The organism is Pararhodobacter zhoushanensis, assembly GCF_025949695.1.
GTDB classification, from domain to species: Bacteria; Pseudomonadota; Alphaproteobacteria; order Rhodobacterales; family Rhodobacteraceae; genus Pararhodobacter; species Pararhodobacter zhoushanensis_A.
Window position 1 is genome coordinate 1,903,184 of sequence record NZ_JAPDFL010000001.1, and the last position, 57,671, is coordinate 1,960,854.

At 65.5% G+C, this 57,671-nt stretch carries 47 protein-coding genes and 3 pseudogenes (2 of these 50 running past the window's edge); 42 read left to right on the forward strand and 8 right to left on the reverse strand.

Annotated features, from left to right (window positions below):
- The 12 genes in view from OKW52_RS09505 to OKW52_RS09560 are tightly spaced (at most 31 nt apart) and all read left to right on the forward strand, a layout consistent with a single transcriptional unit that may run on beyond the window.
- On the forward strand, nucleotides 1-548 hold the 3' portion of the coding sequence (locus OKW52_RS09505) for an enoyl-CoA hydratase/isomerase family protein (protein ID WP_264505480.1). Its footprint begins 226 nt before the window's first position; the window shows 548 of its 774 coding nt (coding positions 227-774); its start codon lies beyond the left edge, outside the window; its stop codon occupies nucleotides 546-548.
- 1 nt (nucleotide 549) lies between these two features.
- Nucleotides 550-2,685: an acetate--CoA ligase family protein gene (locus OKW52_RS09510; protein ID WP_264505481.1), complete on the forward strand. Its 2,136-nt coding sequence runs from the start codon at nucleotides 550-552 to the stop codon at nucleotides 2,683-2,685.
- Nucleotides 2,682-3,866 carry an acyl-CoA dehydrogenase family protein gene (locus OKW52_RS09515; protein WP_264505482.1) on the forward strand — a complete coding sequence of 395 codons (1,185 nt, stop codon included), beginning with the start codon at nucleotides 2,682-2,684 and terminating at the stop codon, nucleotides 3,864-3,866. Before OKW52_RS09510 ends, OKW52_RS09515 begins: the two co-directional genes overlap by 4 nt.
- 3 nt (nucleotides 3,867-3,869) lie before the next feature.
- Complete coding sequence (locus OKW52_RS09520; protein WP_264505483.1) at nucleotides 3,870-4,871, forward strand: acyl-CoA dehydrogenase family protein; 1,002 nt, start codon at nucleotides 3,870-3,872, stop codon at nucleotides 4,869-4,871.
- Complete coding sequence (locus tag OKW52_RS09525) at nucleotides 4,861-5,613, forward strand: SDR family NAD(P)-dependent oxidoreductase (protein WP_127104492.1); 753 nt, start codon at nucleotides 4,861-4,863, stop codon at nucleotides 5,611-5,613. The genes OKW52_RS09520 and OKW52_RS09525 overlap by 11 nt, the downstream gene beginning before the upstream one ends.
- 8 nt (nucleotides 5,614-5,621) lie before the next feature.
- Nucleotides 5,622-6,875, forward strand: a complete 1,254-nt coding sequence (locus OKW52_RS09530; RefSeq protein ID WP_264505484.1) for an SDR family NAD(P)-dependent oxidoreductase — start codon at nucleotides 5,622-5,624, stop codon at nucleotides 6,873-6,875.
- 31 nt (nucleotides 6,876-6,906) lie between these two features.
- The gene (locus OKW52_RS09535) at nucleotides 6,907-7,353 is read left to right on the forward strand and encodes a tripartite tricarboxylate transporter TctB family protein (protein WP_264505485.1); all 447 of its coding nucleotides are present in this window, start codon (nucleotides 6,907-6,909) and stop codon (nucleotides 7,351-7,353) included.
- Nucleotide 7,354: 1 nt separating this feature from the next.
- Nucleotides 7,355-8,872: a tripartite tricarboxylate transporter permease gene (locus tag OKW52_RS09540; protein ID WP_264505486.1), complete on the forward strand. Its 1,518-nt coding sequence runs from the start codon at nucleotides 7,355-7,357 to the stop codon at nucleotides 8,870-8,872.
- Nucleotides 8,865-9,782 (forward strand): SMP-30/gluconolactonase/LRE family protein, encoded by a 918-nt coding sequence (locus OKW52_RS09545; protein WP_264505487.1) that lies wholly within the window; start codon nucleotides 8,865-8,867, stop codon nucleotides 9,780-9,782. Before OKW52_RS09540 ends, OKW52_RS09545 begins: the two co-directional genes overlap by 8 nt.
- Nucleotides 9,779-10,981: a CaiB/BaiF CoA transferase family protein gene (locus tag OKW52_RS09550; RefSeq protein ID WP_264505488.1), complete on the forward strand. Its 1,203-nt coding sequence runs from the start codon at nucleotides 9,779-9,781 to the stop codon at nucleotides 10,979-10,981. Before OKW52_RS09545 ends, OKW52_RS09550 begins: the two co-directional genes overlap by 4 nt.
- A 10-nt stretch (nucleotides 10,982-10,991) precedes the next feature.
- The gene (locus tag OKW52_RS09555) at nucleotides 10,992-11,792 is read left to right on the forward strand and encodes an oxepin-CoA hydrolase, alternative type (protein WP_264505489.1); all 801 of its coding nucleotides are present in this window, start codon (nucleotides 10,992-10,994) and stop codon (nucleotides 11,790-11,792) included.
- A gap of 3 nt (nucleotides 11,793-11,795) precedes the next feature.
- Complete coding sequence (locus OKW52_RS09560; protein WP_264505490.1) at nucleotides 11,796-12,956, forward strand: acyl-CoA dehydrogenase family protein; 1,161 nt, start codon at nucleotides 11,796-11,798, stop codon at nucleotides 12,954-12,956.
- 24 nt (nucleotides 12,957-12,980) lie between these two features.
- Here OKW52_RS09560 and OKW52_RS09565 read toward each other — a convergent pair whose 3' ends face one another.
- Nucleotides 12,981-13,535, reverse strand: coding sequence for a helix-turn-helix transcriptional regulator (locus OKW52_RS09565; RefSeq protein ID WP_264505491.1), 555 nt, complete (start codon nucleotides 13,533-13,535; stop codon nucleotides 12,981-12,983).
- A 67-nt stretch (nucleotides 13,536-13,602) separates the two neighbouring features.
- Here OKW52_RS09565 and OKW52_RS09570 point away from each other — a divergent pair, with 67 nt between their 5' ends.
- The 10 genes from OKW52_RS09570 to OKW52_RS09615 all read left to right on the forward strand — a co-directional run bounded on the left by OKW52_RS09570 (nucleotide 13,603) and on the right by OKW52_RS09615 (nucleotide 25,201).
- On the forward strand, nucleotides 13,603-14,913 hold the full coding sequence (locus OKW52_RS09570; protein ID WP_264505492.1) for an acetylornithine deacetylase/succinyl-diaminopimelate desuccinylase family protein: 1,311 nt from the start codon (nucleotides 13,603-13,605) through the stop codon (nucleotides 14,911-14,913).
- Nucleotides 14,913-16,388 (forward strand): ABC transporter substrate-binding protein, encoded by a 1,476-nt coding sequence (locus OKW52_RS09575; protein ID WP_264505493.1) that lies wholly within the window; start codon nucleotides 14,913-14,915, stop codon nucleotides 16,386-16,388. Before OKW52_RS09570 ends, OKW52_RS09575 begins: the two co-directional genes overlap by 1 nt.
- 114 nt (nucleotides 16,389-16,502) lie before the next feature.
- Nucleotides 16,503-17,450, forward strand: coding sequence for an ABC transporter permease (locus tag OKW52_RS09580; RefSeq protein WP_264505494.1), 948 nt, complete (start codon nucleotides 16,503-16,505; stop codon nucleotides 17,448-17,450).
- A gap of 2 nt (nucleotides 17,451-17,452) precedes the next feature.
- Nucleotides 17,453-18,268 (forward strand): ABC transporter permease, encoded by an 816-nt coding sequence (locus OKW52_RS09585; protein ID WP_264507684.1) that lies wholly within the window; start codon nucleotides 17,453-17,455, stop codon nucleotides 18,266-18,268.
- On the forward strand, nucleotides 18,265-19,869 hold the full coding sequence (locus OKW52_RS09590; protein ID WP_264505495.1) for an ABC transporter ATP-binding protein: 1,605 nt from the start codon (nucleotides 18,265-18,267) through the stop codon (nucleotides 19,867-19,869). Before OKW52_RS09585 ends, OKW52_RS09590 begins: the two co-directional genes overlap by 4 nt.
- Nucleotides 19,859-21,307 carry an aldehyde dehydrogenase family protein gene (locus OKW52_RS09595; RefSeq protein ID WP_264505496.1) on the forward strand — a complete coding sequence of 483 codons (1,449 nt, stop codon included), beginning with the start codon at nucleotides 19,859-19,861 and terminating at the stop codon, nucleotides 21,305-21,307. Before OKW52_RS09590 ends, OKW52_RS09595 begins: the two co-directional genes overlap by 11 nt.
- A 4-nt stretch (nucleotides 21,308-21,311) precedes the next feature.
- Nucleotides 21,312-22,049, forward strand: coding sequence for an SDR family oxidoreductase (locus OKW52_RS09600; RefSeq protein WP_264505497.1), 738 nt, complete (start codon nucleotides 21,312-21,314; stop codon nucleotides 22,047-22,049).
- On the forward strand, nucleotides 22,033-23,055 hold the full coding sequence (locus OKW52_RS09605; protein ID WP_264505498.1) for a P1 family peptidase: 1,023 nt from the start codon (nucleotides 22,033-22,035) through the stop codon (nucleotides 23,053-23,055). Before OKW52_RS09600 ends, OKW52_RS09605 begins: the two co-directional genes overlap by 17 nt.
- A complete protein-coding gene (locus OKW52_RS09610) occupies nucleotides 23,055-23,858 on the forward strand; it encodes an alpha/beta fold hydrolase (RefSeq protein ID WP_264505499.1) in 804 nt (267 codons plus the stop codon). Before OKW52_RS09605 ends, OKW52_RS09610 begins: the two co-directional genes overlap by 1 nt.
- Nucleotides 23,855-25,201: a tetratricopeptide repeat protein gene (locus tag OKW52_RS09615; protein WP_264505500.1), complete on the forward strand. Its 1,347-nt coding sequence runs from the start codon at nucleotides 23,855-23,857 to the stop codon at nucleotides 25,199-25,201. The genes OKW52_RS09610 and OKW52_RS09615 overlap by 4 nt, the downstream gene beginning before the upstream one ends.
- Nucleotides 25,202-25,205: 4 nt before the next feature.
- Here OKW52_RS09615 and OKW52_RS09620 read toward each other — a convergent pair whose 3' ends face one another.
- Together OKW52_RS09620 and OKW52_RS09625 are read right to left on the reverse strand one after the other, a co-directional pair.
- Nucleotides 25,206-27,191, reverse strand: a complete 1,986-nt coding sequence (locus OKW52_RS09620; protein ID WP_264505501.1) for a glycosyltransferase 61 family protein — start codon at nucleotides 27,189-27,191, stop codon at nucleotides 25,206-25,208.
- A 219-nt stretch (nucleotides 27,192-27,410) separates the two neighbouring features.
- Nucleotides 27,411-28,328 (reverse strand): LysR family transcriptional regulator, encoded by a 918-nt coding sequence (locus OKW52_RS09625; RefSeq protein WP_264505502.1) that lies wholly within the window; start codon nucleotides 28,326-28,328, stop codon nucleotides 27,411-27,413.
- 160 nt (nucleotides 28,329-28,488) lie between these two features.
- Here OKW52_RS09625 and chvE point away from each other — a divergent pair, with 160 nt between their 5' ends.
- The 14 genes and pseudogenes from chvE (at nucleotide 28,489) to OKW52_RS09695 (ending at nucleotide 42,485) form a co-directional block, all read left to right on the forward strand.
- Nucleotides 28,489-29,538 carry a multiple monosaccharide ABC transporter substrate-binding protein gene (gene chvE / locus OKW52_RS09630; RefSeq protein WP_264505503.1) on the forward strand — a complete coding sequence of 350 codons (1,050 nt, stop codon included), beginning with the start codon at nucleotides 28,489-28,491 and terminating at the stop codon, nucleotides 29,536-29,538.
- A gap of 80 nt (nucleotides 29,539-29,618) precedes the next feature.
- The gene (mmsA, locus tag OKW52_RS09635; protein ID WP_264505504.1) at nucleotides 29,619-31,163 is read left to right on the forward strand and encodes a multiple monosaccharide ABC transporter ATP-binding protein; all 1,545 of its coding nucleotides are present in this window, start codon (nucleotides 29,619-29,621) and stop codon (nucleotides 31,161-31,163) included.
- On the forward strand, nucleotides 31,150-32,352 hold the full coding sequence (gene mmsB, locus OKW52_RS09640) for a multiple monosaccharide ABC transporter permease (RefSeq protein ID WP_264505505.1): 1,203 nt from the start codon (nucleotides 31,150-31,152) through the stop codon (nucleotides 32,350-32,352). Before mmsA ends, mmsB begins: the two co-directional genes overlap by 14 nt.
- Nucleotides 32,353-32,380: 28 nt before the next feature.
- On the forward strand, nucleotides 32,381-34,123 hold the full coding sequence (gene araD / locus OKW52_RS09645) for an L-arabinonate dehydratase (RefSeq protein ID WP_264505506.1): 1,743 nt from the start codon (nucleotides 32,381-32,383) through the stop codon (nucleotides 34,121-34,123).
- Entirely contained in the window at nucleotides 34,123-35,052 is a 930-nt protein-coding gene (locus OKW52_RS09650) for a Gfo/Idh/MocA family protein (RefSeq protein ID WP_264505507.1), read from the forward strand. The genes araD and OKW52_RS09650 overlap by 1 nt, the downstream gene beginning before the upstream one ends.
- Nucleotides 35,053-35,155: 103 nt before the next feature.
- Nucleotides 35,156-35,230 (forward strand): annotated as a pseudogene (locus tag OKW52_RS09655) (hypothetical protein); the annotation flags it as partial.
- Nucleotides 35,231-35,310: 80 nt separating this feature from the next.
- Nucleotides 35,311-36,093 (forward strand): aldose epimerase family protein, encoded by a 783-nt coding sequence (locus tag OKW52_RS09660; RefSeq protein ID WP_264505508.1) that lies wholly within the window; start codon nucleotides 35,311-35,313, stop codon nucleotides 36,091-36,093.
- Nucleotides 36,090-37,007: a dihydrodipicolinate synthase family protein gene (locus OKW52_RS09665; RefSeq protein WP_264505509.1), complete on the forward strand. Its 918-nt coding sequence runs from the start codon at nucleotides 36,090-36,092 to the stop codon at nucleotides 37,005-37,007. Before OKW52_RS09660 ends, OKW52_RS09665 begins: the two co-directional genes overlap by 4 nt.
- 11 nt (nucleotides 37,008-37,018) lie before the next feature.
- Complete coding sequence (locus tag OKW52_RS09670) at nucleotides 37,019-38,533, forward strand: aldehyde dehydrogenase (NADP(+)) (protein WP_264505510.1); 1,515 nt, start codon at nucleotides 37,019-37,021, stop codon at nucleotides 38,531-38,533.
- Nucleotides 38,534-38,536: 3 nt separating this feature from the next.
- Complete coding sequence (locus OKW52_RS09675; RefSeq protein WP_264505511.1) at nucleotides 38,537-39,439, forward strand: 2-dehydro-3-deoxygalactonokinase; 903 nt, start codon at nucleotides 38,537-38,539, stop codon at nucleotides 39,437-39,439.
- A complete protein-coding gene (locus tag OKW52_RS09680; protein WP_264505512.1) occupies nucleotides 39,436-40,041 on the forward strand; it encodes a 2-dehydro-3-deoxy-6-phosphogalactonate aldolase in 606 nt (201 codons plus the stop codon). Before OKW52_RS09675 ends, OKW52_RS09680 begins: the two co-directional genes overlap by 4 nt.
- Nucleotides 40,038-40,883, forward strand: coding sequence for an SMP-30/gluconolactonase/LRE family protein (locus OKW52_RS09685; RefSeq protein ID WP_264505513.1), 846 nt, complete (start codon nucleotides 40,038-40,040; stop codon nucleotides 40,881-40,883). The genes OKW52_RS09680 and OKW52_RS09685 overlap by 4 nt, the downstream gene beginning before the upstream one ends.
- A gap of 128 nt (nucleotides 40,884-41,011) precedes the next feature.
- The gene (locus tag OKW52_RS09690; protein ID WP_264505514.1) at nucleotides 41,012-41,395 is read left to right on the forward strand and encodes a response regulator; all 384 of its coding nucleotides are present in this window, start codon (nucleotides 41,012-41,014) and stop codon (nucleotides 41,393-41,395) included.
- A gap of 205 nt (nucleotides 41,396-41,600) precedes the next feature.
- Entirely contained in the window at nucleotides 41,601-42,485 is an 885-nt protein-coding gene (locus tag OKW52_RS09695; RefSeq protein WP_264505515.1) for a response regulator, read from the forward strand.
- Nucleotides 42,486-42,564: 79 nt separating this feature from the next.
- On the opposite strand, the gene OKW52_RS09700 is transcribed toward OKW52_RS09695, so the two are convergent.
- On the reverse strand, nucleotides 42,565-44,436 hold the full coding sequence (locus OKW52_RS09700) for a PAS domain S-box protein (RefSeq protein WP_264505516.1): 1,872 nt from the start codon (nucleotides 44,434-44,436) through the stop codon (nucleotides 42,565-42,567).
- Between the two features lie 473 nt (nucleotides 44,437-44,909).
- On the opposite strand from OKW52_RS09700, the gene OKW52_RS09705 reads away from it, so the two are divergent.
- Together OKW52_RS09705 and OKW52_RS09710 are read left to right on the forward strand one after the other, a co-directional pair.
- Nucleotides 44,910-45,911, forward strand: coding sequence for a response regulator transcription factor (locus OKW52_RS09705; RefSeq protein WP_264505517.1), 1,002 nt, complete (start codon nucleotides 44,910-44,912; stop codon nucleotides 45,909-45,911).
- 5 nt (nucleotides 45,912-45,916) lie between these two features.
- Nucleotides 45,917-46,312, forward strand: a complete 396-nt coding sequence (locus OKW52_RS09710; RefSeq protein WP_264505518.1) for an Hpt domain-containing protein — start codon at nucleotides 45,917-45,919, stop codon at nucleotides 46,310-46,312.
- Nucleotides 46,313-46,400: 88 nt separating this feature from the next.
- Here OKW52_RS09710 and metA read toward each other — a convergent pair whose 3' ends face one another.
- The 3 genes and pseudogenes from metA to OKW52_RS09725 all read right to left on the reverse strand — a co-directional run bounded on the left by metA (nucleotide 46,401) and on the right by OKW52_RS09725 (nucleotide 50,767).
- Nucleotides 46,401-47,330 carry a homoserine O-acetyltransferase MetA gene (gene metA, locus OKW52_RS09715; protein WP_264505519.1) on the reverse strand — a complete coding sequence of 310 codons (930 nt, stop codon included), beginning with the start codon at nucleotides 47,328-47,330 and terminating at the stop codon, nucleotides 46,401-46,403.
- 38 nt (nucleotides 47,331-47,368) lie between these two features.
- A pseudogene (locus OKW52_RS09720) lies at nucleotides 47,369-48,240 on the reverse strand (ATPase).
- A gap of 37 nt (nucleotides 48,241-48,277) precedes the next feature.
- Nucleotides 48,278-50,767 carry a penicillin acylase family protein gene (locus OKW52_RS09725; protein WP_264505520.1) on the reverse strand — a complete coding sequence of 830 codons (2,490 nt, stop codon included), beginning with the start codon at nucleotides 50,765-50,767 and terminating at the stop codon, nucleotides 48,278-48,280.
- A gap of 98 nt (nucleotides 50,768-50,865) precedes the next feature.
- Here OKW52_RS09725 and OKW52_RS09730 point away from each other — a divergent pair, with 98 nt between their 5' ends.
- Entirely contained in the window at nucleotides 50,866-51,747 is an 882-nt protein-coding gene (locus OKW52_RS09730) for an NAD(P)-dependent oxidoreductase (protein ID WP_264505521.1), read from the forward strand.
- Nucleotides 51,734-53,428: an adenine deaminase gene (gene ade / locus OKW52_RS09735; protein WP_264505522.1), complete on the forward strand. Its 1,695-nt coding sequence runs from the start codon at nucleotides 51,734-51,736 to the stop codon at nucleotides 53,426-53,428. Before OKW52_RS09730 ends, ade begins: the two co-directional genes overlap by 14 nt.
- Before the next feature lie 236 nt (nucleotides 53,429-53,664).
- Here ade and OKW52_RS09740 read toward each other — a convergent pair whose 3' ends face one another.
- On the reverse strand, nucleotides 53,665-54,567 hold the full coding sequence (locus OKW52_RS09740) for a metal ABC transporter solute-binding protein, Zn/Mn family (protein WP_264505523.1): 903 nt from the start codon (nucleotides 54,565-54,567) through the stop codon (nucleotides 53,665-53,667).
- A gap of 156 nt (nucleotides 54,568-54,723) precedes the next feature.
- Between OKW52_RS09740 and OKW52_RS09745 the strand changes: the two are divergent.
- Both OKW52_RS09745 and OKW52_RS09750 read left to right on the forward strand, forming a co-directional pair.
- A pseudogene (locus OKW52_RS09745) lies at nucleotides 54,724-57,140 on the forward strand (GcvT family protein).
- A 125-nt stretch (nucleotides 57,141-57,265) separates the two neighbouring features.
- Nucleotides 57,266-57,671, forward strand: partial view of a homocysteine S-methyltransferase family protein gene (locus OKW52_RS09750; protein WP_264507685.1) — the start only. Its footprint extends 494 nt past the window's final position; the window shows 406 of its 900 coding nt (coding positions 1-406); its start codon is at nucleotides 57,266-57,268; its stop codon lies off the right edge, out of view.

Here is a 57,671-nt window from a genome sequence, read left to right on the forward strand (position 1 = left end):
CCGGCGACTTTCTCGAGCACAACCGAATCACCCGCGAAACGGGCAATGCCATCCGCGAATGCGCCAAGCCGGTGATCGCTGCCGTCAACGGCCCTGCACTGGGCGCGGGTTTGGGGCTGATGGCCTCGTGCGATATTTTCTATGCCTCGGACAACGCAGTGTTCGGCATGCCCGAGATCAACGTCGGCCTCGCCGGGGGCGCGTCGATGCTGCATTCGCTGTTCGGACGTTCCACCACCCGCCGGATGTTCTTTTCCGGCGTGCGGCTGACCGCTGACGAGTTGCTTGCGCGCTCGGTGATCGAAAAGGTCACCACGCCCGAGGCGCTTTTGCCCACCGCGATGGAATTGGCGCAGGAAATTGCCGGGAAGGCCCCACTGGCCATCGCCTATGCCAAGCAGGCGGCCAACATGGTCGAGAACATGCCTCAGCGCGATGCCTACCGGCTTGAGCAGAACTACACGATGGCACTGTCAAAGACCGAGGACGCCAAGGAAGCCCGCATGGCCTTTCTTGAAAAGCGCGATCCGGTGTTCAAGGGGCGCTGAGATGGACCTGACATCGCCCGCAAAGGGCCTGAACGCGCTGTTCTCGCCGCGCTCCATCGCCATTGTCGGCGCATCCTCCGAGCCGACCAAGACCGGCGGCCGTCCGATGCACATGCTGCTCAAATACGGCTATGCCGGGGCGATCTGGCCGATCAATCCCAAAGCTGACGTCGTACAGGGCCTGCCTGCCTTTGCGTCGGTCGATGATCTGCCCGGCGTGCCCGACCTTGTGCTGGTCGCAGTGCCCGGCGTGGGCGCTGTCGCCGCGCTTGAGGCTGCTGCCGCCAAAGGGGCAGGGGCCGCTATCGTGTTGAGCGCCGGGTTTGCGGAAAGCGGCCCCGAGGGTGCAGCGCGGCAAGAGCGGTTGACGGCGCTGGCGCGGGAAACCGGGATGCGCATTCTGGGCCCTAACTGTCTGGGCGCGCTCAGCGTGCGCGAGCGGGCGATTGGCACCTTTTCGGTCGCGCTGGAAAACGAGATGCCCAAGGTGGGCGGCGTCTCCATCGTCTCGCAAAGCGGCAACATCGGCAGCGCGGCGCTGCGCCAGCTCAAGGACAGCGGCGCGGGCCTTGCGCGGTTCGTCGCGACGGGGAACGAGGCCGATCTGCAGGCCGCCGATGCCCTTGAATGGCTGGCGACCGACGAGGAAACCAGCGTCATCCTGTGCTGCATCGAAACCTGCCGCGATGCTCCGCGCCTGACGCGGGCGCTCGACCGCGCGCGGGCGGCGGGCAAGCCGGTCATCGTGCTCAAGATCGGCACCTCGGAAGCTGGTCAGAAAGCCGCGCAGTCGCATACCGGCGGGCTTGCGGGCAGCGACCGGGTGTTTGACGCGGTGTTCCTGCGTCACGGCGCGGTGCGGGTGCGCTCGCTTGAGGAACTGGTGCAGGTCGGCGCTGCGGTCGAAGCCATTGGTGTGCGCCACGTCGGCACGACACCGTCGGCGGCGATGATCGCGGCCTCGGGCGGGTTCGGCATCATGATGGCCGACGCGGCGGCGCAGCACGGCGTGGGCGTGAACCCGCTGACCGCCGCGACGCAGGCGCGCATCCGGGCGGCGCTGCCCTTGGCGGCCACGGCGAACCCGGTCGATGCCACGGCGCAGATGTCGGCCAGCCCTGATATTCTGGAAACGCTGGTTGATGCCGCGCTGGCGGATGAGGCGAACAGCACGGTCTGTCTGATGCTGGCGCTGGGCATGGAAATTCCCCGCCTGCGCACGGTCTTCACCCAGGCGCTGTCGCGGGTCACCGCCCGCCATCCGGGCAAGACGCTGGTCGCCTGCCTGTCTGGTCCCAGCGACGCCATCGCCGAGCTGCGCAGCTTCGGCATCGCCTGTTTTCCGACCATTGACGCCGCGATGGGCGGGATTGCCGCGCTTGCCAAGGTCGAGGCGATCCGCGCTGCGGGGGCGACGGCTCTGCCGTTGATTCCTGCGGCACCTTTGCCCGCGGGTTCCACGCGCAACGAGGCATCGGCCAAGGCGGTGCTGACCGACGCGGGCCTGACCTTCGCGCAAGAGATCACCGTCACCTCGGCCAGCGAAGCGACGGATGCTGCCACCCGCATCGGCGGGCCGGTCGCGATGAAGGTGCTGTCGCCCGACATCCAGCACAAAAGCGATATCGGCGGGGTAGAGCTGGGCATTGACCCCTCAGGCGCTGCTGCCGCCTACACGCGCATCCGCGACGCCGTGGCGCGCCACGCGCCGGACGCCGCGTTCGACGGCGTGCTGGTCGCGCCGATGGTCAAAGGCGGGACCGAGATGATCCTTGGCACCGTGACCGATCCGATCTTTGGCCCGGCAGTCATGGTCGGACTGGGCGGGGTGTTTGCCGAGATTTTCAAGGACACCGCGCTGCGTCTGGCTCCCGTGACCGAAGCCGAGGCCGCCGAGATGCTGCGCGAGCTGCGCGCCTATCCGCTGCTGGATGGCGCGCGGGGCCGTGCCCCGGCTGACAAGGCCGCGCTGTGCGCCGCCATCGCCGCGCTGTCGCGCTTTGCCGTGCGTCATGCGCAGGACGTGGCCGAAATCGACATCAATCCCGTGCTGGTCCGGGATGACGGGCAGGGCGTGCTTGCGCTCGACGCGCTGATCATCCCGCACCAGACCGCCCAGCAAGAGGCCGCCCAATGACACCCACAGCCCCTGCGGACGCTTTCACGCCCGGCGCGCATGCGGCCCGCGCCCGTGCCTGGCTGCACGACAATCTCACCGACGCGCTGCGCACCGACCGCGCCCTGAGCCAGCCTGCATCGCTGGCCGAGCGGGTCGCGTTCGAGGCCGAGATGCACAAGGCCGGGCTGGCCGGGATCACCTGGCCCAAGGCCTGTGGCGGTCACGGGCTGACCCTGCGCGAGCATCTGGAAGCGAACCGCGAGATCGGCCGCGCGCCGGTGCCCAATTCGGTCAATTCCATCGGCAAGGAACTGGCCGGGCCGATCATCATGGCCGTCGGCACGCAGGCGCAGCAAGCCGAGTATCTGCCCGAGATCCTGAGAATGCAGACCATCTGGTGTCAGGGCTTTTCCGAACCCGGCGCGGGCTCGGATCTGGCTGCGCTGCGCACCAAGGCTGAAGCCACCGCGGACGGCTGGCGGATCAATGGCCAGAAGATCTGGACCTCGGGGGCCTCCAAGTCGCAGCGCTGTCTGCTGCTGGCGCGCACCGGCAGCGTGCAGGACCGTCACCGCGGTCTGGTGATGTTCGCCGTGCCGATGGACAGCCCCGGCGTCAGCGTGCGCGAGATCCGCTCGATTGATGGCGCGCGCTCGTTCTGCGAGGTGTTCTTTTCCGATGTGATCGTCGATGAGGCGAACATGCTGGGCACGCCGGACGAAGGCTGGGCGGCGGCAACGCGCGTGTTGTCCATCGAGCGCGCCACGAACCGCATGTACCGGCCCTGGCGCTTTCAGAGCGAGCTTGAGCATCTTGTCGCTGCCTGTCGCAGCGATAGTGCCGCCTACGCGGTCCTGAAATCCCACGCGCGCGAGTTGGCCGAGATCCGCACCGAGATCGAGCTGCTCAAGGGCCATGTCGAAACGCTGGTCGACAGCCTGCTGGCCGGTGAGGAAATCGGCCCGCGCGGCAGTTTCCCCAAATTCTTCTGGTCCGAGGCGCATCAGCGCTTCGCCCGTCTGGCCTTTGACATCGTCTCGCGCTTTGCGCCGGGGGTCGATGGCCCGCTGCGCGACGTGCAGGCGCGGATGCAGGAGGCTTACCTGTCAAGCCGGGCCGAGACGATCTACGCCGGCACGACCGAGATCCAGCTCGACATCATTGCCAACCGCATCCTCCATCTCAAGAAGGTGGCCTGATCCATGTATGATGACCTAGAACCCGCGGATTTCGAGGCAACGGCCCTCATGGCCGTCGAGGCCTGCGCCAAGGCGGGCACAACCGCTGAACGCGCCCAGCTGCTGGCCGAGGCCGGGCTACTGGGCGTTCTGGCACCCGAAGACTGCGGCGGGCTTGGCCTGTCGATGCGTTTTGGCGTGCCGATTGCCAGCGCTGCGGGCAAGGGCCTGCTGGCCTATCCGCTGATCGAAACGATGGTGCTGGCCCGCGCGCTGGCTGGTGTCGCGCCCGACATGGCGACGGCGCTGTGCGAGGGCAGCGTGATCGCCAGCATCGCCTGGGCGGGCTTCGGTGACGACGGCGTGGTCGGTCGTGCGCCGCTGGCGCATGAGGCGGCGCAGGTGCTGGTGTTCTTGGCGGATGGCCGCGCGGTGCTGGTCGCAACCGACGACCCGGTCCGCGTTGACGCAGCACCGGAATTCGACCTTGAGGTGCCCGAGGCGGTGCTGCGCCTGTCCGCACCGCCGCAGGGCATCGTATTGGACGCGGCCTTGGTAGCCACCTTGAAGGCCGAGGCGCAGATCCTGCGTACGGCCATGGTTCTGGGTTCGGTGTCGGCCTGCCTTGATCTGGCGTCGGACTATGCGCAGGACCGGGTACAGTTTGGCAAGCTTTTGTCGGCAAATCAGGCGCTTCGGCACCGGATGTCGCGTGACGCCGTGGTCGCCGAGACGCTGCGCAGCGGGCTGGCGCGGGCGCTGACCGCGCCGCGCGAAGGCGCCGACATGGCGCGCGAGGCGCTGTGGTGCTGGGCGGCGCAGGCCGGGCCGTCGGTCGCGGAAAGCGCCATTCAGGTGCTGGGCGGCATGGGGTTCACCTGGGATGTGCCGCTGCACCGGCACCTGCGCCGGATGCGCGCGCTGGCGCATCAGGGGGCCGCGCGCGCGCGGCTCGACGAGATCGCGCAGGCGGTGCTCGGGTCCACAGACAACGAATGGTATGGAGACATCGCCGATGCCCGCTGAACAAAAGTCCCTTCTCATCACCGGTGCCGGTCACGGCATCGGCCGCGCCACGGCGCTGTTGGCGGCGTCGCGCGGCTGGACCGTCGGCGTCAACGACCTGAAAGACGATTTCGCCGCCGAGGTCGTCGCGGAAATCCGGGCCGCCGGGGGACAGGCGTTTGCGGTGGTGCAGAACGTCGGCACCCGCGAGGGCATCGGTGCGGCCATTGACACCGTGATGCAGGAAACCGGGCGTCTGGACGGGCTGGTCAACAACGCTGCCTGGGTGCGGTATCAGGCGATCCCCGACATCGCCCCTGAAACCGTGGACCGGATGCTGAACGTTGGCTTCACCGGCATCATCTGGGCAATTCAGGCCGCAGCGGCGGTGATGGACGCCGAGCGCGGGGGGGCTATCGTCAACGTCGCCTCGGCGGCCGGGTTCCGCTCGGCCCCGAACTCGCTGGTCTACAGCGCGATCAAATCGGGTGTCATGGGCATGACCCGCGCCGCTGCCGTCGAACTTGGCCCCAAGGGGATCCGCGTCAACGCCGTCGCCCCGTCGGCCATTCCGACCGAAGGCACCGCCAAACACCGCAACGCCGAGCGCGACGCCAAGCGCATCGCGCAGACGCCGCTGGGCCGTCTGGGCACGGTCGAGGATATCGCCCGCGCCATCGGCTATCTGCTGGGCGAGGACAGCGGTTTCGTCACCGGGCAGGTGCTGTCGACCGACGGCGGCATCGGCATCGCGATCACCTGAGGTCGGGCATGACATCCCCCACGAAGCACCGCACCGTCCTTGTCACCGGCGCAACCGGCGGCATCGGCTGGGCGATCTGTCGCCGGTTGGCACAGGACGGCTATCGCGTCGCGCTGGCCGATCTGGACGCTGAGGCGGCGCAGGAGAAGGCCCGGTTGTTGGGTGACGGACACGTTGGCCTTGGTGCGGATCTGACCGATCCCGTGGTTGCTGCCTCCTTGCCCGCGCGCGCAGCGCAGGCGCTGGGGCGTCTGGATTGTGTGGTCAACAACGCCGGGATGACCGACACCAGCGGGCGCAGTCTGGTGGAGCTGCCGCAAGACGCGTTCGAGCGGCTGATTGCGCTGAACCTGACGGCGGTCGAACGGCTTAGCGCGGCGGCGGTGGGTCTGTTGCCCAGGGGCGGCAGCATCGTGAACCTTGCCTCGGGTGCGTCGTACCGGCCGCTGGCGCTGCGCGGGCCCTATAGCGCGACCAAAGCGGGTGTTGCCGCGCTGACCAAGGCGATGGCGCAGGACTGCGCGCCCTTGGGGATCTCGGTGAACGCGGTCGCGCCGGGGTATACGCGCACGCCGCTGGTCTCACAGCTTGAGGCCGAGGGCCGGGTCGATCTGGCCGCCGTGGCGCGGGCCGTCCCGCTGGGCCGGATCGCCGAGCCCGAGGATATCGCCAGCGCGGTGGCGTTTTGCGCCAGTGCCGCAGGGCGCGCGCTGACCGGGCGGGTGCTGGTGGTGGATGGCGGCAGCTCGGCTGGCACGCCGGTCGCGGGCACGGCGCCGGCGGCGGGGCAGGGGCTGGCCGGCGCCGATCTTGTCGCCGGACCTCTGGCACCGCTGGGTGGACAGGTCGCGCTGCGCGGACCCGAGGGGTTAAGCGCGCAGGCCGCGCTTGGCTCGGTCATCGACGCCCGGGCGCTGGCCGGGCTGGCCCCGGCATCGGACCAGTTGTCCGCCGCGCGCCAGATGGCGCAGGCCTGCGCGGCGCATCACGGGCGTACCGCCGCGTTCTCGCTGCTGTTCGTGGCCCCGGTGGGCACAACGCCAGCCGAACAGGCGACCAGCGCCGCGCTGGGCATGCTGGCCCGAACGCTGGCGCTGGAAGTTGCGCCTGCCGGGCTGCGCGTCAATTGCGTTCGCTGGGACGGCGACGACACCGCTGACCTTGCGTCCCTGTGCCGTTTCCTGTCGGGAACTGGCGCCGGGATTATTACCGGCCAGTCCATCCGGGCTGGCAGCAGGACCGCAGGTGGCGGTCAACACTGAAACGACTGCGTCGTGCTCTAGGGAGGGGTTCATGCACTATCTTAAGGACCGGGCGGAGGATCTGATCGCCGCGTTCGTAACCGGCGGCATCGGGCTGTTCATTGTCATCGAGTCGATGAGCTATCGCCTCGGCACCTTGCGCAGCATGGGGCCGGGGTATTTTCCCGCCATTATCGGCGGCACCATGCTGGTGCTGGCGGTGATCATGCTGCTGACGGCGCAACGCAGCGAAAGGCTGTTCTCGCTTGAGCGGGGGCAGATGCGCGGCGTGCTGTTTCTGACCGCCGCCTTCGGCGCTTTTGCGCTGACCATCGAGTCGCTGGGCCTGCTGGTGTCGGTTACCTCGGCGGTGTTTCTGGCGGCACTGGCCAACCCGAACACCAAATGGCCGGTGGCGCTGATCCTTGGTGTCAGCACGGCGGTGTGCTGCACCCTGATCTTCCGCGTCGGGCTTGGCTTGCAGATGAGGGCTTACTGACATGTCATCGCTCCTTTCCGATATTGCCCTCGGGCTCAGCGTCGCCGCTTCGTGGGAAGGGCTGATGTATTGCTTCATCGGCGTGTTCCTTGGCACGCTGGTCGGCGTGCTGCCGGGCATCGGCATCATGGCCACGCTGGCCATGCTGATGCCGATCACCTTCCATATCGATCCGACGTTCGGGCTGATCATGCTGGCCGGGATCTATTATGGCGCTGATTTCGGCGGCTCGACGGCGGCAATCTTGATGAACCTGCCGGGCACGGCCACCAGTGCGGTGACCGGGATCGAAGGGTATCCGATGGCGCAAAAAGGCCGGGCCGGACCTGCGCTGTTCATGAAGGCCATCGCGTCCTTTGTCGGCACCCTGTTCGGGGTCGTGCTGCTGGTCGGCTTCTCGGTGCCGCTGGCGCGCGTCGCGTTGCAGTTCGGGCCACAGGAATACGTCGCGCTGATGTCGCTGGGGCTGGTTGCGGCGGCGGTGATCGGCACCGGGCGCTCGATCCGGTCGCTGGTGTCGGTGACGCTGGGTCTTGCGCTGGGGCTGATCGGGCTGGACCTGAACAGCGGCGTCGGGCGCTTCACCTTTGGCATGACCGAGTTCTACGACGGCCTGCCGCTGGTCGCCGTGGCCATCGGCCTGTTCGGCCTGCCCGAGATCATCGCCAACGCGGGCCGCTCCGAGCTGCCCAAGGTGCAGGAAGGCAAGATCCGCATGAAGGACATGATGCCCACGCGCGAGGACTGGCGCCGCTCGGCCATGCCGATGGTGCGTGGCTCGGCCATCGGCTCGTTCTTTGGCGCGTTGCCGGGCACCGGCGGTCTGGTGGCGACCTTCGTTTCCTACGCGGTCGAGCGCAAGGTCTCCAAACACCCCGAAGAATTCGGCCATGGTGCGATCGAGGGCGTCGCCGCGCCCGAGGCGGCCAACAATGCCTCGGTACAGGCGGCGTTCATTCCGACGCTCAGCCTGGGCATTCCGGGCGATCCGGTGATGGCGATCATGCTGGGCGTGATGATGATCCACGGCATCATTCCGGGGCCGAACGTCATTCAGTCCAACCCCGATCTGTTCTGGGGCCTGATCGTCAGCTTCATCATCGGCAATTTCATGCTGCTGGTTCTGAACCTGCCGATGGTGGGTCTGTGGGTCAAACTGCTGAAAATCCCGTATAATCTGCTGTTCCCGGTGATTGTCGCCCTGACCTGTATCGGCATCTACAGCGTGCACTACCAGATCATGGATATCGCGATCCTCGTGGCTTTCGGCTTCCTCGGCGTGGGCATGAAAGCGCTGAAATTCGAGGTGGCGCCGCTGTTGCTGGGTTTTGTGCTGGGCCCGATGATCGAACAGTTCTTCCGCCGCTCGCTGATCGTCGCCAATGGTGATCTGGGCACGTTCTTTGAACGCCCGATTGCCGGGACGATCATGACCATTCTGATCGCGATCATCCTCGTCGCGGTCGCCGCGACTATCCGGGGAAAACTGCGCGCCCGCCGCGAGGTCAGGAATGCCTGAGCAGGCGAAAAACCGGCTCGTGGAGGGCCTGATCGTCACCCGCCTGTCCGACCGTCCCGCCGCGCTGGGCGAGAGCCCGGTGTGGGACGCCGGGGCCGCGTGCTTGTGGTGGATCGACGGGGTGGCAGGCGAGATCCGCTGCCACCGCCCGACCCGGCCTGAAGCCGAGGCTGTGCGGATCGGGGGGCATATCGGTTCGCTGGCGCTGGCAGAGGCCGGGCAGCTTCTGGTGGCACGCGATCATGCCTTCTTGCTGGTAGATCCGGCCTCAGGGTCGGTGCAGACCCTGCTGACCCTTGAGGGGGCCGATCCCGCCATGCGGCTGAACGATGGGGCAACCGACCGGCAGGGCCGGTTCCTCTGCGCCGGGATGGGGCGCTCGGGCGCGCCGCTCGGGGCCTTGCACCAGCTTGGTGCGGACGGGCGGCAGCGGGTGCTGGCCACCGGTCTGCGCATCGGCAACGGCGTCTGCGTCAGCCCGGATGGCGCGACGCTGTATTTCACCGACACGCCCGCGCGCAAAACCTATGCCTGCGACTATGACCCGGCGACGGGTGCCGCGTCGGAACCGCGCGTGCTGGTCGACACGGCACCCTTGGGATCGGGCATCGACGGGCAGACGGTGGACCGCGACGGCAACCTGTGGGCCGCGATGATCCACAGCGCCGAGATCGGCTGCTTTGCCCCGGACGGGCGGCTGTTGCACCGCTTCAACGCCCCCGTCGATCTGCCCTCAAGCCTGGCCTTCGGCGGCGCGGATATGGGCACGCTTTATGTGACCTCGATCCGCGATTCCGGCACCGGACGCGCGGTGTCAAAGCATCCCGACGGCGGGCACCTGTTTGCCATCGACGGCACCGGCGCAACGGGCATCCCCGAGACACGCTTTGCAGCAAGGATTACCCCATGACCGATCCCGCCTTCGGCCCGCTCGCTGGCCTCAAGGTTCTCGACATCGCGACGATCATCGCCGCGCCCTTCGCCGCCTCGCTGCTGGCAGATTTCGGCGCGGATGTCACCAAACTGGAGATCCCCGGTCGCGGTGACGGGCTGCGTAACTTCCCGCCGTTTCGCGACAACAAGCCGCTGTGGTGGAAAGTAACCAACCGTGGCAAACGCTATGGGACGCTGGACCTGCGGCAGCCCGAGGGCTTGGCGGTGATCAAGCAGATCATCGCCCAAAACGATGTGCTGGTGGAAAACTTCCGCCCCGGCACGCTGGCGAAATGGGGGCTGGACCGCGAGACGCTGTGGCAGATCAACCCCAAGCTGGTGATCCTGCGCGTCTCGGCCTTCGGCCAGACCGGGCCCACGTCGAAACAGGGCGGCTTTGCGCGGATCTTCGAGGCGATGGGCGGGCTGACCCATATCACCGGCACCAAGGACGGCGATCCGGTGCATCCGGGCTATCCCATCGCCGATGCCATCGGCGGGCTGTTTGGCGCGTTCTCGATCTGCGCCGCGCTGCTGGGCATCGCGCGCAACGGCACGCAGGGCGAAGAGATCGACCTTGCCCTGACCGAGGCGACCTTCCGTCTGCTGGAAAATCTGGCAATCGAATACGATCAACTGGGTCAGGTGCGCGAGCGCGACGGCAACAACAACCAGTACACCGCCCCGGCGAATGTGTTTCGCACCGGCGACGGGCGCTATGTCACCGTGACCGGCTCGACCGACTCGATGTCAGCGGCCAATATGCGCGCCATAGGTCGTGCCGATCTGATCGACGATCCCCGCTTCAAGACCAACCGCGACAGGATGCGCTATCGCGAGGAGCTGGACGGCGTGTTTCGCGCCTATATGGAGAGCCACACGCTGGATCAGGTGCTGGCCGATTTCACCCGTGAGAACGGGGCTATCGGGCCGATCTATTCCGTCGAACAGATCTTCGCCGACGCCCAGATGCAGGACCGCGAGGCAATCACCCTGGTGGCGGACGAGGATTTCGGCACCGTGCGCATGCAGAATGTGGTCCCGCGCCTGACGCGCAACCCGGGCAAGATCCGCTGGGCGGCCAAATCGCTGGGCGCGGACAATGACGCGATCTTCCGCGATCTGGGTCTGACCCCTGCGCAGATCGCCGGTCTGCGCGCCAATGGCATCGTGTGACGAGGGCAGCATGAAAAGCACAACCGAAATCCGCATCGAGACCCGCGGCGCGGTCCGCATCCTGACCATGGACGGTCCCAGCTCGCGCAACTCGATCAGCCGCCCGCAGTACGAGGCGCTGACCGCCGCCGTCATTGACGCCGGGCACGACACGGCGGTGCGCGCCATCGTCCTGACCGGGGCGCAGGGGTTCTTTTCGTCGGGCGGCAATGTCGCCGCGCTGCAGGAAAGCCGCCAGTTGCCGCTGTCCGAGGTCAGCCGCAACACCGACGCGCTGGCGGCGATGATCTTGGCGATCCGCACCTGCCCGACGCCGCTGGTCGCCGCGGTCGAGGGCGGGGCCGCCGGGCTGGGGGTAGCACTGGCGCTGTCGTGCGACATGGTTACCGCCTCGGCCGGGGCGAAATTCACCGTGGCATATGTGAAGATCGGGCTGACCCCGGACGGCGGCACCACCCATTTCCTGCGCGAAGCCTTGCCGCGCCAGCTGGCGTCCGAGCTGTGCATGCTGGGCCGCCCGGTCAGCGCCGAGCGGTTGCACGCCGCCGGTGTGGTCAATGTGGTGGCCGACGCGGGCGGCGCGCTGGCTGCGGCGCTGGAGCTGGCCGAGGCGCTGGCCACCGGGGCCAGTGCCGCGATCGAAACGATCAAATCGCAGCTCGCCAGCGCGCCGCAAAACGCCTTGGCCCAGCAGGTCGATATCGAGGGCCGGGGCATCAACGCCGCGCGCTATGGCAGTGAGGCGGGCGAGGGGCTGGCGGCCTTCCTTGAAAAACGCCGCCCCGATTTCAGCAACCCGGGACAGGAGTAAGCCATGATCCGCGATCAGACCCGGCTCGACGCCCTTCTGGGCGATGTCCACGATTGGGTGCGCGCGGTGGCGCATCCGGCCGAGGACCGCGTGGCACAAACCGACGAGGTTCCCACCGAGATCGTCGCCGACATGGCCGCGCGCGGCTTTTTCGGCTGGTCGATCCCGCAGGCTTACGGCGGCGCGGGGCTGACGACCGAGGAACTGGTGATGGGAGCGATGGAGCTGTCGCAATGCGCGGTGGCCTTTCGCGCGCGGGTCGGCACCAACACCGGCATCGGGTCCGAAGCGCTGGTCGCGGATGGCACCGAGGCGCAGAAAGCCGACTACCTGCCGCGCCTTGCCAGCGGCGAAATCACCGGCTCGTTCGCGCTGACCGAACCGGACGCCGGGTCCGATGCCAGCTCGCTCACCACTTCGGCCCGCAGGGATGGCGATGACTACATCCTGAACGGGCGCAAATGCTATATCACCAACGCGCCCATCGCTGGCCTGTTCACCGTCTTCGCGCGCACCGATCCTGACAGCAAGGGCGCGCGCGGGGTGTCGGCGTTTCTGGTCGAGCGGGACATGCCGGGTCTGTCAACCTCGGCCCCCTACGCGATGATGGGACAACGCGGCTCGCCGGTCGGTGAGGTGCTGCTTGAAGACGTCCGCGTGCCCGCCAGCGCCGTGATCGGCGGGCTTGAGGGCCAAGGGTTCCGCACTGCGATGAAGGTGCTCAACAAGCAGCGCGTCCATCTGGCCGCCCTGTGTACCGGCCCGGCGATCCGCATGCTGGATCTGGCGATGGACCACGCCGAAACGCGCCACCAGTCGGGGCAGGCGATCATCGACTTCCAGCTGGTCGCGGCCCTGCTGGCCGATTGCCAGACCGAGATCGAAGCGGCCCGCGCGCTGATCCTGCAGACCGCGCGGGCGCGCGACGATGGCAAGGACATCGCGCTTGAAGCGTCGATCTGCAAGTATTTCGCCTCCGAGGCCTGCGGGCGCATCGCAGACCGCTGCGTTCAGGTCTTCGGCGGCGCGGGCTATGTCGCCAATGCGTCGACCATCGAGCGGTACTACCGCGATGTCAGGCTGTTTCGTCTCTACGAGGGCACCAGCCAGATCCATCAGTTGAACATTGTCAAGCAGATGCGCAAACGGCGAGACACTGCCTGACGACCAGCGGCGGCTGGCCGATGCTCAGCCCTGACGCCCGCTTAACCGGCCCAGCAGATCCTGCGCGCGGCGCACGCCGAATCGTTTGATCAACCGGCTGCGCACATCGTCGATGGTGCGCGGGCTCAGACCCAGTTGTTTGGCGATTTCCTTGCTGGTCAGGCGGCGGTTCATCAGCTCCAGCACCTGACGTTCGCGTTTGGACAGGGTGATCGGCTCGGCATCGTTGATCGGTGCGAAGCTCATGACCACCCGTTCCAGCGGTGCCTGCGGCACCAGCGTGCGGGCGCGAAACCGGCACCAGATGCCATGGCCCGCACGGTGCCGCACCAGCCGTTCATCAATGTATTGCCCGGTCTGCTGCAGCATGATCAGGCCGATATCGCGAATATCTTCGAATTCTTCGTCTGACTCATAGAGCACGCGGAACGACTGGCCAACCAGCTCGTCCACCCGGTAACCCAGCAGCAGGGCGAAGGTTACGTTGCAGGTGCGGATCACGCGCTGTTCGGTCAGCACGATGCCGGTGGGGGCAGAATCATAGGCGAGGCGGGCGAAATCGGGGGGCTGGGTATCCATGCCGTATTCATACGGTATTGATACCGTATTTGTCCCGCGCCAATCTGCGCGGATGGAGAACCCTGTCATGCCCCAAACGCAGCACGCCGCCCTGACCGAAGCCCTTCATGCGCGGCGCGACGACCTGATCGCCCTGACGCAGGATCTGATCCGCATTCCGACGCTGAACCCGCCGGGCGAGAACTATCGCGATATCTGCGAGTATCTCGACCGTCGCCTGCGCCGGATGGGGTTCGAGACGCAGCTGATCCGGGCCTATGGCACGCCGGGCGACTGCGACGCCTACCCGCGCTGGAACGTCGTGTCGCGGCGCGAGGGCAAGAGGCCGGGCGATTGCGTGCATTTCACCAGCCATATCGACGTGGTGGATGTGGGGGCGGGCTGGACGGTAGACCCGTTCGGCGGGCTGTTGCGCGACGGCAAGATCTATGGCCGGGGCGCCTGCGACATGAAGGGCGGGCTGGCTGCGTCCATCGTCGCGGTCGAGGCGTTTTTGGAAACCTTCCCCGATTTCGCGGGCGCGATCGAGATTTCGGGCACGGCGGACGAGGAATCGGGCGGCTATGGCGGCGTGGCCTATCTGGCCGAGAAGGGATTCTTCTCGCCTGAGCGCGTGCAGCACGTGATTATCCCCGAGCCGCTGCAAAAGGACCGCGTCTGTCTGGGCCACCGCGGCGGCTGGTGGGCCGAGATCGAAACCTTCGGCGAGATCGCCCATGGCTCGATGCCGTTTCTGGGCGATTGCGCCGTGCGCCACATGGGCGCGGTGCTCGACGTGTTCGAGGACCGGCTTTTCCCGGCGATGGCGGCGCGGCGCACCGATATGCCCGTGGTGCCCGAGGGTGCGCGCTCGTCAACGATGAACATCAATTCGATCCATGGCGGCCAGCCCGAGCAGCAGCCCGGCTCGACCGCGCTGCCCTCGCATTGCGTGCCCGACAGCTGCCGGATCGTGATTGACCGGCGCTATCTGGTCGAGGAAACCCGCGACAGCGTTCAGGCCGAGATCACCGATCTGCTGGACGGCCTGAAACGCGACCGGCCGAACTTTGACTATGCGATGAAAGAGCTGAACCATGTCATCCCCTCGATGACCGACCGTGACGCGCCCATTGCGCGCACCGTGGCCGCAGCCATTGAATCGGTGATGGGCAAGACCGCAGAATTCGTAGCCTCCCCCGGGAGTTACGACCAAAAGCACATTGATCGTATCGGTAAGTTGAAAAACTGCGTTGCGTATGGGCCGGGACTGCTGGAACTTGCGCACAAACCAGACGAATATGTCGGCGTTGACGATATGATGGACAGCGCGGCGGTCATGGCTCAAAGCCTCGTGTCGCTGCTTCTGCCTGCCACTATAAACGGGGAGACCAACTGATGAAACATCTGACGGCGCTTATCCTGGCCAGTTCAACGGCCCTGTTCGCGACCGCTGCGGCGGCCGACCAGACCAACATCCGCGTGGCGATGCAGCTTGAGCCGCCAAACCTTGATCCGACCGCCGGGGCGGCGCAGGCGGTCGACTCGGTCGTGTATTCGAACATCTTTGAAGGGCTGACGCGCTTCATGTCGGATGGCTCGGTGGTTCCCGGTCTGGCCGAGAGCTGGGAGATTTCCGAAGACGGGCTGGTCTACACCTTCCACCTACGGTCGGGCGTGACCTTCCACGACGGCTCGACCATGGACGCCGAGGATGTGAAATTCAGCCTTGACCGCGCCCGGGCCGAGGACAGCACCAACGCGCAAAAAGCCCTGTTCGCCGGCATCACCGACGTGACGGTGGTTGATCCGCTGACGGTGCAGATCACGCTGGGTGAGCCTAATGGCGCCATGCTGTTCAACCTCGCCTGGGGGGACGCGGTGATCGTGGCGCCCGAGAGCATCGCCGATGCGGCGACGCATCCCATCGGCACCGGCGCGTTCATGTTCGACAACTGGGTGCAGGGCGATCACATCGATATCGTGCGCAACCCCTCCTACTGGGGCACGCCTGCCGCGCTGGACTCCGCGACCTTCCGCTTCATCTCGGACCCGACCGCTGCCTTTGCGGCGGTGATGGCCGAGGATGTGGATGTCTTCGTCGGCTTCCCGGCCCCCGAAAACCTGCCGCAGTTCGAAGCCGATCCGCGGTTCCAGGTGCTGGTCGGCAACACCGAGGGCGAGACGATTCTGGCGATGAACAACGCGCAGGCACCGTTCGACAACCTGCTGGTGCGTCAGGCCGTGGCGCATGCCATCGACCGTCAGGCGGTCATCGACGGGGCGATGTATGGCATCGGCACGCCGATCGGCACGCATTTCGCGCCGCACAACCCCGACTACGTCGATCTGACGGCGCTGTCGGCCTATGATCCCGACCGTTCGCGCGAATTGCTGGCCGAGGCTGGCTTCCCCGAGGGCTTTACCACCACGCTCAAGCTGCCGCCGCCCTCTTACGCCCGTCGCGGCGGCGAGATCATCGCCGCGCAGCTGCGCGCGGTCGGCATCACCGCCGAGATCGAGAACCAGGAATGGGCGCAATGGCTGGAGAATACCTTCCGCGGCCATGATTTCGGCATGACCATCGTCAGCCATACCGAGCCGATGGACATCGGCATCTACGCCAATCCCGAGTACTACTTCCAGTACAACAACCCGGACTTTCAGGCGCTGATGACGACGCTGACCTCGACCACCGATCCCGAGGAACGCTCAAGCCTGCTGGCCCAGGCGCAGACGATGATCGCCGAGGACTACGTGGTTGGCTTCCTGTTCGAGCTGGCCGTGCCGACGGTCGCCCGTGCAGGCATCGAAGGGCTGTGGCTGAACCAGCCGACCGCCGCCATCGACCTGACCGGCGTCAGCTGGCCGTAAGCTGACTGACGGCGCCCGGAGCGATCCGGGCGTCGTCCCACCGGGGCAGGGCGCGCAGCGCCTTTGCCGTCCCGCACCGTTCCCCCTGTCTGACACCTCTGGAGCTGCCCGGCGATGATCCGATACACAATCGGTCGACTGACCTCGCTTTGCCTGAGCCTGCTCGTGGCTTCGATGGTGATCTTCGCCGTGGTCGAGGTCGTGCCCGGCGATCCGGCGGCGTATATGCTGGGCGTCAACGCCCGCCCCGACACCGTGGCCGCACTGCGCACCGAGCTGGGTCTCGATGTGTCGAAGCCCGAGCGCTATCTGGCGTGGACCACCGGCATGCTGAGCGGCGATTTCGGGCAGTCGTATACCTACCGCACCCCTGTGTCGCAGATGATCCTTGACCGGGTCTGGGTTTCGGTTCCGCTGGCGCTGTTTGCCTTGACGCTGACCATTCTCATCGCCTTTCCCGCCGGGATCTACGCTGCCAGCCGCCGGGGCCGGGCGGGGGACATGACGGTGATGGGGGCCACGCAATTCGGGGTGGCGGTGCCGAACTTCTGGTTCGCGATGATCCTTGTGCTGATCTTCGCGATCAAACTGCGCTGGTTTTCCGCCGGGGGCTTTCCCGGGTGGGAGAACGGCTTCTTCACCGGCCTGAAGGCGCTGCTGTTGCCCGCCATCGCGCTGGCCCTGCCGCAGGCCGCCATTCTGGCGCGGGTCATGCGCTCGTCGCTGCTGGACATGCTGAACGAGGATTTCATCCGCACCGCCCGCGCCAAGGGCCTGAACCGGCGGCAGGCGCTGTGGCGCCACGCCGTGCGCAACGCGCTGATCCCGGTGCTGACCATCATCGGGTTGCAATTCTCGTTCCTGCTGGCCGGGGGTATCGTCATCGAGCAGGTGTTCTTCCTGCCCGGTCTGGGCCGGCTGATCTTTCAGGCGATCTCGTCGCGCGATCTGATCGTGGTCGAGAGCGTGGTGATGCTGCTCGTGTTCCTCGTCATTGTCGTCAATTTCGCGGTTGATCTGGCCTATGCGCTGGTCGACCCCCGCCTGAGAACCCGCTCATGACCCTGCCACGCAGCCTGATCCTGGGCACCTTCCTGTCCGTCCTGTTTCTGGGGGCGGCGGTGCTGTCCTTTGTCTGGACCCCCTACGACATCGAAACCCTCTCGATCCCTTCGCGCCTGCAGACCCCAAGCCTGACGCATTGGCTGGGCACCGACCAACTGGGCCGCGATATCCTGTCGATGATCATGATGGGCGCGCGCACCTCGATTGCCGTGGCCTTGCTGGCCGTCGGTATCGGCATGGGGCTGGGCGTGCCTTTGGGGCTGCTGGCCGCCGCACGGCGCGGGTCGCTGCTGGACGAGCTGATCATGCGCGGCAACGATCTGATCTTTGCCTTCCCCTCGCTGGTCATCGCCATCCTGATCACCGCTGTCTTCGGCGCAAGCGCAATGAATGCGATTGTCGCTATCGGGATCTTCAACATCCCCGTCTTCGCCCGCCTGACGCGCGGTGCCGCGCTCAGCCTGTGGTCGCGCGATTTCATTCTGGCGGCGCGGGTGTCGGGTAAATCCGCCACGCGGATCTCAATCGAGCATATCCTGCCCAACATCGCCAATCTGATGATCGTGCAGGGCACCATCCAGTTTTCACTGGGCATTCTGGCCGAGGCCGCGCTCAGCTACATCGGCCTTGGCGCCCAGCCGCCGACCGCCAGCTGGGGCCGGATGCTGGCCGACGCACAGACCCTCGCCAGCATCGCGCCGCATGTCGCGCTGATGCCGGGGCTTGCCATCGTGTTCATGGTGCTGGGGCTTAACCTGATGGGCGACGGGTTGCGCGACCTGCTCGACCCCCGTTTGCGGGTGGCCCGGACATGAGCCTTCTTTCCATCCAAGACCTGACCCTGTCGATCGGCACCTATCCGATCCTGCACGATGTGTCCCTGACCGTCGCGCCCGGCGAGATCGTCGCCATCACCGGTGAAAGCGGCTCGGGCAAGTCGATGACCGCTTTCGCCACGATGGGCCTGCTGCCCGCCCGCGCGACAACCACGGGGCGGATCTTGCTGGAGGGCACCGATCTTCTGGCGCTGTCCGAGGCCGAGATGTGCACGGTGCGCGGGCGGCAGATCGGCATGGTTTTTCAGGAACCGATGACCGCGCTGAACCCGGTGCAGACCATCGGCGCGCAGGTCGCCGAGACGATCCGCATCCACGAGGGCGTGTCCAAGGACGAGGCGCTGGCACAGGCCCGCGCGATGCTCAACCGCGTCGGTCTGCCCGAGGATCGCTTCCCGCTTTCCCGCTATCCGCACGAGCTGTCGGGCGGCCAGCGTCAGCGGGTGGTGATCGCCATGGCGATTGCGCTGCGGCCCAAGCTGTTGATCGCGGACGAGCCGACCACGGCGCTGGATGTGACCACGCAGGCGCATATCCTCGACCTGCTCAAGGATCTGACGCAGGATTTCGGCATGGGCTTGCTGATGATCACCCATGACCTTGCCGTGGTGGCCGATATGGCCGACCGCATCGTGGTCATGCAGCACGGGCGGGTGGTCGAGACCGGCAAGACGGCGGACCTGTTCCGCGCCATGCAGCACCCCTATACCAAGGCGCTGTTTGCAGCCTCGGCCCACAAGGTCACATTGCCTGTCGCGCCCCTTCCGCAAGCGTTGCTTGAGGTGAAAAACGTCATCCGCAGCTATCGCCAGCCGCGCAAGGGCCTGTTCGGCCCGCGCCCGGAAATACAGGCGGTCAAGAACGTGTCCTTCACGCTGAACCGGGGCGAGCGGCTGGGGCTGGTCGGTGAGTCCGGCTGCGGCAAATCCACCCTGACCCGCGCCATTCTGGGGCTGGAGCCGGTGCAGTCGGGCTCGATCACAATGCGCGGCGCGCCGGTCTGGACCGACAGCCGCGCCAATCTGGACGTGCGTCGCCAGATGCAGGTGGTGTTTCAGGATCCCTATGGCAGCTTCAATCCGCGCCACCGCGTCCGTCGGCTGATCGCCGAACCGTTCCATCTGCTGCGCGACCCGCCCACCGGCGAGGCGCGCGCGCAGAAGATCGCGCAGGCGCTGACGGATGTCGGCCTGACGCCCGGCGACGCGGACAAATACATCCACGAATTCTCGGGCGGGCAGCGCCAGCGCATCGCCATCGCCCGCGCGCTGATCAACGATCCGGCGTTGATCGTGTTTGACGAGGCAGTCTCAGCACTGGATGTCTCGGTGCGCGCGCAAGTGCTGGATCTGTTGGCGGACCTCTGCCGCAAACGCCCGCTGAGCTATCTGTTCATCAGCCACGATCTGAGCGTCGTGCGCACGATTACCGACCGGGTGATGGTCATGCAGGCCGGTGAGATCGTTGAACAAGGCCCGACCGAGCAGGTCTTTTCCGACCCGCAACACCCCTATACGCGCACGCTACTGGCCGCCGCGCCGCAACTCCCTGATATGAAGAAGACCGCCGATGCCTCTTGAATCCTTCGCAATTCCTGTTGCCTGTCATTTGATCGGCGGGGTCTGGACGCCGGGTGCTGAACGCCTGACATTGAGCGATCCTTCAACCGGCGAGACGCTCACCGAGATCGCGCGCGGCACCGCCGCCGAGATTGACGCAGCGGTCGATGCCGCCCATGCCGCGCGCGCGGGCGACTGGGGCCGGATGACGGCGCTGGAGCGCGGGCGCATCCTGACCCGGCTGGGCCAGCTGATCCTGACCAAGACCGAGGAACTGGCGCAGCTCGAGGCCCGCGATGTCGGCAAACCGCTGACGCAGGCGCGCGCCGATGCGGTGGCGCTGGCGCGCTACATGGAATTCTACGGCGGGGCCGCCGACAAGATCATGGGCGAGACGATCCCCTATCTGGACGGCTACACCGTCTATACCCTGCGCGAACCGCATGGGGTGACAGGCCATATCATCCCGTGGAACTACCCGATGCAGATCATCGGGCGTTCGGTCGGCGCGGCGCTGGCGATGGGCAATGCCTGTGTGCTCAAACCCGCTGAGGAAGCCTGCCTGACCGCGCTGGCCTTCGCACAACTGGCACTGGACGCTGGGCTGCCCGCCGGGGCGCTGAACGTGGTGACGGGCCTCGGGGCCGAGGCGGGCGCGGCGCTGGCCGGGCATCCGCGCATCCAGCATGTGTCGTTTACCGGCTCGGTCGGGGTTGGTTCGCTGATCCAGACGGCGGCGGCGAAGAACGTTGTGCCGGTGACGCTGGAGCTGGGCGGCAAGTCGCCGCAGATCGTGTTCGACGACGCCGATCTGGACCGCGCGCTGCCGTTTCTGGTCAACGCAGGCGTCCAGAACGCCGGGCAGACCTGCTCGGCCTCGTCGCGCATTCTGGTGCAGCGCGGGGTGTATGACGAGGTCCGCACGCGCATGGCGCAGGCGTATGGTGCGTTGACCGTCGGCCCGGCGCTGTCGGACCCCAAGGTCGGCCCGCTGATCTCGGCCCGCCAGAAAGACATTGTGCAAGGCTATCTGGCCAAGGGCGCCGACCTGACCATCGCCGCCGAGGGCGTGCTGACGCCCGAGGCCGGGAACGCCGGCCACTACGTCCGCCCGACGCTGTTTGCCGAGGTGCCTTCGGATCACGCATTGGCGCAGCAGGAAATCTTCGGCCCGGTGCAAGTCCTGATCCCGTTCGAGGACGAGGCCGAAGCCCTGCGCATCGCCAATTCCACCGAGTACGGGCTGGTCGCCGCCGTCTGGACCCGCGACGGTGCGCGGCAGATGCGGTTGGCCAAGGCGCTGCACGCGGGGCAGGTGTTCTTGAACAATTACGGTGCCGGGGGCGGGGTGGAACTGCCCTTCGGCGGGGTTGGAAAATCCGGGCATGGGCGCGAAAAAGGTTTCGAGGCGCTCTACGGGTTTTCGCAACTCAAGACAGTCGCAGCATGGCATGGGTGATAAGATGAGACTTCAGGGCAAAATCGCGATCGTGACCGGCGCAGGCTCGGGCTTTGGGGCCGGGATCGCGCGCAAGTTCGCGGCTGAGGGCGCGCGTGTCATCGTCGCCGACATCAACGGCGACGCGGCGGCAGAGGTGGCGAAAGAGATCGGCGGCACGGCACAGACCTGCAACGTCGCCGACCGCGCCAGTGTCGAAGCGATGCGCGATGCGGCGCTGGCGATCGGGCCGGTGGATATCGTGGTGAACAACGCAGGCGTCACGCATCTGCCGATGCCGACCGATACCGTGAGCGAGGCTGACTTTGACCGCATTTTCGCGGTCAACATGAAGGCCATCTACCTGATGACGCAGGCCTTTGTGCCGGGGTTCAAAGAGCGGCGTTCGGGCAATATCCTGAACATTGCCTCGACCGCTGGCGTCTCGCCGCGCCCGAACCTGAGCTGGTACAACGCGTCCAAAGGCTGGGTGATCACCGCCACGCGCTCGCTGGCGGTAGAGCTGGCGCCCTTCGGCGTGCGGGTCAATGCGCTGAACCCGGTGGCCGGTGAGACCCCGCTGCTCAAGTCCTTCATGGGGCAGGACACGCCGGAAATCCGGGCGAAATTCCTGTCCACCATCCCGCTGGGCCGGTTCTCGACCGCCGAGGACATGGGCAACGCCGCGTGTTTCCTGTGCTCGGACGAGGCGTCGATGATCACCGGGGTGGCGATGGAGGTCGACGGTGGCCGCTGCATATAAGCCCGGACCGCGCAACCTGATCACCGATGTGGCGGGTCTGCGGGTTGGCAATGCGCAGGATGCGGGGCTGAAATCGGGCGTCACGGTGCTGACCGGCGACGCGCCCTTTGTGGCCGGGGTGCATGTCATGGGCGGCGCGCCCGGCACGCGCGAGACGGATCTGCTGGCCCCCGACAAATCCGCCGTCGCCGTGGATGCGCTGGTGCTGTCAGGCGGCTCGGCGTTTGGGCTTGATGCCTGCTCGGGCGTGATGGACGGGCTGCGCGCTGCCGGGCGTGGCGTGCAGGTCGGCCGGGCGGTGATCCCGCTGGTGCCCGGCGCGATCCTGTTCGATCTGCTCAACGGCGGCGACAAGGACTGGGACGAGAACCCCTACCGTGCTCTGGGCCGCGCGGCGCTGATGGCGGCTACGCCGGAGTTCGCGCTGGGGACAGCCGGTGCCGGAACGGGGGCGCTGGCGGCGATGCAGAAGGGGGGCCTCGGCTCGGCATCGCTGGTGCTGGAAGACGGCACCACGGTCGGCGCGCTGGTCGCGGTGAACCCGGTCGGCAGCGTCACCACGCCGGGCGAGCAGCACTTCTGGGCCGCTCCGTTCGAGCTGGACGGCGAGTTTGGCGGTGCGGGGCCTGATCCCAAGGGTGGCTATTGCGGTCCGCTGGTCTCGGCCAAGAAAGACGCGCTTTTCGGCACCATGGCCGCGCCACCGCTGACGAACACCACCATCGCCATCGTCGCCACCGACCGCGCGCTGACCAAGGCGCAATGCCACCGGTTGAGCACCGCCGCGCATGACGGTATCGCCCGCGCCATCGTCCCCGCGCATACCCCCGGCGACGGTGATCTGGTCTTTGCGCTGTCCACGGGCACCGGCACCATGCCCAATGACTTCGAACTGGCCGACATCGGCCACGCCGCCGCCCTGTGCCTGAGCCGCGCCATCGCCCGCGCGGTGTATGAGGCGACACCCGCTCCGGGCGATCTGCTTCCCTGCTATCGGAGGTCCTGATGCCTACGCTCGCGCTTTCCGACGTCACCCTGCATTATGAGATCGACGGAAAGGGTCCGCCCCTGATGCTGATCGCCGGGACCGCCAGTGACAGCGCCAGCTGGGGACCGCTGGTCGCGCCGCTGACCGCGCATTTCACCGTCATCCGCCCCGACAACCGCAGCACCGGGCGCACCACGCCGCAGGACGCGCCGCTGTCGCTGGAGCATTGGGCGGATGACGCGCTGGCGCTGGCCGCGCATCTGGAGCTTGGCCCGGTGGCGGTGGTCGGTCACTCGCTGGGCGGGATGATCGCGCTGCGGATGGCGGCAACGGCTCCTGAAACGGTCGCACGCCTGGGCCTGCTGGCCAGCGCGCCGGTCAGGGGCGGGCGCAACGTCGCACTGTTTGACCTGATGCTGCGCCTGCGGGCCGAGGGGCAGGCGCCTGACCTCTGGCTGCGGGCCTTCCTGCCGTGGCTGTTTCACCCCCGGTTCTTTGATGTCCCCGGCCAACTTGACGCCGCCATCGCGCAGTCGCTGGCCTATCCGCACGCGCAATCCGCCGCCGCCATGGCCGCGCAGGTTGCCGCGTTGCACGAGACCGACGCCAGCGGACTGCCCGCGCTGGTGCGCTGCCCGACGCTCTCGGTGCTGGCGGGCAGCGACCTGCTGATCCTTGAGGCGTCGGCGCGTGCGGCCTTGGCCCCGATTGCCGATCTGACCATCACCACGATCCCCGAGGCCGGGCACTCAATCCACTGGGACGCCCCCGCCGCGACGCTTGCGGCGCTGCTCCCGTTTCTGACGGAGGGCCGGCAATGACCCGCGACCAGCTTGGCAACGAGATCACCGATACCGCGCCCGATCTTGTCGCCGCGATCAACGATTTTCTGCACGGCGTTCTGGCCTATCAGACGCAGGCCGTGACCCTCATGGGCCTGATCGAGGATCATCCGGGCAGTTGCCTGGGCAACACCTATACCGGCTTTCTGTGGATGTTTCTTGAATCGCCGGCGGCTCCGGCGCTTGCCGCGCCCTATCTGGAGCGCGCGCTGAAAGCGGCGGGAACGCCGCGCGAAAAGGCCAATGCGCAGGTGCTGGCGGCGTGGGTTGCGGGCGACATTCCCGAAACCATCCGCCGGTGCGAGGCTATCGCGCGGGAATATCCGACCGATCTGGCGATCATCAAGCTGGGGCAGTACCACCTTTTCAATCTGGGCGATGCCTCGGGCATGCTGCGCATGGCCCTGCATGCGCTGCCCGCCTGCGCCGCAATGCCCTATGTCCACGGCATGATCGCCTTTGGCTATGAGCAATGTCACCTGATGGCCGACGCCGAGGCCTCGGCCCGCCGCGCCATTGCCATCGAGCCGACAGACCCGTGGGCGCATCACGCGCTGGCGCATGTGATGCTGACGCAGGCACGGGTGGATGAAGGGATCGCGTTTCTGGAAGAGGTCGCGCCGACGTGGCAGGGCCTCAATTCCTTCATGCATACGCATAACTGGTGGCATCTGGCGCTGTTCTACATCAGCCGCGACCGGCAGGCGGATGTTCTGGCGACCTATGACGCGCATGTCTGGGCGTGTGAGAAAGACTACTCGCAGGACCAGATCGGCGCGGCCTCGTTGCTGGCGCGGATGGAATTTGCCGGGATCGACGTCGGGGATCGTTGGGCCGATGTCGCGGACCGGATCGCGGCGCGCGGGGCGGACACGGTTTCCCCGTTCCTGACGTTGCAGTACCTCTACGCGCTGGCCCGCGCGGGTCGGCCCGAGGCTGAAACGCTGATGGACGCCATCCGCACCCGCGCCGCCACAACGGCCCATGATCAGGCGGCCTGGGCGGATGTGGCGCTGCCGGCAGCGACGGGCATCATCGCCCATGCGGCGGGTGATGCCGCCACGGCGGCGCGCGCGCTGGGGCGGGCCTTGCCGCGTCTGCAGGAGATCGGCGGCTCGCATGCGCAGCGGGATTTCTTCGACCAGATCCACCTTGATGCGCTGATCAAGGCAGGCGAGGCGTCAACCGCGCAGCAGGTGTTGGAAATGCGCCGCACCTATGACCCCGACGGCATCCCGCTCAACCGGTTGCTGGCGCAGGTTTACGAGCAGGTCGGTTTGCCCGAACAGGCCCGCCAAGCCCGCGCACGGGCAGGCGGCTGAGGCGTCAGGCCTCGAACCGCTTGAGCGCGGCAAGGTGCAGCTCCATCTTGCCCCTGTCCCCCAAGGCACGCGCGGCCTCATACGCCTTGCGGCGGCGGAACCCGTTGTCGCCCGCGTGCAGCGCAATCTCGTAGCACGACAGCGCCAGTTCAGGCACGGCGCCGCGTGTGCACAAATCGCCCAGCAGGCGCAGCGCGTGACCGGTGCTGTCACGCGTACCGGCGGGCCATTGCTGCATCGCGATCCATTGCGACAGCACCGCCGTGACCCGGCGCGCGACCTGTACGCCCACGCTTATCCGGTTGAAATTATAGAGCAACGCCACGGGGGCAGACAGGGCACCCGGATGGTTCGACAGGCTTGCAATCACCCTGTCGAGTTGCCCCATGAAATGCTGTGAGGCGGCGTCCGCTTCTTGCCACGCCAGAAAGAACGCCGCGTGTTGCAACAGGCTGTTCGCGCTTTCGCCGTGCCCGGCGCGGGGCCAGGCAGAGGCGTCGGTCAGTGAAAAGCTTTGGCTCAGCGCCGCGTCCTGCGCAAAGGCTCTGGCCAGACGGGCCAGATCGCGGGCATCGCGCCCCTGCGTCGGTTCGTGCATCTGCACGCTGGCGATGCCGCCGAGGTCGACAACCGTCGCAAGGCACAGATAGCGCGGGCGATTTGCGCCCACGTCTTCCAGCCGGGTGAAGATGTCGACGCCGGTCTCTCCGCGAAGGGCAAAGTCGGTTGCCCTCGGTGCGACAGCGGGCTGCGCCTTTGTCGCGGGGGTCGAAGCCGCGGCGCCCTCGGGGCGCATCAGGCGGATCAGCGCGTGGATCGGTGTGCGCAGATGACCCAGCCCCAGCGGTTCCAACTGGTCGAGGAGGTAGGCGTCGGTGTTGTGAGGCTTGAGCCAGCTATAGACCTTCGGGTCGTACATCGCCCCGACCCAGGCCATGACATCGGCATCACGCGCGCGGTTGTACGCCGCCCAGTCCCAAACCCTTCTAAGTGGCACGCCGAGGCTTTCGAAATGCTCAATCATCGGCGCGACGGCATAGAACGATATCATCGAATGATCGATTTTTCGCCCGTCCTCGTCGGTCGTCACCAGAGAGCCGCCAAAGCAGCCGACATAGGTGAGCGACGCGCCGCGCGGGGCCATCTGGTGCTGTGCGATGGTGCTGCGCAGGCGACGACGCAGGATCGAGATATGGTGATCGATCCGCCCCAGCAGCTGGCGGCCATGGATTGCCGAACCTTCGGAAAACACGAGGTATTTCGCCGAAGCATAGGCCTTCATCTGCTCGTGCAGGGTCAGGTTCTCGGGATAGACGACACGCACCCCAAGACCGTCGAGGCAATCGGCCAGATAGCGCTCTCCGGCGTGACGACCCTTTTCCGGTGCAAGCGCCGCGCGGCTGACAAAAGTGATCCCTTCGGGACGCGGCATGTCGAGTTGTCCGGCAATGCGCGCCTCGAGCAAAGGCAGGTAGCCTTCGGCGGTGGGCGGACCGTCGAGGTGTTCGGCCTGCATCGCGATGGTCAGGTCGCGAAATTCGGTAGGGCGGCCAATGAACCGGAGTTGGTCCAGAGGGACGTTCAGCCAGCCCAGAACACTGCGAAACATCGGGCTGAGATTGGCCAGTCCAAACCCCGCGCGCGCGCTGAAATACAAGGGCAGATCCGGGGCTTCCGCCAGCGATTGCGGGATGCGGGGGATGGTTTCGGCGACCATGTGGCCAAAGTGATTGTCATACATCGACACAAACAGGCCCGGCTCGGTGATCCGCGTGCTGCCGTCATGCTGGATCTCGGGCAGGGTACACACACGCCGATTGCCACGCCACAGGCGCGCATGGGTCTGGTTCTCGAAATCGGGCCAATGGACACCGGGTGTCATGCGGTTGGGCGAGGGGCCGGCGAGGACATTCTGAAACGACTGAAGCGGGACCAGCCTGCGCGTGGCGGGCACTTGCAGCGCGGCGGTGTCGCTTTCCGAAAGGCGCACGGCTTTCTCCTTTTCAGGCAACGGAAGAGTAAAAGCCGTTACGGGTTAATCGACGGCCAACATACCCAGGCGGGCCAAGCGGTCCTTATGGGTCAGCCGTTGTGTGCAACTGAAGACGGCGAAAGATAAAACTGATAGAAAACAGCTGTCAAGGCTGCGCTTGGGGTGTGGCGACACAATCGCCACGCGAAACCCGTTTGCCCGTTTCGCGCCAGCCGGTCATATTTCGCGCAGCAGCGTTTCCAGCACGATTTCAGCGATCCGTGACAGTTTGCGACCCTCAAGCTGGATCAGGAAGAAGGGCGCGACAAAGATATCCTGATCGATATCCAGCATGCTCAGCCGGGCGTTCAGCCCATCGCGGGTGAGCAACTGCGCAACCTCGCGGGACTGCGGCGAGATGGCGTCGGATTTCTCCAGAATCGCCAGCGCCACCAGCAAGGACGAGCTGTTGGTGATATGCGACGGCATCGCCAGCCGGTTGGCGTGGAACGCCCCGTCCACGGCGCGGCGGATGGGCGAACCGCGTTCCTGGATCACCCATTCATAGCCGGTCAAGTCGCTCAGGCTGACGTTCTGGCGGCCCGCCATCGGGTGATCTTGCCGCACCATCAGGGTAACCACCTCGTCGCGGGCCGGGTAGACGCGGAAATCACGGCTGTCGGCATCGGGGGGCAGGCGGGCGATGATGAAGTCGAAATTCCCCTCGACCAGCCCGCGCACCAGCGAGACCGAGGGCGCGACCTCGATGGTGATCTCGATGGTCGGCGCCCGGGTTTTCACCTGACGGATCGCGGGCACCAGCGAACCCGCAACCGGCCCGGTCACCGAGCCGATGCGCACCATCCCGCCACGCCCGCTTTTCAGGTCTGACACCTCAAGGTCAAGGCGGTCAAAGCCCTGCACGATCACCCGCGCGTGGCGGACAAAGGCGGCACCGGCCAGGGTGGGGGTCATGCCTTTGGCGTGACGCTCGAACAATTCCGCTTCGGCAAGGGTTTCGATCTCGGACAGCATGCGCGAGGCGGCGGGCTGCGACATCGCCAGACTGGTGGCGGCCGTCTGCAATTTGCCGGTTTCGGCGATCTTCAGGATCAGCCGCAGATGCGCGGGTTTCAGGCGATGGGCAAGGGTCATGCGGCAGAGCATATCATAAATGATATGCAGATGAGCAATAATCAAATTTTACACACATACAACCGGAAGCTATCACAATCTCGGGGTCACAAGACCCGGGGAAACGGAGTTCGCGTCCCGCCACGCTTTTTGCTGCGGGCGCGCCTTTGGGGAGGAAAACATGAAATTCACCGCGCTTCTGGCGTCGGTGGCGACGTCGCTTGTGCTGACAAGCGGCGCCTATGCCACCACCATCGGCATCGCCATGCCGACCCAATCATCGTCTCGCTGGATATCGGACGGACGTTCGATGGTCGCGCTGTTCGAGGCCGCCGGCTATGACACCGATCTGCAATATGCCGAAGATGACATTCCCAACCAGCTGGCGCAGATCGAGAACATGATCACGCGCGGCGTGGATGTGCTGGTGATCGCCGCCATCGACGGCACCACCCTGTCCAACGCGCTGGAAAACGCCGCGGCGTCGGGCATCCATGTCATCGCCTATGACCGCCTGATCCGCGACAGCGGGCATGTGGACTATTACGCGACCTTCGACAACTTTCAGGTCGGTGTGCTGCAGGCCACTTCGCTGGTCGAGGGCCTGAATGAGCGCTTTGGCGACGGCCCCTATAACGTCGAACTTTTCGGCGGTTCGCCGGACGACAACAACGCCTATTTCTTCTACAACGGCGCCATGTCGGTGCTGCAACCGCTGATCGACGCGGGCACGATCACAGTTGCGTCCGGTCAGCAAGGCATGGAAACCGTCGGCACGCTGCGCTGGGATGGTGCCGTGGCGCAGTCGCGGATGGATAATATCCTGTCGGCGTATTACACCGAAAATCAGGTGCATGGCGTGCTCAGCCCCTATGACGGGCTGTCCATCGGTATCCTGTCGTCGCTGCGCGGTGTGGGGTACGGCTCGGGCGATCTGCCGATGCCGATCGTCTCGGGGCAGGACGCCGAAATCCCTTCGGTCAAGTCGATCATCGCCGGTGAGCAGTATTCGACCGTCTTCAAGGACACCCGCGAACTGGCCCGCGTGACCGTCGGCATGGTCGAAGCGCTGATCAACGGCACCGAGCCCGAGATCAACGATACCTCGACCTATGACAACGGCGTGCTGGTGGTGCCCTCGTACCTGCTTTCGCCGGTGTCAGTCGATGCGTCGAACTGGGAAGGGGTGCTGCTGGGCTCGGGCTACTACACCGCCGAACAGCTGAACTGACGCAAAAGCAAGGCTTTGGCCCAAGGGTCCGTCCGTGTCACCGGATGCGGGCGGACCCGGTGCATCCATGGAGGACGAGCATGCCTGCGCTGCTTGAGATGCGGTCGATCACCAAGACGTTTCCGGGCGTCAAGGCGCTGGACAGGGTGACCCTGTCGGTGCGGCAGGGGGAAATTCACGCGCTGGTCGGCGAAAACGGCGCCGGGAAATCCACGCTGATGAAGGTGCTGTCGGGGGTCTATCCCGCAGGCAGCTATGACGGCGAGATCCACTATGACGGCGCGCTGGCGCAGTTTCGCTCGACGGCGGACAGCGAGGCGCGTGGGATCATCATCATTCACCAGGAACTGGCGCTGGTGCCGCTCTTGTCGATTGCCGAGAATCTGTATCTGGGCAACGAGCTGGCGCGCGGCGGGGTCATCAACTGGCACGAGACCAACAAGCGCACCGAGGCGCTGCTCAGGAAAGTCGGGCTGACCGAACCGCCGACCACGCTGGTGGACAGGCTGGGCGTGGGAAAGCAGCAACTGGTCGAAATCGCCAAGGCGCTGTCGAAAGAGGTCCGGCTGCTGATCCTCGACGAACCGACCGCCGCGCTCAGTGAATCCGACAGTCAAGCGCTGCTGGACCTGATGCTGGAGCTGAAGGCGCAGGGCGTCACCCAGATCATCATCAGCCACAAGCTGAACGAAATCCGCCGGGTGGCCGATACGATCACCGTGATCCGCGACGGCTCGACGGTCTCGACACTGGACGCCACCGCGCAGGCGGTCAGCGAAGCCCAGATCGTGCGCGACATGGTCGGTCGCGACATGGCCAACCGCTACCCCGAACGAGAGCCGCGCGCGGGCGAGATGCTGCTTGAGGTGAAGAACTGGAACGTCTGGCACCCCGAGCATGCCGACCGTCAGGTGATCCGCAACATAAGCTTCACCGTCCGCGCCGGCGAAGTGGTGGGGATCGCGGGGCTGATGGGCTCGGGCCGTACCGAACTGGCGATGAGCCTCTTTGGCCGGTCCTACGGTCGCAACATCTCGGGCGAGGTGCGGCTGCATGGCCAGCCGGTCAATGTCTCGACCGTGACGGGCGCGATTGCCGCAGGGCTGGCCTATGTGACCGAGGACCGCAAAAGCCTGGGGCTGGTGCTGGATGAGACCATCGAGCGCAACATCACCCTGGCCAATCTGCCCGCCGTGTCCAGCGCCGGAGTGCTGAACATGGCCGAGGAAACCCGCGTCGCCGAAGGCTACCGGGCGGCAATGAACATCCGCACACCCAGCGTGTTTCAGCATGTGGTGAACCTGTCGGGCGGCAACCAGCAAAAGGTCGTGCTGTCAAAATGGCTGTTCGCCGGGCCTGAGGTGCTGATCCTCGACGAGCCGACGCGCGGCATCGATGTCGGTGCCAAATTCGAGATTTATGGAATTATCAACGACCTGAGCCGCGACGGTAAAGGGGTGGTGATGATCTCGTCCGAGATGCCCGAGCTGCTGGGCATGTGCGACCGGATCTACGTCATGAATGAGGGCGCGCTGGTCGGCGAGTTGTCCGCCGCCGAGGCCAGCCAGGAGCGCATCATGTCGCTCATCGTGAACACACAGGAGAACAGCCATGCAATCGGCTGACACCGGCACCGTGCGGGTGCAAAAGAACTTCGGCCATTACCTGAAGACCCATGTGCGCGACTACGGCCTGCTGTTCGCGCTGATCGCGATCATGCTGTTCTTTCAGGTGGTCACCGACGGCACGCTGTTGCGGCCGATCAACATCACCAATTTGTTCTTGCAAAACAGCTATATCATCGTGATGGCGCTGGGCATGCTGGTGGTCATCGTGTCGGGCAACATCGACTTGTCGGTCGGTTCGGTCATGGGGTTCATCGGCGCGGTGGCGGCGGTGATGGTCGTGCAGTGGCACTGGCCGATCTATATCGCCATGCCCGCCTGTCTGGTCGTTGGCCTGTTTATCGGTGCTGCGCAGGGCTATTGGGTCGCCTATTGGAAGATCCCGTCCTTCATCGTCACGCTGGCCGGGATGCTGGTGTTCCGGGGCCTGTCGCTCTGGCTGCTCGAAGGCCAGTCTGTCGGCCCGTTCCCGAGCAATTTTCAGGCGCTGTCGACCGGTTTTGTGCCCGATATCTTCGGGTTCGAGCGTCCCACGCCCAATGGCACCGCCGTTTCTGCGGGGATCATCGCGGCGGGCACCATCGTCTGGCTCAGCCTGCGCGCCCGTTTCCGCAAGCAGCAATACGGCATGGAGACCGAGCCGACGGCCTTCTTCGTCGCCCGCGTCACCATCGTGGCCGGAGCGCTGGTGTTCGTGGCCTACAAGCTTGCCACCTTCCGGGGCCTGCCCAATGTGCTGATCTCGATGGCGGTGCTGACGGTGATCTACGCTTTTCTGACCGAAAATACCGTGATCGGGCGGCGCATCTATGCGCTGGGCGGTAACCAGAAAGCCGCCAAACTGTCGGGCATCAAGACCGAGCGTCTGACCTTTCTGGCCTTCGTCAACATGGGGATGCTGGCCGCGTTGGCCGGTCTGATCTACGCCGCCCGGCTGAACTCGGCGACGCCCAAAGCGGGCTTCGCCGTCGAGCTGGACGTGATCGCGGCGGTGTTCATCGGCGGGGCGTCAATGTCCGGCGGGGTGGGAAAGATTGTTGGCGCGGTGGTCGGTGCCTTCATCATGGGGGTGATGAACAACGGCATGTCGATCATGGGCATCGGTATTGATTATCAGCAGGTTATCAAGGGTTTGGTCCTGCTCGCCGCTGTCTGTTTCGATGTTTACAACAAGGGCAAGCAGAGCTGAGCGCAGCCGCTTTTCCAAGGGGATCAAGATGACTTTTCAACCGGCATCATGGCCAAGAAAGCTGCGCAGCCAGGAATGGTACGGCGGCACCTCACGCGACACGATCTATCACCGCGGCTGGATGAAGAACCAGGGCCACCCGCACGACCTGTTCGACGGCCGCCCGGTGATCGGCATTCTGAACACCTGGTCGGACCTGACGCCCTGCAACGGGCATCTGCGCGAGTTGGCCGAAAAGGTTAAGGCCGGCGTGTGGGAGGCCGGGGGTTTCCCGGTCGAGGTGCCGGTCTTTTCGGCCTCGGAAAACACCTTCCGGCCCACGGCAATGATGTTTCGCAATCTGGCCGCCCTCAGCATCGAGGAACAGATGCGCGGCCAGCCGATTGACGGCGCGGTGCTGCTGGTCGGCTGCGACAAGACCACGCCCAGCCTGCTGATGGCGGCGGCCTCGACCGATCTGCCGTCTATCGTGGTGACGGGCGGGCCGATGCTGAACGGGTATTTCCGCGGCGAGCGGGTCGGATCGGGCACGCATCTGTGGAAATTCTCGGAAGCGGTGAAGGCAGGCGAAATGACGCAAGAGGAATTTGTCGAGGCCGAGGCGTCGATGTCGCGTTCCTCGGGCACCTGCAACACGATGGGCACGGCCAGCACCATGGCCAGCATGGCCGAGGCGCTGGGCATGGCCCTGTCGGGCAACGCGGCGATCCCGGCCGTTGACAGCCGCCGCCGCGTGATGGCGCAACTGTCGGGGCGGCGCATTGTGCAGATGGTTAAGGATGACCTGAAGCCGTCCGACATCCTGACTAAACAGGCCTTTGAGAACGCGATCCGCACCAATGGCGCGATTGGCGGCTCGACCAACGCGGTGATCCATCTGCTGGCCATCGCGGGCCGGGTGGGTATCGACCTGACGCTGGATGACTGGGACCGCTGCGGGCGCGATGTGGCGACGATCGTCAACCTGATGCCCTCGGGCAAGTACCTGATGGAAGAGTTCTTTTATGCCGGTGGCCTGCCCGTGGTGCTCAAACGTCTGGCCGAGGGCGGGCAATTGCACAGGGATGCGCTGACCGTTTCAGGCGCCAGCATCTGGGACGAGGTCAAGGACGTCATCAATCACAATGACGACGTGATCCTGCCGCTGGATCAGGCGCTGGCGGCGCAGGGGGGCATCGCGGTGCTCAAGGGCAATCTGGCCCCGCGCGGCGCGGTGCTGAAGCCGTCGGCGGCGTCAAAACATTTGCTGGTGCACCGGGGCCGGGCGGTCGTGTTCGAGGACATCGACGACTACAAGGCGCGCATCGAAGACCCCGATCTGGACATCGACGAAACCTGCGTGATGGTGCTCAAGAATTGCGGACCAAAGGGGTATCCGGGCATGTCCGAGGTCGGCAATATGGGCCTGCCGTCCAAGGTGCTGAAAAAGGGCATCACCGATATGGTGCGCATTTCCGACGCGCGCATGTCGGGCACCGCCTATGGCACCGTGGTGCTGCATACCGCGCCCGAAGCGGCGGCGGGCGGGCCGCTGGCCGTGGTGCGCGACGGTGATATGATCGCGCTGGATGTGCCGGGGCGCAGCCTGCATCTGGATATTTCCGACGCGGAACTTGCCGAACGGCTGGCCGCGTGGCGGCCCAACCACGAGCGCCCCGAAAGCGGCTATGCGTGGCTGCATCAGGCGCATGTCGAGGGGGCGGATACCGGGGCGGATCTGGATTTCCTCAAAGGGTGCCGGGGATCTCCGGTCGGAAAGGACTCGCATTGATGGACATCGCGCTGATCGGCATCGGCAAGATCGCGCGGGACGCGCATGTGCCCGCCATCGCCGCCAGCCCGGATTGGGATCTGGCCGCGACGGTCTCGCGTCAGGGGCGGGTTGAGGGTGTGCAGGACTACCCGGATCTGGACACGCTGTTTGCGCAGCGCCCGGATATTCGCGTCGTCTCGCTTTGCCTGCCGCCGGTGCCGCGCTTTGCCTATGCGGTCCAAGCGCTTTCTGCCGGTCGGCATGTGATGCTGGAAAAACCGCCGGGCGCGACGCTGGCCGAGGTTCACGCGCTGGAAGCGCTGGCGCGCGCGCACCGCGTTTCGCTGTTCGCCACGTGGCATTCGCGCGAAGCGGCAGGCGTGGCGGCGGCGAAAAGCTGGCTGGCCGGGCGGGCGCTGCGCAGCCTGCGCGTGGTGTGGAAAGAAGACGTGCGCCGTTGGCATCCGGGTCAGGACTGGATCTGGGAACCCGGCGGGATGGGGGTTTTTGACCCCGGCATCAACGCGCTGTCCATCGTGACCGAGATCCTGCCGGTGCCGATCCATGTCTCGTCGGCGGTGCTCGAGGTGCCAGAAAACCGCCAGACGCCGATTGCCGCGACGCTGGAGTTCTTCCACCCCGCCGGGGCCAAGGTCAGTGCGGTGTTCGATTGGCGCCATGAGGGGGTGCAGTCGTGGACCATCGAGGCCGAGACCGACGCGGGCCAGATGCGTCTGACAAAGGGCGGCGCGCATCTGTCGGTGGACGGGGTCGAGGGGATGGACAGCGCAGACCCGACGCTGGACGGCGAATATCCCCGGCTCTACGCCAAATTCGCCACGCTTATTCAGCGCGGCGGCAGCAACGTCGATCTTGCGCCCCTGCGGCTGGTCGCCGACGCTCATGTTTTGGGGCGTCGCGTCGCGGCTGCCCCGTTCACGTGGTGAGGATCTGATGCAGCGAAACGACGTCCAACAGTTCGGCACGGCACCCGATGGCAGCCCGGTCTGGCGCGTCCGGCTGGAGAACGGCGGCACAACCGTCTGGGTGATGAGCTGGGGCGCCAGCGTGCAGGATTTCCGCATCGCGGGCGTGGCCGAGGCCATGGTTCTCGGCAGCCCCGATTTCACGCCCTATCTGGACGAAATGATCTATTTCGGCGCCGTCGTCGGGCGCGTTGCCAACCGCATCGCGGGGGGCGTGCGGTGCTGGACGGGCGCGTGCTGGCGCTGGACCGCAACGAGGCCGGGCGCACCACGCTGCACGGCGGCTCGCACGGGACGGGGCAGGCGAACTGGCGGTTTGAGGGCCACGATGCCACCAGCTGCGCGCTGTCGATCCGGCTGCCCGACGGGCTGGACGGCTTTCCCGGCACGCTCGACCTGACCGCCCGCTACAGCCTTGATGCCGAGGGCGCGCTGACCCTGTCGCTGGAGGCGCAGACCGACGCGCCGACGTTCTGCAACTTTGCGCCGCATTCCTACTGGACCCTTGGCGCAGCCGACGGGCTGGCAGACCATCGCCTGCGGGTCACGGCTGAGACCTATCTACCCACCGATGCTGCCGAGATCCCGCTTGGCATTCAGGCCCCGGTCGCCGGAACCCGCTTCGATTTCCGCTCTCAGCGCGCTGTCATGGTGGCGGGGGATGCGCCCCTCAACCATAACCTCTGCCTGTCGGGCACACCCGCGCTGCGCCCGGTTTGCTGGCTGAGCCATGGCGACGTGACGCTGGAAATCGCCACCGACGCCATCGGCCTGCAGCTCTATGACGGTGTGCACATCAACACCGGTGCGCTGCGCACGCACACCGGCCAGCCGTACCGCCCGCACGCCGGTCTGGCCATCGAGCCGCAAGCCTGGCCCGATGCCCCCAACCAACCCGATTTTCCGCCCATCACGCTCAGACCCGGCGCGCGCTGGACGCAGGTTTCGCGCTACGCGCTGACCCGCCGCCCGGGGTCGGATCAGGAGAGGACCAAACCATGAAGCATCCGTTAACAGGTATCCTGCCCGTCGCGCCGACGCCCTTCCATGCCGATGGTCGGGTCGATGAAGAGGGCATGCGCCGCGTGCTCGACTGCATGATCGATCAGGGCGTCGATGCGATCTGCATTCTGGCGAACTACTCGGAACAGTTCCTGTTGTCGGATGACGAGCGCGCCCTTTTGATGCGCCTCAGCCTTGAGCATGTCGCCGGGCGGGTGCCGGTGATCGTCACCATCAGCCATTTCCACACCGGCATCGTTGTCGAGCGTGCCCGCGCCGCGCAGGCGATGGGGGCCAGCATGGTGATGATGATGCCGCCCTATCATGGCGTGGGTCTGGTGCCGGGAGAGCTGGGGATCTGGGAGCATTTCGCGGCGGTGTCGGACGCCATTTCGATCCCGATCATGGTGCAGGACGCGCCGCTGTCGGGGGTGACATTGTCGGTGCCGCTGCTGGTCCGCATGGCGCGCGAGATTGAGAATGTCAGCTATTTCAAGATGGAAACGCCTTTTGCCGCCGACAAACTGGCGGCGCTGATCGCGGCCGGAGGGGCTGATATCGTCGGGCCGTTTGATGGCGAGGAGGCCGTCACCCTGCTTGCCGATCTCGATGCAGGTGCGACGGGCACGATGACCTCGGCCCTGCAGCCCGAGATGATCCGTCCCATCGTCACCCGCTACCGCTCGGGCGACATCGACGGCGCGCTGGCGCAATGGAAGCTGTGCCTGCCGCTGATCAACCACGAAAACCGCCAATGCGGGTTGCGGGCGGCCAAGACGGTGATGAAGGCGGGCGGGGTGATCGGCAGCGATGCGGTGCGCCATCCGTTGCAGCCGATGTCCGAGCGTACGCACACACGGTTGTTGCAACTGGCGGGTGAGCTGGATCTGATCGCACTACGCTGGGGGAAATGAGGGGGATGGACATGCGCTCTGAACCGCACGGCAAACACCTGATCGCGGGGGCATGGGTGGGGGCAGAAACGACCTTCTCCTCGGCCCCGGCCACCGGCCCGGCCTATCGCTTTTCCGCCGGATCGGCGGCGCTGGTTGATGCCGCCTGTCAGGCCGCCGAGGATGCCTTCTGGTCCTATGGTTATACCTCGCGCGAAACCCGCGCCGCGTTTCTTGAGGCGATAGCTGAGGAAATCGAGGCGCGCGGCGCGCTGCTCACCGCCACCAGCAACGCCGAGACCGGCCTGCCCGCAGCCCGGCTTGATGGCGAGCGTGGACGCACCACCGGCCAGTTGCGCCTGTTTGCCAGCCACATCCGCGCGGGCGACTACCTTGACCGGCGCGTCGATCCCGCCTTGCCGGACCGCCAGCCCGCGCCCCGGCCTGAACTGCGGATGATCGAGCGCCCGGTCGGTCCGGTCGCGGTGTTCGGTGCGTCGAACTTTCCGCTCGCGTTCTCGACTGCCGGGGGCGACACCGCCTCGGCCCTTGCCGCGGGCTGTCCGGTGGTCGTCAAAGGGCACGAGGCGCATCCCGCCACCACCGAACTGGTCGCCGAGGCGATCCTTGCAGCGATCACCCGCTGCGGCGTGCATCCCGGCACGGTGTCGGTCGTGCAGGGCGGCAGCATCGCGGTCGGCGTCGCGCTGGTGCAGCATCCGTTGATCACCGCAGTCGGCTTTACCGGCTCACTGGGCGCGGGCCGGGCGCTGTTTGATCTGTGCGCGGCGCGGCGCAACCCGATCCCGTTCTTTGGCGAACTGGGCAGCGTGAACCCGATGTTCCTGCTCCCCGCCGCGCTGGCCGCGCGCGGCGCGCAGATCGCGGCGGGCTGGACCGGATCGCTGACCCTGGGCGCAGGGCAGTTCTGCACCAACCCCGGCGTGATCGTGGCCGTCAAGGGCGCGGACAGTGACGCCTTCATCGCCAAGGCGACGGCCACACTGGACGGGGCCGCCGCGCAGACCATGCTCACCGACGGCATCGCGAACGCCTATCGCAAGGGCCGCGACCAGATCGCGGGATCGGCGGGGGTGCAGGCGGCGCTGACCTCGGTCTGCGACCGGCGCAACGCGACGCCCTGTCTCTTCGTGACCACCGGTGCCGACTGGCTGGCGAATGAGGCGCTGGGGCATGAGGTCTTCGGCCCGCTGGGTCTGATCGTGCAGGTCGCGGATGCCGAGGAAATGCGCGCCGTTGCCCGCTCGTTGCAGGGCCAGCTGACCTGCACGCTGCAGATGGACGAGGCCGACACCGAGATGGCCCAAGGCCTGATGCCGATCCTCGAGCGCAAGGCGGGGCGGCTCTTGGTTAATGGCTATCCCACCGGCGTGGAGGTTTGCGACGCAATGGTGCACGGCGGGCCGTACCCGGCCAGCACCAATTTCGGCGCAACCTCGGTCGGTACGCTGGCGATCCGGCGGTTCCTGCGACCGGTGTGCTACCAGAACCTGCCCGCCGCGCTGCTGCCACGGGATCTGGAGTGAGCCATGGTCAGCGCCGACTGGATCGCAGCGGATTGGGGTACCTCACGCCTGCGGGTCTGGGCGATGGACGCGCAGGACCGGGTGATTGCCAGCGCCGCGTCGGATCAGGGCATGGGCGGGCTGACGGGCGAGGGGTTTGAGCCCGTGCTGGCGGCGCTGATTGCGCCTTGGCGCCGGGCGGGCCAGCGGCTTGAGGTGCTGATCTGCGGCATGGCGGGCGCGCGGCAGGGGTGGGTTGAGGCGCCTTATGCCGCTGTCCCCTGTGCCCCTGCGGGCAGCGGGGCTGTGACCGCGCCCACGCGCGATCCGCTTTTGTCGGTGCGCATCCTGCCGGGGCTGTGTCAGCGCGATCCGGCGGAGGTGATGCGCGGCGAAGAAACGCAGATCGCGGGGTTCATTGCGTCTGATCCGGGCTATGACGGCACGCTCTGCCTGCCCGGGACGCACGCCAAATGGGTGCGCGTGGCGGGCGGCATGGTGCAGGAATTCAGCACGGCCATGACCGGCGAGATCTTCGCGCTGCTCAGCCAGCAGTCGGTGCTGCGTCACTCTTTGGACAGGGCGTGGGACGCGGATGCGTTCGCGGCGGCCGCCGCTGACACCCTCGCCGAACCGCAGGGGCTGAGCGGGGCCTTGTTTGGCATCCGCGCCGCCTCGTTGCTGCACCCCGTGGGCGCGGGGGCGGCGCGCGCGCGGCTGTCGGGGCTGCTGATCGGCGCGGAGCTGGCGGCGATGCGGCGGTTTTGGCAAGGCGTCCCGGTTACCGTAATCGGCGACGCGGCGCTTGCGACGGCCTATGCGCGCGCACTGGCCGACGCGGGCTGCGCGGTGCGCCAGCAGGACGGCGCGGCGCTGGCACTGGGCGGGTTGATCGCGGCCCACAGGTTTGGAGGGGACAAGACATGAGCCGAAACATCGTCGCCATTCTGCGGGGCGTCACGCCCGACGCGGTCGAAGGGATCGCCGGGGAACTGCTCGACGCCGGGATCGAGATCATCGAAGTGCCGCTCAATTCGCCCGAGGCGCTGCGCTCGGTCGCTTTGCTGGCCGCGCGCTTTGGCGACCGCGCGCTGATCGGCGCGGGCACCGTGCTGACGCCCGAGGATGTGGCGGCGGTGCAGGCGGCGGGTGGGCGGCTGGTCGTGTCGCCCGACACCAACCCCGAGGTGATCCGCGCCACCAAGGCGGCGCGCATGCGCTCGTATCCCGGTGTGATGACGCCCAGCGACTGCTTTGCCGCGCTGCGGGCCGGGGCGGACGGGCTGAAACTGTTCCCCGGCACGCTGATCGGTCCCGCCGGGCTGAAAGCGATCCGCGCGGTGCTTCCTGCCGGAACCGAGGTGCTGGCGGTCGGCGGGGCCGGGGCAGAGAACTTCGCCCAGTGGAAAGCCGCGGGGGCGGACGGGTTTGGCATCGGCACCGCACTCTACCGGCCCGGTGATGATGCCGCCACGGTCGCGATCCGGGCTCGCGCGTTGGTCAGCGCCTATGACGCGGTGTTCCCATGAGCACGGTCTATGACACACGGCGTTGCGCGTTGGGCGAAGGGCCCTTGTGGCACCCCGAACGCGGTCAGCTCTTCTGGTTCGACATTCTGGGTAAGCGACTGCTCTCGCGTGAGGGGGACAAGCCACTGGAGTGGCGGTTTGACGACATGGTCTCGGCAGCCGGTTGGGTGGACCGCGACACGCTGCTGATCGCGTCCGAGACCGGGTTGTGGCGCTTCGATCTGCTAACGGGCCACCGCACGCTGGTGATCCCGCTTGAGGCCGACAGCCCGCTCACCCGCTCGAACGACGGGCGCGCCGACCGGCAGGGCGGGTTCTGGATCGGCACGATGGGCAAGCGCGCGCAGCCTGGCATGGGGGCGCTCTATCGCTACTATCGTGGCGAGTTGCGCAAGCTCTTTGCGTCAATGACCATCCCCAATGCGCTGTGTTTCTCGCCCGATGGCAGGCTGGCCTATTTCGCCGATACCGAAGCCCAGCGTTTGTTTCGCGTGGCGCTGGATGCGCAGGGCTGGCCGAGGGGCGCGGCGGCACCGTTTGTCGATCTTGCCCCCAAGGGCCGCTTCCCCGACGGCGCGGTCTGCGATGCCGAGGGCGGGATCTGGAACGCCCATTGGGGGGCAGGGTGCGTGGACCGGTTCTTGCCGGACGGCAGCTTTGATCGCTCGCTTGCGGTTGCCGGGCTGCACAGCAGTTGCCCGGCCTTTGGTGGCGCCGATCTGGCGACGCTGTTCGTCACCAGCGCCTATGACGGGCTCGACGATCCTGACGCGGATCAGGGATGTGTCTTTTCGGTGCCGGCGGGTGTCGCCGGACTGGCGGAGAATCGCGTCGATTTGTGACCGCCGCAGGCCAAAAACCCCATCTTTTTCAGCATTTCTTGGACGGCGACCTTGCTCTCAGCTGCGTATGTGGTCAAATCCCTACCCCTATAGGACCAAGACGGCACAGCGTCCGAAAGGATCAGTTCATGACACGTTTGCGGATTTTGCAGGTTGAAGACGACTACGATATTCTGGACATCTCCAAGATCGCTCTGGAGGCCATCGGCGGCCATGAGGTGTTCCAGTTCTCGGATGGCTACGAGGCGGTCGCCAAGGCGGAAGAGATCTCGCCAGACTTGATTCTGCTCGACGTGCTGATGCCGCGTCTGTCGGGGCAGGAAACCCTCGAGCAGCTGCGCGGTCTGCCCAAGTGCAAACAGGTTCCGGTCATCTTCATGACCGCCAAGACTCAGGAAGACGTGGTTAACCGGCTGCGGGATATCGGGGCGGCGGGAATTGTGATAAAGCCGTTTGACCCGATTGCGCTTTCGTCTGACATTGCCACTATACTGTCGTCCACGGGCGTTTGATCCTGAAGACTTATTGTTCTCTGTTAATCATCGATAACCATTGTTTGAGCTGATTGGTGACGATTTGTTTACATTGCACGCGGTTTCGCGGGGATGGAATTCTACATATTGTCATGGTTTCACATCTGTGAGAATCAGCTAGAAAGATTTGGTAGCGTATTGTTTGCAACTCAGAGGTGACAAGTCCGGCGTCACGGAGCGTTCTATGAAGATTCTGGCCGTCGATGATGACGCATTTATACTTGAGCTTTTGGGCTTGTTCACCGCGAAGGTGGGCTTTCCCAATGTGACCAAGGCCGCATCCGGCCCCGAGGCACTTGCGCTGCTGAACGACTCCTCCAACGGTTATGACTGCATGCTGTTGGACATCAGCATGCCCGAGATGGACGGTATCGAACTTTGCGGTCGCATCCGGGCCATGCCTGCCTATAGCAAGACGCCCATCATCATGCTGACCGCGATGCGCGAAAAAAGCTATGTAGACGGCGCGTTTAAGGCCGGGGCGACCGACTATCTGACCAAGCCGCTTGATGTGACCGAACTGGGCGCCCGCCTGCGCGTGATCGCTGAACTGGTCGCGGCCCGCCGCAGCGTTCAGGCTTTGACCCACGATGCGGTCACGCTGGTCAGCAATACGCCTGCGATCCCGCTCGAGCGTGAAATCCCGATCGAAGGCGTGCCGGGGCTGATCGAATACACCGCCTTGGGTAACTATATCCTGCAGCTGTCGGACTCTGGTCTGGGCACGGCGCAGGTGGTCGCGGCCAAAATCAACGACATCGAAGAGATCTATGAAAAGGCGTCGCCGGCCGAGTTCCAGCAACTGATTGTCACCATCGCCACGGCCCTCAGCGCCGTGTTTCGCGAGTTTGAGGGCGCGCTGGCCTACTCTGGAAACGGCGTTTTCCTGGTGATGTTCTACAAAGAGTCGATGGAGCCTTCGGCGGGCCTTGAGCGGACCTTGCAGCTGCTGATCGACAAGAAGGGTCTCACGTATGTCGATGGCACGCAGCTTGAGGCCATCGTCACCATTGGCAACCCGATCCGCCCCAATCCGGGCAAGGCGCGTCGAGATCAGCAAGACCTTTGATCGCGCCGTGGCACGTGCCGAAAGCCGCATGAGCAAGCGGGCAGCGTCAGACTAAACCGCGCTGCTCGTGCCCTTCTGATCAGTTCCCGCTCTCGTAGACCGTTTCATCGCGCACCGCGCTGGTGCGGGGGACAGGGCGTTTGGTCGGAATGGTGAACCAAAAGGTCGTAAAGCCGTTGGGCACGCTGTCATAGCCAACCTCGCCGCCCGACTGCTCGACGATCTGTTTGACGATGCTCAGCCCCAGCCCCGTCCCGCCGCGGCTGCGGGTGGCCGACTGCTCGGCCTGCGAGAAGGGTTTGAAGATGCGCTTGCGGAAGGCATCCGAGATGCCGACGCCCTGATTCTTCACCGCGACGCGGACAAAATCGCCGGTTCGTTCCACCATGATATCCACGACACTGCCCTTGTTGGCGAATTTCGTCGCGTTGGACAGCAGGTTCGCCATGATCTGATGAAAGCGCTTCTGATCGGTGTAGCCGTTCAGGCGGCGGCTCAGACTGATGACATTGCAGGTCACATCGTATTTCTCGGCAATGGGTGTATTCGCCATGACCGCGTCCTCGATCATAGGCAGGATCGGGGTTTCGGTCAAGGTGAAGGTCACCTGTCCCGAAGAATATTTTTCGAAATCCAGAATATCGTCGATCAAGGCGCGCAAGCGGTTCCCATTCTGCTGGGCGATATAGAGAAGGCGCTGAGTCTGGTCCGAGTAATTCTCGTCGGTGAAAGATGTTAAAAGGGATAGAGCCCCGACGATGGAGGTAAGAGGCGTGCGAAGTTCGTGACTTACGGTCGCGACGAACTCGTTCTTCAATTCAATCAGGCGGCGATGTTCGGTTACGTCGACAATCTGAACGATAAAAGATTCCGGATCGCCATTTATTGCCTTGATCAAGGCGACGCTCATCAATCCCCAGACAATGGCACCATCGCCGCGGACCAACCGCTTTTCGATCCGGTAGGAGGGAATTTCACCGGCCTTGAGCAATTCTAATTGGCCCACATCACTGTCGATATCTTCATGAAGCAGGAAAGAATTGAATTCCTTGTCCACCAACATGGTTTCGCTGTAACCGTAAAGCGAGCAGAACGCAGTATTAACAGAATGAATCGTTCCGTCCAGATTAACGATGGCCTTGCCGATGGGCGCGTTATCAAAGGCAAGGCGGAATTGCTCGTTGCTGCGCATCAGTGCAAGTTCGTGGCGTTTTCGTTCGGTTACGTCGATCAGCGTGCTGGCCACGATGCGCGGCGTCCCATCCGGTTTGCGTTCCGTCACGAACAATCCAGCGCGGATCCAGCGCCATGACTGATCGTCGGGCTTGCGAAAGCGATACTCGCACGACGCCTGATCAAGCTTCGAGGTCATCAGGATCTGGGTGGGTGACAGGGCAATTTCCAGATCGTCAGGATGCACCCGCGACCGCCATTCCTGACGCATCTCGGCCGGATCGGTTGCCTTGATTTCCAGAATATCCTGCGCAATCGGCGACGTCGAAACAACCATCGAGTCGGGGAAGAATTCGACAACCCCAATGCCCGCCCCCCGGATCGCAAGATCGGACAGCATCAGGTCATGATGCAGCTTTTTCAACGGTTCTGCTTGGTCGCCGATATCGTTCACGACCAGGGTGAAATGCGAGGTTCCAACCGGATTTTTCACCCGTTTGATGAAATACTGCAGGGTCAGTTCGGTCCCGTCTTTGCACCGGCCTGAAACCCCGCTGGCCGACGCGTCGTCAATCTCACGGCTTATCACGCTGCGGGCGCGTTCGAGGGCAAGATCGGGAAGAAGTCTGGCCAAGGGCAGCCCCCGCATCTCGTCACGCGCATAGCCGAACAACTGCGCGGCTTCAGGGGTGCATTTGTCGATCGTTCCGCCGGTATCAATGGTCAGCAGGCAAATGCCGAGGGTCTGAAAGGCGTCGTCGGCACATTGGGCGTCCATGAACTCTCCTTCGTCTTGAGCGCCAGCTTGGCCGAGCCCACCGTTGTATCCTGGCTTTTTGCAACAGGCGTATTTTCGCCATTTTGTCGCAGTGCCGTTGTGTCTGCGCGGGCTCACAGCGTGTGATCGCGTAACCCTTGCATGTGCTTTCTCGCTGCAAGCTTGGCGCGAAAGGGACGCCAGCGCAACGGGTTGCGCGCGAGGCATGTCACAGCATGTAGGCAGATTTAGGGCCGACGTCCGACATGGCGCAAGATTCAGCGCCGTCGCTGCACCGTCGTGCACGGTGTTCGCAGCCGTTGATTGGGGGGATTTGTTACCGCCAATTCGAGCATGGAAAGACCGCTGTATGGTCACATTCCTGCCGCGTTCCTTGGACAAATTGTTAACGATGAACAGGGGCTCATGCCCGGTGCGGTGCCGACCATCTGTCGGTGTCAGTGTGTGAGATCCAAACGAAGGTAGGCAGTGACATGAAGATTCTTGCCGTCGATGACGACGAAATGGTTCTGGAGATCCTGTTCTCCGGCTTGCGGGCGTCTGGGTATACGGACGTTGATCTTGCACCTTCCGCCAAGGCCGCGATGAAGAAGATCGAAGAGGCGACGACGCCCTACGATTGTTTCATGTTTGATATTCAGATGCCAGAGATGGATGGCATCGACCTGTGTTCGTGGGTGCGCAAGCGCCGTGAGTATGAAAACGCGCCGATCCTCATGGTGACCGCCATGACCGAGCGAACCTATATCCAGCGCGCGTTCAACGCCGGGGCGACGGATTACGTCACCAAGCCGTTCGATCCGCTGGAACTGAGCACGCGGATCAAGATGGCTGATCGTCTGGTGCGTGACAGCGCCCGTGCGAAAAGCGCCGCGTTCGAGATCCAGGATCTGCGCGACAAGATCGAGAATGACTTTCGCGTCCCCTTCACCGAACCGGTGACGATCTTTGGCGTGCCCAGTGTCATCGGGCGGCTGAACATGGAGAACTACCTGCGGCAGCTGTCGCGCTCGGGTCTGTTCTCGACCTCGGTTTTTGCGGTGCATGTCACCGGGCTGGAAGGGTACTACCGCACGCTGTCGGCGTCGGATTACTACTTTCTGCTGGTCGATGTGGCTGAAAGCCTGTGTACCGCTCTGGGCGACCGGGAGTATTTCGTTGCCTATGCGGGGAGCGGATCGTTCCTGATCACCGTGCAGCACGCCAATGCCATCACGCCGTCCATGGTGGAACGGCAGGCTTCTGAGGCGCTCAACAAGATGGGCGCAACGCAGGGGTTCGATGGCCGCGCCTTGTTGCAATACCGTTGTGGCGAGCCGGTGCGTATCGGGGTGCTCTTTTCGGGCGGCTCGGTCGAGAAGGCTCTGGATATGGCTTTGGAAAAGCTGGAGCGCACCCTGTTGGCGCGCAATGAAGGCGCTTATGTCTCTGCACGCACGCCGGGCCTTGGCTTGGCGAGTCTCTTTGTGAAATAAAAAAAATGCACAACTCAAACCCCACCCAAACGACGTGGGAGTCGCCCCGCGACATCCCTCTCGTCAGCCCGCAAGACGCTGTTGAGGCCGCGATCGAAGAACTGCGCCCGCGCTATCAGATTGCTTTGGGCGAGTATCACAAGCGGCTTGAGGGCGCGTTCTACGCCTTGCTTCGCGGCGCCGGTTCTGCCGAGGATCTGCGCGACGTTGTCTATATCGCGCACCGGATCGCGGGCACGGCGGGGAACTTTGGCCTTGATGACCTTGGCCAGCGTGCCCGTGAAGTCGACGAGGCACTGGGACCGATTGCCGACGCCCCCAAACAGGCGCTGCGCCATCTGGGTCTGGTTGCCCGGCTGATTGCGGCGCTGTCATCGACGGTGAACAAGAAGGCGTCCTGACCCGCGCGCCGGATCTGATCCGCGACCTGAAAAAGAACCCCGGGCGGCCTGTCGGCTGTCCGGGGTTTTTCGGTGCAGGGGGCGGCCGTTAACCCGCCGATGACGCGCCGATCTTGGCCGTGTCGTAGGGCGTGGTCTGGTAGATTTCGTTGATCCAGTTGCCGTAGAGCAGATGCGCATGGCTGCGCCAGCGGTTCATCGGTTGCTGGGTCGGATCGTCGCCGGGATAGTAATTGACCGGCACCTTGATCGGTTTGCCCGACTGCGCGTCACGGTCGTATTCTTCCTTGAGCGTGCCCGAGTCATATTCGAAATGGTTGAAGATATAGAGCGCGCGATGTGCGGGGTCTTCAACCAGACAGGGGCCAACCTCGTTCGAGCCCAGCAGCGTCGTCAGGCCGGGCACGGCGTCGACCTCGGGCGCGCGCATCTCGGTCCAGCGGCTGACCGGGATCAGCACATCATCCGAGAACCCGCGCAGATAGGGCGAGGCAGGCGCAAGGTTGCGGTGGCGAAAGCAGCCGAAGGCCTTGGCGTCCAGCATATGCTTGGGCACGCCGTGGAAGTAGTTGATCATCGCCATGCCACCCCAGCACACGCCGAAGGTGGAATGCACGTTGGTCTGCGTCCACTCAAAGACCTCGCACAGCTCATCCCAGTAGGTCACCTCCTCAAAGGGCAGGTGTTCGATGGGCGCGCCGGTGATGATCAGACCGTCCAGCTTTTCGTCCTTCACGTCCTGAAACGGGCGGTAGAACTCTTCCATGTGTTCGGCGGCGGTGTTCTTGGTCAGGTGCTCGGTCATGCGGATCAGTTTGAGATTGATCTGCAACGGCGTCGCGCCGATCAGCCGGGCGAACTGGTTCTCGGTCTGGATCTTTTTCGGCATCAGGTTCAGCAACCCGATGGTCAGCGGGCGGATGTCCTGAATGGCGGCGCGGCTGTCGTCCATGACCATAACGCCCTCGCGCGAGAGGACGGAATAGGCGGGCAGGTTTTCGGGCAGGGTGATAGGCATCGGATAAATCCGTCGATTGGGTGCGGGATCGGGGGCCGTCAGGCCGCCCGTGAGGCGCGCTTGGCAAGGGCCTCGACGATCAGCTCCCGAAAGTCATCGGGGGTCTGAACGCGGGCGATATCGTCGGCGGCGACCGTCAGACCCCAGTTGCGTGCCATCGCCTCGTAGCGGGGCTGGCGATGTGCCAGCGCTCGGGCGTAGGTCCAGCGCACAAAGGCGTCAGGGTCCACCGCCCCGGGCATTCGCCCGGTTTCCGCCAGATAGGCGTTCCAGCATTCGAGCAGGAATTCTGGCCGGTAATACATCGGCTTGGGCGCGCGGTCGAAACGCTCGATCAGCGCCTGCGTATGCTCGTCCGAGCCTTCGATCCACACCAGCAGCAGATGGCGCGAGAGCACGCTCAGCACCGGGTCCACGCGGCTGTCAGGGTTCACCACCTCGCAGATGGACCCCCCGAGTCGCAGACGAAATTGTCGTAGCCATAGAGCTCTTGCGCCCGCGTCACGAACTTGGGCGTATCCATCAGCGCGGCGATCTCGGCCTCGCGGTGTTCGCCCTGACGGCGGCGGTATTCGTCGAAGGGCAACCCGCCTTTGGCCGGGTCGCCGGGCTTGCCCAGATAGGTGCTCAGCGGCGACAGGTTATCGAAGGTGATGTTCGAGCCGATATAGACGGAATCCGACAAGAGCAGTTCACGCAGCAGCGGAACCTTCATCGCCTCGCGCTTGAAATTGTCGGTGATCGCCTCGCCCATGTAGCGCGTGCCGATGCGGTAATCGACCGAGTAGTGGAACCACCCGCCGTCGCGCAGAATGGCCGAGATCCGCGTCTTGCCCAGCCCGGACATGCCGAACAGCACCACGCGTTTATGCGCGGCGTCGGACCATTCGGTGGGCGTTTCATAAATCATTGCGGTTCTTTCTGCCTTGGCGGTCAATATGGCGCGCTCAGGGGCGGGGTTCAAGGCGGGTCACCCCGACACCCCCGGCGCGGGCCAGATCGGGGTCCAGCGTCATCGGGATATATTCGCCGCGCCGCCAGAGCACGCCGAGGTCGTCATAGTGCCGGCTGAGCGGGTGGCCCGACTCGCCGGTCGAGATGATGAACACGCTCGCCTCAGGGTCGCCCATGTCATAGACGCCGCGATAGCCTGCGCCATGCACGTTCAGATACGGCTCGCGTGCGCCCGGAGGGCCGCCGCGCGTCAGACCGCGCATCAGCGTGTTGTCGCCGCCGCTGGTCGATTGGCGGATGTTGACGAAATGGCGCAGGATCGGCACGTCGCCCAGCACCGGGTGGTCATGCGTCGCCTGATGGGCATCGCCCCAGCGCCAGCTTTCGATCGCCGGGCCATAGGCCTGTTCCAGCTCCAGCAGCGCCGCATCCAGCGCCGTGCGCGCGATGTCGACGCAGCTTTCCACCACCGCCGACTGCACCACATCACACCAGACGCCTGCGCCGTCCGTGTTGCGGAACACCCGTTCGATGAACTCGGGCTCCATATGGGTGAACATGTCGGTCGAGGGGCCAAGTTCGTCGCGGATCAGGCGGAACTGCAGCTCGCGCATCCACGCGGCGTAGATCAGCGGCTCGGGCAGATGCTCGGACATCTCGCCGTTCCAGTCGGCCAGCAGTTGCAGCGCCAGCTGGCGCTGCGCCTCGGGCGTGCCGGGGTTGGCGGGGGTGTCCTGAAACCACAGCTCGGCCCCGACCAGAGGCAGCAGCGTGCGCGCGGCCTGACTGACGGTATCGAGCTGCGCCTCGATGAAGCTTTCGCGCGTGTGGACCGAGCGCTGGCGCATCAGCCGCACCCAGCGCTGAATGCGCGTGGTATCGCCCCAGTCAAAGCTGACATGCAGCGGGAAAGGGCGGTCGAGCGGCTTGTTGTTGGTATTGCCCAGCAGGCCGGTCAGCGGATCGACAAAGCGTGGGTTCGACGCATAGGGGAACGTCCCCTCCCAGCGCGCGTTGGGGTCGGCACCGGGGGCGGGCATACGGCCTTGCGTCGGATGGGCAGCATTGCGGCGGGGCATGCGGCCGATCATCTGCATGGCGATATGGTCGTGGTCGATCAGCGTCAGGTTCTGTGACGGCGCGACATACATCTCGCCCGCTTCCAGCGCTTCATCCACCGACTGCGAGCGCATGATGCCAATCGCCGCGCTCATCGAGGTGTCGTCGCCGGTCAGCGCCGTCCAGCTCAGCGCTGCGACCTGACCGGGCGGGGTGATCGCGGCCAGCGCGTAATGCGAGCCGGGCAGGATCGGGCCATTCTCGGACCAGCGCAGGGTGATCGTCACCGGATCGCTGTCAGCGACCTGAATGATCGAGCGGCGGGTTTCGAACTCGGCCCAACCGGTCGGCGTGCGGTAGCGCTGGGTGGTGTCGGGATCCAGTTCCTCAAGGAAAAGATCCTGATCGTCCATGTAGCTTGAGGTCAGCGCCCAACCCAAAGCCTCGGATCGGCCGACCAGCACCGCCGGGATGCCCGGGATGGTGCCGCCGGTGACCGCGCCGGTGCTCAGCTCAAGCCGCGCCAGATACCAGATTGTCGGTGCGGTGAAGCCCAGATGCGGGTCATTGGCCAGCAGCGTGCCGCCATTCGCCGCGCGCTGCGGTCCCGCTGCCCAGACGTTCGAGGCCCCCGCCATGGCAGACGACGTGAAAGGCGAAAAATCCTCCCCCGGTGCCTGTCCGGGGACCGACGGGGCCATGGCCAGTTGCGTATCGGTCAGCGTCGGGAACAGGCTGGCGAAATCGGGCAGGGCGGCAAGGCCCGAACCGTCGTCGATCGGCATCAGATCGTTGACACGCTCTTCGCCGATCAGGGCCGACAAACGCGCGTGCTGCACTTCATTTTCCAGATGGCCCGACAATTGCACGGCCATCAGCTTGATCATCGCAAGGGAATCAGCCGGTTGCCACAAGCCGATCTCGCCGGGGAACAGGAAGTATTCCGGCGCACCCCGGCCCAGAGCCCGGTCATTGACCAGATTGATCCACGCATTCACGCCGCGCGCATAGGCATCCAGCGCCGTCAGCGTGTCGTCATCCTGCGCGCTGACCGATTCCTGCGCCAGCCCGTACAGATCCAGCCGGCGCATCAGCTCATCCGTGCGGATCGTGCGTTCGCCGAAAATCTCGCTCAAGCGGCCCTGTACGGTCCGGCGCATCAGCGTCATCTGCCACAGCCGGTCCTGCGCATGGGCAAAGCCCAGCCCAAAGAACACATCCGCGTCGTTATCGGCGAAAATATGCGGGACGGCCCAGGTGTTGCGGGCAATCTCGACGGTGCCCGAGACGCCCCGAACGCGCCAGTCGGCGTCATAATCGGGCAATGAGCGCGACAGGAAATAATACACCCCGACCACCACCACGACGGACAGCACGACGAGTGCGGTCGCAAGACGCAGCAGCCAGCGGAACAGGGTGATCATGGGGGTGGCCTCGTTGTGTTGACCTCGGAACCAGGTTCGTTTCCTATGATCTTGGGCGCGCGAGCGCAATTCAAACCAGCGGCAGTAAGGGGACGGACATGGCACGGGTGGCATTTCTGGGCTTGGGGGTCATGGGCTATCCCATGGCGGGGCATCTGGCAAAGGCCGGGCACGAGGTAACGGTGTATAACCGCACCGCCGCCAAGGCAGAGAAATGGGCCGCCGAGCATGGCGGCAAGGCCGCGCCGACCCCGCGCGAAGCCGCGCAAGGGGCTGAGTTTGTGCTGTGTTGCGTCGGTAATGACGCCGATCTGGCCTCGGTCTGCCGGGGCGAGGACGGCGCGTTCGCAGGCATGAAACCGGGTGCGATCTTTGTCGATCACACAACCGTGTCGGCCAAGATCACCCGCGACCTGGAAGCCGAGGCGCGCGCGGCCGGTCTGGGCTTTGTCGACGCGCCGGTGTCGGGCGGGCAGGCGGGGGCCGAGAATGGCGTGCTGTCGATCATGTGCGGCGGGGCCGAGGGCGATTATGCGGCTGCCGAGCCGGTGATGCAGGCCTATGGGCGCACGGTGAAGCGGCTGGGCGAGTCGGGGTCGGGGCAGATCGCCAAGATGATGAACCAGATCTGCATCGCGGGTCTGGTGCAGGGTCTGGCCGAGGCGCTGCGCTTTGGCGAAAAGGCCGGGATGGACGGCAAGGCGGTGGTCGAGGTCATTCAGGGCGGCGCGGCGGGCAGCTGGCAGATGGCGAACCGCCACGCCACCATGCTGGACAACAAGTTCGACTATGGCTTCGCCGTCGACTGGATGCGCAAGGATCTGGGCATCTGCCTGCAGACCGGCGACGAGATCGGCGCGCCGCTGCCGATGACCGCCATGGTCGACCAGTTCTACAAGGACGTGCAAAACATGGGCGGTGGGCGGTGGGATACCTCCTCGCTGATCGCGCGGTTGCGGCGGGTCGATGGCGATGCTTGAGACCCGGATCGCCCAAGGCAGGGGCGACGAGCCTGCCGATCTGGTGCTCAAGGGCGGCGTGGTCTGGGATATGGTCACTGGCGCGAAGATCGCGGGCGATGTGGCGATCTGCGGTGACCGGATCGTCGGGATCGGTGCCGACTATAGCGGCAAGCGCGAGATTGACGTGTCGGGCAAGCTGCTGGTGCCAGGCTTCATCGACACGCATCTGCATATCGAATCGTCCTGTATCACGCCCTATGAATTCGACCGCTGCGTGCTGCCGCGCGGCGTGACCACGGCGATCTGCGACCCGCACGAGATCGCCAATGTCGCCGGGCTGACCGGCATTCAGTACTTCCTTGAAGCCAGCGCCCGCACGGTGATGGATATCCGCGTCAACCTGTCCTCGTGTGTGCCTTCCACGCATATGGAGACCTCGGGCGCGGTGCTGACGGCGGCGGACCTGTTGCCGCTGGCGGATCATCCGCGCGTCATCGGGCTGGCCGAATTCATGAACTATCCGGGCGTGATTTTCCGCGATCCGGGCTGCATGGAGAAACTCAAGGGGTTCGAGGGCCGCCATATCGACGGGCATGCGCCGCTGTTGTCGGGGCGCGACCTGAATGCCTATGTCGCGGCGGGTATCCGAACGGAACACGAAGCGACCTCGGCTACTGAGGCGACCGAAAAGCTGCAAAAGGGGCTGCGGGTGCTGATCCGCGAAGGCTCGGTTTCCAAGGATCTTGAGGCGCTGGCCGAGGTGCTGACACCGGTGACCTCGGCCTATATGTGCCTTTGCACCGATGACCGGAACCCGCTGGATATCGCGGAACATGGCCATCTGGACTACATGATCCGCCGGTTGATCGAAAAGGGCCGCGACCCGCTGTCGGTCTACCGCGCGGCGTCGCTTAGCGCAGCCGAGGCCTTCGGTCTGAAGGATCGCGGCCAGATCGCACCGGGAAAGCGCGCCGATATCGTCGTGCTGGACGACCCGGCCCAGTGCCGCGCGACGATGGTGTTCTGCGGCGGCGTGCTGGCCGAGGATGCGGCTTTTGCGGCGCGGGAGGTGATCGAACCGGTCGCGCGCACCTCGGTCCATGTGCCGCCGCTGTCGCCCCAGAGCTTCCGCTATGCCGGCAACAACCCGGAAACCCCGGTCATCGGCATCTGGCCCGGCAAGATCCTGACCGAACACCTGCGCCTGCAGATCCCAGCGACCGATGGCGACAAACGCCCGGATCCCGCGCAGGATCTGGCGCGGATCACGGTGATCGAGCGGCACGGCGAAAACGGCAACATCGCCAATGGCTTCGTGCGCGGCTTTACCCTGAAACGCGGGGCGATTGCCTCGACCGTCTGCCATGACCACCACAACATCGCTGTGATCGGCGTCGATTACGCCGACATGGCGCTGGCCGCGCAGCGGCTGGGGCAGATCGAAGGCGGCTTTGTGGTGGTTGAAGGCGGCAAGGTGCTTGCCGAACTCGCGCTGCCAGTCGCCGGGCTGATGTCGCTGGAACCGTTCGAGTTCGTCCGTGACCGGCTGGTGGCCCTGCGCGAAGCGGCCCGGTCGCTGGGGGTCGAGCTGGAAGAGCCTTTCCTGCAACTCGCCTTCGTCGCGCTGCCGGTCATCCCCCATCTCAAGATCACCGATCTGGGCATGGTCGATGTCGACAGGTTCGAAGTGATCGGGTGAGCGGGTGGCGGCGGGCGGGGGCATCGAGCCCCCGCCCGCCGCCCGCGCGTTCCGCGCGCAACAGAGAGGGGGCTAGCCCCCCTCGGGCCGTTCCGGCCCTTCACCCCCCAGGATATTTAGAGGAGCAAAGAGGCGCGGTTTCTTTGCTCTTTTAAATATCCACGGGGATTTTCAAGGGGAGCGTGCTCCCCTTGAAGCAGGGGGTCCGGGGGCGGCGGCCCCCCGGCACCTGTGGGTCAGGGCAAGACAGAGGCGGGAAGCGGCAGGACCGTGCCACCGAGCGCCTCGGTAATCGTGGTCACATTGGCAACGATCATGCCGGGCCATGTATCGGCCCCCGATCCCGCTTCGCCCAGCGCGTCGGAATAGAGCGAGCCGCCGATGCTGAGCGTATGGCCCTTGGACGCCGCGGCCTCGACCAGCGCTCGGACGGCGCGGGGGTTGAGGGTGGTTTCGATAAAAGCTGCGGGCACCTGCCGGTCGGCGGCCAGCTGCGCGGTGGCGTCGATGTCGGCGATCGAGGCTTCGGATTCCGTGGAAATCCCCTGGATCGCGGCGTTCTCAAGCCCGTAGGCACGCGAAAAATAGTGGAAAGCGTCATGCGCGGTCAGCAGCACGCGCTGCGCTTCGGGAATGGTCGCCAGCGTGTCGCGTGCCCAGAGGTCCAGCGCCTCGGCCCGGGCGATTTCGCTGTCGCGCCCTGCGGCGATCTGCTCGGCACACGCGGGCGCAAGCTCTGCAAGCACCTCGGCCAGCGCCGGGAAGGTCGTCGCCCAGAGCCCCGGGTCCATCCAGATATGCGGGTCGGGCGCGTCGCCGTGCAGCAGCAGGCGTTCTGGCTCGACCGACGGACCCAGCACCGCCGCGCCGACGCGCTCCAGAATCGCACCCAGCCGCCCCTCCAGCCCCAGCCCCAGCGAGACGATGCGATCGGCGCTGCGCAGCAGGGCCACATCCGAAGGCCGCGCCTGATAGAGATGGGGGTCCAGCCCCGGCCCGATCAGGACCTCGACCTGCACACAGTCACCCGCCATGCGCTGGGCCGGGTCGCCGATCATGCCGATCGTGGCCAGCAGGACGGGTTGGGCCGCCGCGGGCGAGGCGACTAGCAAGGCGAGGGCAGTCAGGGTCTTGCGCATGAAGGCTCCAGGGTTGTCGTGCAACAGGTAGAGGGTTCGTGGCGGCGGAACAAGGTGAGCGCTGCTGATCGGATTTTCCGATCAATTGGCCGCGAAAATGCGAATTGCCAGCGCGACCGGGCTGCGCTCATATGAGCACAGAGAACGGAGAGCGGCATGGTCGAGACAGCGCGTGTGGTGATCATCGGGGGAGGGGCCGTCGGCGCCTCGGCGCTCTATCATCTGGCGCTGGCGGGTTGGACCGATTGCCTGCTGCTCGAGCGCAACGAGCTGACCGCAGGCTCGACCTGGCACGCGGCGGGCAATGTGCCGACCTTTTCGTCGTCCTGGTCGATCATGAACATGCAACGCTATTCGGCCAGCCTTTATCGCGGTTTGGGCGATGCTGTCGGCTATCCGATGAACTATCATGTCACCGGCTCCGTGCGGCTGGGCCACACGCAAGAGCGGCTGCGCGAGTTCCACAAGGTTGTCGGCATGGGGCGCACACAGGGCATGGATCTGGCGATCCTCAGCCCCGGCGAGATCCGCAGCCGCTACCCGTTCCTTGAAACCCACGACCTGACCGGCGCGCTCTATGATCCGTATGACGGCGACATCGACCCCGCGCAGCTGACCCAGGCGCTGGCGGCGGGCGCGCGCCAGCTGGGCGCCCGGATCGAGCGGTTCCGCCCGGTGACCGCCGCGCGATGGGAGAAGGGCGAATGGGTGCTCGACACGCCCAAGGGCGAGGTGCGCTGCGAATATGTGGTGAACGCGGCCGGCTATTACGCCGCGCGCGTCGGCGCGCTGTTCGGGCGCCGCGTGCCGATGATGGTGATGAGCCATCAATATCTGCTGTTCGATACCATCCCCGAGCTGGAAGCATGGTCCAAGGAGACCGGCGGCAAGCTGCCCTTGCTGCGCGACGTCGACAGCTCGTATTACCTGCGGCAAGAGAAGATGGGCTTCAACCTTGGCCCTTATGAAAACCCCTGCCGCGCGCATTGGGCCACGCCCGATGACCCGATGCCCGAGGATTTCAGCTTTCAGCTCTATCCCGATGATCTGGACCGGCTTGAATGGCACATGGCCGACGCGATGGCCCGCGTGCCGCTCCTGGAAAAGGCCAAGCTGCAAAAGGTCATCAACGGCCCGATCCCCTATACCCCTGACGGCAACCCGCTGATCGGCCCGATGCCCGGCGTGCCCAATGCGTTTGAGGCCTGCGTGTTCACCTTCGGCATCTGTCAGGCCGGGGGGCGGGCAAGGTGTTGGCCGAATGGGTAACCCAAGGCGGCACGGAATGGGACATGTGGTCGTGTGACCCGCGCCGCTTTACCGGGTTCGAGGGGCAGGATTACTGCGTCGCCAAGGGGATGGAGGTCTATGGCCACGAATACGGCATCCATTTCCCCATGGCGCGCTGGCCTGCCGGGGCGGATCAGAAGCGCTCGCCCGTGCACGAGCGGGTGGTCGCGCTGGGCGGCCAGATGGCCCCTTATAATGGCTGGGAACGCGCCGAGTGGTTCGCCCGGCCCGGCGACGACACCTCCTGGGAGGCCACGCAGACCTTCCACCGTGACGGTCCGTGGGCCGAGCGGATCAGGGCCGAATGCGAGGCGGTGCGCGATGGCTGCGGCGTGCTGGACCTTCCCGGCTTCACCCGCCTGCGCGTTACCGGACCGGGTGCGCACGACCATGTTGCCAGCCTGATCAGCGGCAAGATGCCTGCGCCGGGCCGCATCGGGCTGGCCTATTTCCCCGATCATCGCGGCCGTATCCTGACCGAGATGACGGTGATGAACGAGGGCCGCGACGCGGTCGGCCTGATCACCGCCGCCGTCGCCCAGCTGCACGACCGCGCGGTGCTCGAACGCGGCCTGCCCGCGGGCTGCCAGATCGAAGACCACTCGGACGCCGCCACCTGCTTCATCGTCACCGGGCCAAAGGCGCGTAGCCTGCTGACCCCGCTCACCGATGCAGACCTGACGCTGCCCTGGCTGTCGGTTCAGCACGCCAGCGTGGCAGGACACCGCTGCGCCCTGATCCGCGTCTCTTTCGCCGGAGAACTCGGCTGGGAGCTGCACAGCAGCCTCAGCGACGCCCCCGCGCTCTACGACGCACTTCTTGCCGCCGGGGCCACCCCCTTCGGCATGAAGGCCTTGAACGCGCTGCGCATCGAGAAAGCCTACCGGGCGTGGAAAGGCGACCTCTCGACCGACTATTCCCTGCTGCAGGGCGGGCTTGAGCGCTTCATCGACTGGTCCAAAGACTTCCCCGGCAAAGCCCCGCTTGAGGCCGAACGCCAGCACGGCCCGGCGAGGCGCTTCACCTCCCTCACCGTCGACGCCCCCGATTTCGACCCGCCCTATATGGCCAATATCTGGTGCGGTGATCAGATCGTCGGTGAGGTCACCTCGGCCGCCTGGGGGCACCGCGTCAATGCCTGTGTCGCGCTGGGCATGATCCGCGCCGACCTTGCAACCCCGGGAACAGACGTGCAGATCGAGATCTATGGCGAGCGCCGCCCGGCCACGATCCAAGGCCCCGGCCCGCTCTGGGATCCACGTAACGAAAGACTGCGCGCATGAGCATTTTCTGTCCTGAAATATCCACGGGGGTTTCCAAAGGGGGAGTGTACTCCCCCTTTGGCGAGGGGGCTCCGGGGGGCGAGCAGCCCCCCGGTTCTGCGTCAGACCGTGGCGCGAGCAGCCCGCTGCCACCAACAGTCACCCTCCTTGACGGCGGGATGGGACAAGAGCTGATCCGACGCGGCGGTGATAATCCCTCGCCGCTCTGGGCGACGCGGGTGATGATCGACCACCCCGGTCTGGTGCAGGCGATCCACGCCGATTACTTCGCCGCCGGCGCCAGCCTTGCCACGACCAATACCTACGCGATCCACCACGACCGGTTGGTCAATAACGCGATGGATCATCGGTTTGCCCAACTGCATGAGGCAGCACTTGATGAGGCCGCCGCCGCCCGCAAAGCGCATGGCACGGGCCTGATCGCCGGCTCTACCGGCCCGCTGGGCGCGTCCTACCGCAGCGATCTGATGCCGCCGCCGGAAAAAGCCGCCGCGCTCTATGCCGAGATCGCCGCGATCCTCGCCCCCCGCG

Coding starts and splice junctions, on each gene's coding strand:
- OKW52_RS09580 (WP_264505494.1), top strand. CDS start 16,503: ATGATCCGATACACAATCGGTCGACTGACCTCGCTTTGCCTGAGCCTG.
- OKW52_RS09555 (WP_264505489.1), top strand. CDS start 10,992: ATGAAAAGCACAACCGAAATCCGCATCGAGACCCGCGGCGCGGTCCGC.
- OKW52_RS09740 (WP_264505523.1), bottom strand. CDS start 54,567: ATGCGCAAGACCCTGACTGCCCTCGCCTTGCTAGTCGCCTCGCCCGCG.
- OKW52_RS09625 (WP_264505502.1), bottom strand. CDS start 28,328: ATGACCCTTGCCCATCGCCTGAAACCCGCGCATCTGCGGCTGATCCTG.
- OKW52_RS09550 (WP_264505488.1), top strand. CDS start 9,779: ATGACCGATCCCGCCTTCGGCCCGCTCGCTGGCCTCAAGGTTCTCGAC.
- OKW52_RS09670 (WP_264505510.1), top strand. CDS start 37,019: ATGCGCTCTGAACCGCACGGCAAACACCTGATCGCGGGGGCATGGGTG.
- OKW52_RS09650 (WP_264505507.1), top strand. CDS start 34,123: ATGGACATCGCGCTGATCGGCATCGGCAAGATCGCGCGGGACGCGCAT.
- OKW52_RS09700 (WP_264505516.1), bottom strand. CDS start 44,436: ATGGACGCCCAATGTGCCGACGACGCCTTTCAGACCCTCGGCATTTGC.
- OKW52_RS09595 (WP_264505496.1), top strand. CDS start 19,859: ATGCCTCTTGAATCCTTCGCAATTCCTGTTGCCTGTCATTTGATCGGC.
- OKW52_RS09510 (WP_264505481.1), top strand. CDS start 550: ATGGACCTGACATCGCCCGCAAAGGGCCTGAACGCGCTGTTCTCGCCG.
- OKW52_RS09560 (WP_264505490.1), top strand. CDS start 11,796: ATGATCCGCGATCAGACCCGGCTCGACGCCCTTCTGGGCGATGTCCAC.
- OKW52_RS09665 (WP_264505509.1), top strand. CDS start 36,090: ATGAAGCATCCGTTAACAGGTATCCTGCCCGTCGCGCCGACGCCCTTC.
- metA (WP_264505519.1), bottom strand. CDS start 47,330: ATGCCTATCACCCTGCCCGAAAACCTGCCCGCCTATTCCGTCCTCTCG.
- OKW52_RS09570 (WP_264505492.1), top strand. CDS start 13,603: ATGCCCCAAACGCAGCACGCCGCCCTGACCGAAGCCCTTCATGCGCGG.
- OKW52_RS09565 (WP_264505491.1), bottom strand. CDS start 13,535: ATGGATACCCAGCCCCCCGATTTCGCCCGCCTCGCCTATGATTCTGCC.
- OKW52_RS09520 (WP_264505483.1), top strand. CDS start 3,870: ATGTATGATGACCTAGAACCCGCGGATTTCGAGGCAACGGCCCTCATG.
- OKW52_RS09705 (WP_264505517.1), top strand. CDS start 44,910: ATGAAGATTCTTGCCGTCGATGACGACGAAATGGTTCTGGAGATCCTG.
- OKW52_RS09530 (WP_264505484.1), top strand. CDS start 5,622: ATGACATCCCCCACGAAGCACCGCACCGTCCTTGTCACCGGCGCAACC.
- OKW52_RS09525 (WP_127104492.1), top strand. CDS start 4,861: ATGCCCGCTGAACAAAAGTCCCTTCTCATCACCGGTGCCGGTCACGGC.
- OKW52_RS09590 (WP_264505495.1), top strand. CDS start 18,265: ATGAGCCTTCTTTCCATCCAAGACCTGACCCTGTCGATCGGCACCTAT.
- ade (WP_264505522.1), top strand. CDS start 51,734: ATGGCGATGCTTGAGACCCGGATCGCCCAAGGCAGGGGCGACGAGCCT.
- OKW52_RS09680 (WP_264505512.1), top strand. CDS start 39,436: ATGAGCCGAAACATCGTCGCCATTCTGCGGGGCGTCACGCCCGACGCG.
- mmsB (WP_264505505.1), top strand. CDS start 31,150: ATGCAATCGGCTGACACCGGCACCGTGCGGGTGCAAAAGAACTTCGGC.
- OKW52_RS09615 (WP_264505500.1), top strand. CDS start 23,855: ATGACCCGCGACCAGCTTGGCAACGAGATCACCGATACCGCGCCCGAT.
- OKW52_RS09725 (WP_264505520.1), bottom strand. CDS start 50,767: ATGATCACCCTGTTCCGCTGGCTGCTGCGTCTTGCGACCGCACTCGTC.
- OKW52_RS09515 (WP_264505482.1), top strand. CDS start 2,682: ATGACACCCACAGCCCCTGCGGACGCTTTCACGCCCGGCGCGCATGCG.
- OKW52_RS09610 (WP_264505499.1), top strand. CDS start 23,055: ATGCCTACGCTCGCGCTTTCCGACGTCACCCTGCATTATGAGATCGAC.
- OKW52_RS09730 (WP_264505521.1), top strand. CDS start 50,866: ATGGCACGGGTGGCATTTCTGGGCTTGGGGGTCATGGGCTATCCCATG.
- OKW52_RS09695 (WP_264505515.1), top strand. CDS start 41,601: ATGAAGATTCTGGCCGTCGATGATGACGCATTTATACTTGAGCTTTTG.
- chvE (WP_264505503.1), top strand. CDS start 28,489: ATGAAATTCACCGCGCTTCTGGCGTCGGTGGCGACGTCGCTTGTGCTG.
- OKW52_RS09675 (WP_264505511.1), top strand. CDS start 38,537: ATGGTCAGCGCCGACTGGATCGCAGCGGATTGGGGTACCTCACGCCTG.
- OKW52_RS09575 (WP_264505493.1), top strand. CDS start 14,913: ATGAAACATCTGACGGCGCTTATCCTGGCCAGTTCAACGGCCCTGTTC.
- OKW52_RS09710 (WP_264505518.1), top strand. CDS start 45,917: ATGCACAACTCAAACCCCACCCAAACGACGTGGGAGTCGCCCCGCGAC.
- OKW52_RS09600 (WP_264505497.1), top strand. CDS start 21,312: ATGAGACTTCAGGGCAAAATCGCGATCGTGACCGGCGCAGGCTCGGGC.
- OKW52_RS09540 (WP_264505486.1), top strand. CDS start 7,355: ATGTCATCGCTCCTTTCCGATATTGCCCTCGGGCTCAGCGTCGCCGCT.
- araD (WP_264505506.1), top strand. CDS start 32,381: ATGACTTTTCAACCGGCATCATGGCCAAGAAAGCTGCGCAGCCAGGAA.
- OKW52_RS09545 (WP_264505487.1), top strand. CDS start 8,865: ATGCCTGAGCAGGCGAAAAACCGGCTCGTGGAGGGCCTGATCGTCACC.
- mmsA (WP_264505504.1), top strand. CDS start 29,619: ATGCCTGCGCTGCTTGAGATGCGGTCGATCACCAAGACGTTTCCGGGC.
- OKW52_RS09685 (WP_264505513.1), top strand. CDS start 40,038: ATGAGCACGGTCTATGACACACGGCGTTGCGCGTTGGGCGAAGGGCCC.
- OKW52_RS09690 (WP_264505514.1), top strand. CDS start 41,012: ATGACACGTTTGCGGATTTTGCAGGTTGAAGACGACTACGATATTCTG.
- OKW52_RS09535 (WP_264505485.1), top strand. CDS start 6,907: ATGCACTATCTTAAGGACCGGGCGGAGGATCTGATCGCCGCGTTCGTA.